At 70.8% G+C, this 56,250-nt stretch carries 47 protein-coding genes and 8 pseudogenes (1 of these 55 cut by a window edge); 26 read left to right on the top strand and 29 right to left on the bottom strand.

The genetic code is table 11. The annotated features are described in order from the left end of the window. The 6 genes from pulA to ABZV31_RS02265 all read right to left on the bottom strand — a co-directional run. On the bottom strand, positions 1-2,662 hold the 5' portion of the coding sequence (gene pulA, locus ABZV31_RS02290) for a pullulanase-type alpha-1,6-glucosidase (RefSeq protein WP_355886898.1). It extends 2,777 nt beyond the left edge of the window; 2,662 of the gene's 5,439 nt are visible here — the first part of the coding sequence; the start codon lies at positions 2,660-2,662; the stop codon falls past the left edge of the window. 237 nt (positions 2,663-2,899) lie between these two features. Further along, positions 2,900-4,276: an alpha-amylase family protein gene (locus ABZV31_RS02285; protein WP_355886896.1), complete on the bottom strand. Its 1,377-nt coding sequence runs from the start codon at positions 4,274-4,276 to the stop codon at positions 2,900-2,902. Positions 4,277-4,414: 138 nt separating this feature from the next. Next, on the bottom strand, positions 4,415-6,091 hold the full coding sequence (locus tag ABZV31_RS02280; protein ID WP_355886894.1) for a glycoside hydrolase family 13 protein: 1,677 nt from the start codon (positions 6,089-6,091) through the stop codon (positions 4,415-4,417). Between the two features lie 176 nt (positions 6,092-6,267). Beyond that, positions 6,268-7,179, bottom strand: coding sequence for a sugar ABC transporter permease (locus tag ABZV31_RS02275; RefSeq protein WP_355886892.1), 912 nt, complete (start codon positions 7,177-7,179; stop codon positions 6,268-6,270). A 13-nt stretch (positions 7,180-7,192) separates the two neighbouring features. Further along, the gene (locus ABZV31_RS02270; protein ID WP_355886890.1) at positions 7,193-8,197 is read right to left on the bottom strand and encodes a sugar ABC transporter permease; all 1,005 of its coding nucleotides are present in this window, start codon (positions 8,195-8,197) and stop codon (positions 7,193-7,195) included. Between the two features lie 100 nt (positions 8,198-8,297). Beyond that, positions 8,298-9,572 (bottom strand): extracellular solute-binding protein, encoded by a 1,275-nt coding sequence (locus tag ABZV31_RS02265; RefSeq protein ID WP_355886887.1) that lies wholly within the window; start codon positions 9,570-9,572, stop codon positions 8,298-8,300. A 458-nt stretch (positions 9,573-10,030) separates the two neighbouring features. Here ABZV31_RS02265 and ABZV31_RS02260 point away from each other — a divergent pair, with 458 nt between their 5' ends. Next, positions 10,031-11,065, top strand: coding sequence for a LacI family DNA-binding transcriptional regulator (locus tag ABZV31_RS02260; RefSeq protein WP_355886885.1), 1,035 nt, complete (start codon positions 10,031-10,033; stop codon positions 11,063-11,065). 132 nt (positions 11,066-11,197) lie between these two features. Beyond that, complete coding sequence (locus tag ABZV31_RS02255) at positions 11,198-12,058, top strand: phosphatase PAP2 family protein (protein WP_355886882.1); 861 nt, start codon at positions 11,198-11,200, stop codon at positions 12,056-12,058. Positions 12,059-12,641: 583 nt separating this feature from the next. Here ABZV31_RS02255 and ABZV31_RS02250 read toward each other — a convergent pair. Then, a complete protein-coding gene (locus tag ABZV31_RS02250) occupies positions 12,642-15,638 on the bottom strand; it encodes a bifunctional [glutamine synthetase] adenylyltransferase/[glutamine synthetase]-adenylyl-L-tyrosine phosphorylase (protein WP_355886879.1) in 2,997 nt (998 codons plus the stop codon). Between the two features lie 130 nt (positions 15,639-15,768). Between ABZV31_RS02250 and ABZV31_RS02245 the strand changes: the two are divergent. The 5 genes and pseudogenes from ABZV31_RS02245 to ABZV31_RS02225 all read left to right on the top strand — a co-directional run bounded on the left by ABZV31_RS02245 (position 15,769) and on the right by ABZV31_RS02225 (position 19,372). Beyond that, positions 15,769-16,281: pseudogene (locus ABZV31_RS02245) on the top strand (pyridoxamine 5'-phosphate oxidase family protein). Positions 16,282-16,439: 158 nt separating this feature from the next. Continuing rightward, positions 16,440-17,315: an alkaline phosphatase family protein gene (locus tag ABZV31_RS02240; RefSeq protein WP_355887572.1), complete on the top strand. Its 876-nt coding sequence runs from the start codon at positions 16,440-16,442 to the stop codon at positions 17,313-17,315. 1 nt (position 17,316) lies between these two features. Continuing rightward, positions 17,317-18,595 (top strand): annotated as a pseudogene (locus ABZV31_RS02235) (MFS transporter). Next, positions 18,592-19,248: pseudogene (locus ABZV31_RS02230) on the top strand (TolB-like translocation protein); the annotation flags it as partial. The pseudogenes ABZV31_RS02235 and ABZV31_RS02230, both read left to right, overlap by 4 nt. 7 nt (positions 19,249-19,255) lie before the next feature. Continuing rightward, positions 19,256-19,372 carry a DUF6415 family natural product biosynthesis protein gene (locus ABZV31_RS02225; protein ID WP_355887569.1) on the top strand — a complete coding sequence of 39 codons (117 nt, stop codon included), beginning with the start codon at positions 19,256-19,258 and terminating at the stop codon, positions 19,370-19,372. A 432-nt stretch (positions 19,373-19,804) separates the two neighbouring features. On the opposite strand, the gene glnA is transcribed toward ABZV31_RS02225, so the two are convergent. Continuing rightward, the gene (gene glnA / locus ABZV31_RS02220; protein WP_355886876.1) at positions 19,805-21,166 is read right to left on the bottom strand and encodes a type I glutamate--ammonia ligase; all 1,362 of its coding nucleotides are present in this window, start codon (positions 21,164-21,166) and stop codon (positions 19,805-19,807) included. A 381-nt stretch (positions 21,167-21,547) separates the two neighbouring features. On the opposite strand from glnA, the pseudogene ABZV31_RS02215 reads away from it, so the two are divergent. Then, positions 21,548-22,104, top strand: a pseudogene (locus ABZV31_RS02215) (hemin transporter); the annotation flags it as partial. Here ABZV31_RS02215 and ABZV31_RS02210 read toward each other — a convergent pair. Next, positions 22,062-22,535 (bottom strand): Rrf2 family transcriptional regulator, encoded by a 474-nt coding sequence (locus tag ABZV31_RS02210; RefSeq protein WP_355886873.1) that lies wholly within the window; start codon positions 22,533-22,535, stop codon positions 22,062-22,064. The pseudogene ABZV31_RS02215 and the gene ABZV31_RS02210 overlap by 43 nt on opposite strands. Before the next feature lie 116 nt (positions 22,536-22,651). Between ABZV31_RS02210 and ABZV31_RS02205 the strand changes: the two genes are divergently transcribed. The 3 genes from ABZV31_RS02205 to ABZV31_RS02195 all read left to right on the top strand — a co-directional run bounded on the left by ABZV31_RS02205 (position 22,652) and on the right by ABZV31_RS02195 (position 26,095). Then, complete coding sequence (locus ABZV31_RS02205; protein WP_355886871.1) at positions 22,652-23,320, top strand: DUF3105 domain-containing protein; 669 nt, start codon at positions 22,652-22,654, stop codon at positions 23,318-23,320. Next, positions 23,317-23,940 carry a DUF305 domain-containing protein gene (locus ABZV31_RS02200; RefSeq protein WP_355886868.1) on the top strand — a complete coding sequence of 208 codons (624 nt, stop codon included), beginning with the start codon at positions 23,317-23,319 and terminating at the stop codon, positions 23,938-23,940. Before ABZV31_RS02205 ends, ABZV31_RS02200 begins: the two co-directional genes overlap by 4 nt. Positions 23,941-24,154: 214 nt before the next feature. Next, positions 24,155-26,095 (top strand): S53 family peptidase, encoded by a 1,941-nt coding sequence (locus tag ABZV31_RS02195; protein ID WP_355886865.1) that lies wholly within the window; start codon positions 24,155-24,157, stop codon positions 26,093-26,095. Positions 26,096-26,102: 7 nt separating this feature from the next. On the opposite strand, the gene ABZV31_RS02190 is transcribed toward ABZV31_RS02195, so the two are convergent. Further along, positions 26,103-26,993 carry an alpha/beta hydrolase gene (locus ABZV31_RS02190; RefSeq protein WP_355886863.1) on the bottom strand — a complete coding sequence of 297 codons (891 nt, stop codon included), beginning with the start codon at positions 26,991-26,993 and terminating at the stop codon, positions 26,103-26,105. A gap of 141 nt (positions 26,994-27,134) precedes the next feature. On the opposite strand from ABZV31_RS02190, the gene ABZV31_RS02185 reads away from it, so the two are divergent. After that, on the top strand, positions 27,135-28,889 hold the full coding sequence (locus tag ABZV31_RS02185; RefSeq protein ID WP_355886860.1) for an NAD+ synthase: 1,755 nt from the start codon (positions 27,135-27,137) through the stop codon (positions 28,887-28,889). A 75-nt stretch (positions 28,890-28,964) separates the two neighbouring features. On the opposite strand, the gene ABZV31_RS02180 is transcribed toward ABZV31_RS02185, so the two are convergent. The 6 genes from ABZV31_RS02180 to ABZV31_RS02155 form a co-directional block, all read right to left on the bottom strand. After that, positions 28,965-30,185 carry an MFS transporter gene (locus ABZV31_RS02180; protein ID WP_355886855.1) on the bottom strand — a complete coding sequence of 407 codons (1,221 nt, stop codon included), beginning with the start codon at positions 30,183-30,185 and terminating at the stop codon, positions 28,965-28,967. A gap of 77 nt (positions 30,186-30,262) precedes the next feature. Beyond that, positions 30,263-31,321, bottom strand: coding sequence for an endonuclease/exonuclease/phosphatase family protein (locus tag ABZV31_RS02175; RefSeq protein ID WP_355886853.1), 1,059 nt, complete (start codon positions 31,319-31,321; stop codon positions 30,263-30,265). Between the two features lie 181 nt (positions 31,322-31,502). Further along, positions 31,503-32,123, bottom strand: a complete 621-nt coding sequence (locus tag ABZV31_RS02170; protein WP_355886852.1) for a TetR/AcrR family transcriptional regulator — start codon at positions 32,121-32,123, stop codon at positions 31,503-31,505. A gap of 65 nt (positions 32,124-32,188) precedes the next feature. Further along, the gene (locus tag ABZV31_RS02165; protein WP_355886849.1) at positions 32,189-33,778 is read right to left on the bottom strand and encodes an MFS transporter; all 1,590 of its coding nucleotides are present in this window, start codon (positions 33,776-33,778) and stop codon (positions 32,189-32,191) included. A gap of 203 nt (positions 33,779-33,981) precedes the next feature. Continuing rightward, the gene (locus ABZV31_RS02160) at positions 33,982-35,340 is read right to left on the bottom strand and encodes an APC family permease (protein WP_355886846.1); all 1,359 of its coding nucleotides are present in this window, start codon (positions 35,338-35,340) and stop codon (positions 33,982-33,984) included. A 40-nt stretch (positions 35,341-35,380) separates the two neighbouring features. Then, the gene (locus tag ABZV31_RS02155) at positions 35,381-36,250 is read right to left on the bottom strand and encodes a carbon-nitrogen hydrolase family protein (RefSeq protein WP_355886843.1); all 870 of its coding nucleotides are present in this window, start codon (positions 36,248-36,250) and stop codon (positions 35,381-35,383) included. Positions 36,251-36,372: 122 nt separating this feature from the next. Here ABZV31_RS02155 and ABZV31_RS02150 point away from each other — a divergent pair, with 122 nt between their 5' ends. The 3 genes and pseudogenes from ABZV31_RS02150 to ABZV31_RS02140 form a co-directional block, all read left to right on the top strand. Continuing rightward, entirely contained in the window at positions 36,373-37,143 is a 771-nt protein-coding gene (locus tag ABZV31_RS02150; protein WP_355886840.1) for an FCD domain-containing protein, read from the top strand. Between the two features lie 111 nt (positions 37,144-37,254). Beyond that, on the top strand, positions 37,255-38,121 hold the full coding sequence (panB, locus tag ABZV31_RS02145; RefSeq protein ID WP_355886837.1) for a 3-methyl-2-oxobutanoate hydroxymethyltransferase: 867 nt from the start codon (positions 37,255-37,257) through the stop codon (positions 38,119-38,121). Positions 38,122-38,554: 433 nt separating this feature from the next. Next, positions 38,555-39,349: pseudogene (locus ABZV31_RS02140) on the top strand (ABC transporter permease); the annotation flags it as partial. A gap of 10 nt (positions 39,350-39,359) precedes the next feature. Here the strand turns inward: ABZV31_RS02140 and ABZV31_RS02135 are convergent. Both ABZV31_RS02135 and ABZV31_RS02130 read right to left on the bottom strand, forming a co-directional pair. Beyond that, positions 39,360-39,566: pseudogene (locus ABZV31_RS02135) on the bottom strand (hypothetical protein); the annotation flags it as partial. Between the two features lie 83 nt (positions 39,567-39,649). Next, positions 39,650-39,859, bottom strand: coding sequence for a DUF6578 domain-containing protein (locus tag ABZV31_RS02130; protein ID WP_355886834.1), 210 nt, complete (start codon positions 39,857-39,859; stop codon positions 39,650-39,652). Between the two features lie 112 nt (positions 39,860-39,971). On the opposite strand from ABZV31_RS02130, the gene ABZV31_RS02125 reads away from it, so the two are divergent. Further along, entirely contained in the window at positions 39,972-40,772 is an 801-nt protein-coding gene (locus tag ABZV31_RS02125; RefSeq protein ID WP_355886832.1) for a site-2 protease family protein, read from the top strand. On the opposite strand, the gene ABZV31_RS02120 is transcribed toward ABZV31_RS02125, so the two are convergent. Genes ABZV31_RS02120 through ABZV31_RS02110 form a run of 3 tightly spaced genes read right to left on the bottom strand, consistent with a single transcriptional unit; the run spans position 40,762 to position 42,839 of the window. Continuing rightward, the gene (locus ABZV31_RS02120; protein ID WP_355886829.1) at positions 40,762-40,998 is read right to left on the bottom strand and encodes a hypothetical protein; all 237 of its coding nucleotides are present in this window, start codon (positions 40,996-40,998) and stop codon (positions 40,762-40,764) included. The genes ABZV31_RS02125 and ABZV31_RS02120 overlap by 11 nt on opposite strands. 4 nt (positions 40,999-41,002) lie before the next feature. Continuing rightward, positions 41,003-41,707: an NADPH-dependent F420 reductase gene (gene npdG, locus ABZV31_RS02115; protein WP_355886826.1), complete on the bottom strand. Its 705-nt coding sequence runs from the start codon at positions 41,705-41,707 to the stop codon at positions 41,003-41,005. Between the two features lie 37 nt (positions 41,708-41,744). Continuing rightward, entirely contained in the window at positions 41,745-42,839 is a 1,095-nt protein-coding gene (locus tag ABZV31_RS02110; protein ID WP_355886825.1) for a sialidase family protein, read from the bottom strand. A gap of 116 nt (positions 42,840-42,955) precedes the next feature. Between ABZV31_RS02110 and ABZV31_RS02105 the strand changes: the two genes are divergently transcribed. Next, entirely contained in the window at positions 42,956-43,558 is a 603-nt protein-coding gene (locus ABZV31_RS02105) for a hypothetical protein (protein ID WP_355886823.1), read from the top strand. A gap of 6 nt (positions 43,559-43,564) precedes the next feature. Further along, positions 43,565-43,795: pseudogene (locus ABZV31_RS02100) on the top strand (MFS transporter); the annotation flags it as partial. On the opposite strand, the gene ABZV31_RS02095 reads toward ABZV31_RS02100, so the two are convergent. Then, the gene (locus ABZV31_RS02095; protein ID WP_355886821.1) at positions 43,796-44,029 is read right to left on the bottom strand and encodes a hypothetical protein; all 234 of its coding nucleotides are present in this window, start codon (positions 44,027-44,029) and stop codon (positions 43,796-43,798) included. Between the two features lie 58 nt (positions 44,030-44,087). Between ABZV31_RS02095 and map the strand changes: the two genes are divergently transcribed. Together map and ABZV31_RS02085 are read left to right on the top strand one after the other, a co-directional pair. Then, positions 44,088-44,945: a type I methionyl aminopeptidase gene (gene map, locus ABZV31_RS02090; RefSeq protein ID WP_355886819.1), complete on the top strand. Its 858-nt coding sequence runs from the start codon at positions 44,088-44,090 to the stop codon at positions 44,943-44,945. A gap of 142 nt (positions 44,946-45,087) precedes the next feature. Then, on the top strand, positions 45,088-45,756 hold the full coding sequence (locus ABZV31_RS02085) for a biliverdin-producing heme oxygenase (protein ID WP_355886817.1): 669 nt from the start codon (positions 45,088-45,090) through the stop codon (positions 45,754-45,756). 30 nt (positions 45,757-45,786) lie between these two features. Here ABZV31_RS02085 and ABZV31_RS02080 read toward each other — a convergent pair whose 3' ends face one another. From ABZV31_RS02080 to ABZV31_RS02070, 3 genes are all read right to left on the bottom strand, one after another. Beyond that, positions 45,787-46,002 carry a hypothetical protein gene (locus ABZV31_RS02080; protein WP_355886815.1) on the bottom strand — a complete coding sequence of 72 codons (216 nt, stop codon included), beginning with the start codon at positions 46,000-46,002 and terminating at the stop codon, positions 45,787-45,789. 91 nt (positions 46,003-46,093) lie between these two features. After that, entirely contained in the window at positions 46,094-46,405 is a 312-nt protein-coding gene (locus tag ABZV31_RS02075) for an AAA family ATPase (RefSeq protein WP_355886812.1), read from the bottom strand. 40 nt (positions 46,406-46,445) lie between these two features. Continuing rightward, complete coding sequence (locus ABZV31_RS02070) at positions 46,446-46,922, bottom strand: ATP-binding protein (protein WP_355886810.1); 477 nt, start codon at positions 46,920-46,922, stop codon at positions 46,446-46,448. 83 nt (positions 46,923-47,005) lie between these two features. On the opposite strand from ABZV31_RS02070, the gene ABZV31_RS02065 reads away from it, so the two are divergent. Next, the gene (locus ABZV31_RS02065) at positions 47,006-47,119 is read left to right on the top strand and encodes a DUF397 domain-containing protein (protein WP_355887566.1); all 114 of its coding nucleotides are present in this window, start codon (positions 47,006-47,008) and stop codon (positions 47,117-47,119) included. 36 nt (positions 47,120-47,155) lie between these two features. On the opposite strand, the gene ABZV31_RS02060 is transcribed toward ABZV31_RS02065, so the two are convergent. Continuing rightward, positions 47,156-47,800 carry a PhzF family phenazine biosynthesis protein gene (locus ABZV31_RS02060; protein ID WP_355886807.1) on the bottom strand — a complete coding sequence of 215 codons (645 nt, stop codon included), beginning with the start codon at positions 47,798-47,800 and terminating at the stop codon, positions 47,156-47,158. A 250-nt stretch (positions 47,801-48,050) separates the two neighbouring features. Here ABZV31_RS02060 and efeO point away from each other — a divergent pair, with 250 nt between their 5' ends. From efeO to ABZV31_RS02040, 4 genes are all read left to right on the top strand, one after another. Continuing rightward, complete coding sequence (efeO, locus tag ABZV31_RS02055; protein WP_355886804.1) at positions 48,051-49,187, top strand: iron uptake system protein EfeO; 1,137 nt, start codon at positions 48,051-48,053, stop codon at positions 49,185-49,187. A gap of 20 nt (positions 49,188-49,207) precedes the next feature. Then, positions 49,208-50,482, top strand: a complete 1,275-nt coding sequence (efeB, locus tag ABZV31_RS02050) for an iron uptake transporter deferrochelatase/peroxidase subunit (protein ID WP_355886801.1) — start codon at positions 49,208-49,210, stop codon at positions 50,480-50,482. 3 nt (positions 50,483-50,485) lie between these two features. Next, complete coding sequence (gene efeU, locus ABZV31_RS02045; protein ID WP_355886798.1) at positions 50,486-51,349, top strand: iron uptake transporter permease EfeU; 864 nt, start codon at positions 50,486-50,488, stop codon at positions 51,347-51,349. A gap of 73 nt (positions 51,350-51,422) precedes the next feature. Then, the gene (locus ABZV31_RS02040) at positions 51,423-52,424 is read left to right on the top strand and encodes a hypothetical protein (RefSeq protein ID WP_355886795.1); all 1,002 of its coding nucleotides are present in this window, start codon (positions 51,423-51,425) and stop codon (positions 52,422-52,424) included. Between the two features lie 40 nt (positions 52,425-52,464). Here ABZV31_RS02040 and ABZV31_RS02035 read toward each other — a convergent pair whose 3' ends face one another. Together ABZV31_RS02035 and ABZV31_RS02030 are read right to left on the bottom strand one after the other, a co-directional pair. Beyond that, positions 52,465-53,202 carry a bifunctional DNA primase/polymerase gene (locus ABZV31_RS02035; RefSeq protein ID WP_355886792.1) on the bottom strand — a complete coding sequence of 246 codons (738 nt, stop codon included), beginning with the start codon at positions 53,200-53,202 and terminating at the stop codon, positions 52,465-52,467. Positions 53,203-53,405: 203 nt separating this feature from the next. Next, positions 53,406-54,008, bottom strand: coding sequence for a TetR/AcrR family transcriptional regulator (locus ABZV31_RS02030; RefSeq protein WP_355886789.1), 603 nt, complete (start codon positions 54,006-54,008; stop codon positions 53,406-53,408). Between the two features lie 188 nt (positions 54,009-54,196). On the opposite strand from ABZV31_RS02030, the pseudogene ddaH reads away from it, so the two are divergent. Then, positions 54,197-55,016, top strand: a pseudogene (gene ddaH, locus ABZV31_RS02025) (dimethylargininase). Here ddaH and ABZV31_RS02020 read toward each other — a convergent pair. After that, complete coding sequence (locus ABZV31_RS02020) at positions 55,005-56,000, bottom strand: small ribosomal subunit Rsm22 family protein (RefSeq protein ID WP_355886786.1); 996 nt, start codon at positions 55,998-56,000, stop codon at positions 55,005-55,007. The pseudogene ddaH and the gene ABZV31_RS02020 sit on opposite strands and share 12 nt — an antisense overlap. Between the last annotated feature and the right edge of the window lie 250 nt (positions 56,001-56,250).

Here is a 56,250-nt window from a genome sequence, read left to right as displayed (position 1 = left end):
CCGGCTCGAGGGGGTTCGACCAGTCGGTGGGGTGCGCGGCGCCCGTCCAGACGTGGATGCCCCAGTCGTCGTAGTTGCCGTCGGCGCGGTGGTAGTGGATGACCGCCTTGGTCCTGTCCTGGGCGGGGTAGTCCGGCCGCTGCGTCTGTACGGCCTCCCTGCCCTGCTCGATCCAGACCCCACCCGTTTTGGTGACGTCGATCGACCGGTCGGCGGTGACGTCCTTGTTCCCGTCCTTGTCGATCACGAGGAAGCCGACGTGGGAGGCGCCCGGCTTCAGCTTGACGTAGGCGAAGGCGCCGTAGGCGTCCCGGCCGACGAAGGGGTGGCTGTTCGGCCAGGTGGTCGACTCGCCGTCGGCGAGGTCGCCCCAGGCGTACAGGCCCCAGTCGGCGTAGTCGCCGTCGGTGCGCTTGTAGTGGACGACCACGTGGTCGCGCGAGGTCGCCGTGGGGACCTCCTTGGCGGGCGGGGTGCCCGAGGTGGACGTCGCCGTGGCGCTGGACATCCGGCCCGCCGAGTCGACGACGACCGCCTTATAGCGCAGGGCGGTGCCGGCGGGGACGTTCTCGGCGAGGGTCTGGGTGACCTTGTAGGGGGCGTGGTCGGCGGAGCCCAGCACCTTCCACGCGCCGTTGCCGACCTGGGCGGCGAAGACGACCCGGTTGAGCTGTCCGCCGTCGACGTCGGCGCTCAGTTCGACGGTGCCGGTGGCGCCCGCGGCCGGGGCCGTGAGGGTGATCGTCGGCTTGCCGGCGGGTTCGCCGAGCCTGCCGTCCGCCTTGTAGACGACGGCGGATCCGGCCGGGACGGTCACGGTGACCTGCTTGTCGGCGCCGGACCGCAGGGAGCCGTCGGTCCCGTGGATCCCGCGGAATGTCATGTCCGCCGAGCCCGTGGTGAAGGTCGCCGTCTTCGCCTGGTCGGCGTTGTTGAGGGCGACCAGGTACTCGGTCCTGTCGGTACCGGTACGGGAGAAGGCGTAGACTCCCGCGCCGTCCGCCGCGTACCGCTCCGTCTGGACGCCGTCCGTGAGCGCCGGGTTGTCCTTGCGGAGCTTGGCCAGGGCGGCGATCTGCCGGTAGAGGGGGCCGCTCGGGTCGTAGGAGTCGCTCGCGTGGGTGCGGTCGGTGCCGATCTCGTCGTCGTCGAGGTAGTCGGCGACCTTGGAGGCGAACATCGTCTGGCGGGCGTCCTTGTCGCCGCCGGAGCCGGTGAAGCCCTGCTCGTCGCCGTAGTAGACGACGGGGTTGCCGCGGCTGAGGAACATCAGCTCGTTGGCGAGCCGGTCCTTCTTCAGCAGTTCGGCGTCGGTCGCCTTCGGGTTGTCCTGCCTGAGGAAGTACCCGATGCGGCCCATGTCGTGGTTGCCGAGGAAGGTGACCTGCTCGTAGGCGTTGGCCTTGTCGGTTGTGTACTTGTAGTCGTCGGCGAAGACGCTCGCGAGCCTGCGGGCGCTGCCGCCCTGGGAGGCGTAGGCGCGGGCCGCGTCCTGGAAGGGGAAGTCGAGCGTGGCGTCGAGGCGGCCCTGGGTGACGTACGGGGACGTCACGGAGGTGTCGGCGGAGTACACCTCGCCGAACATGAAGAAGTTCCGGCGGCCGTGTGCGGCGGCGTACTGGTCGAGCGCCGTCGCCCACTGGGTCCAGAACGCCATGTCGACGTGCTTCACGGTGTCGATCCGGAAGCCGTCGACGCCGAAGTCCCTGACCCAGCGTTCGTAGATCTTCTCCATGCCCCGAACGACCTCGGGACGCTCGGTCCACAGGTCGTCGAGCCCGGAGAAGTCGCCGTAGGTGGCGTTCTCGCCGGCGTACGTCGAGTCGCCTCGGTTGTGGTACATCGTCGGGTCGTTGAGCCACGACGGGACCTTGACGTCCTTCTTGGCGGCCGGGACGGTCGGCGTGCGCGGGAAGGAGCCCGCGTCGACGGCGGGGAACTTCTTCGTGCCGTCGGCGTAGTCGGCGTCGTCGAAGGGACGGCCGTCCTTCGTCAGGTACGGGAAGGCGCCCTTGGAGAGGTAGTCGTGGGACTGGCCCTCGTAGTCGACGACGTCGGCGGTGTGGTTCGTGATGACGTCGAAGAAGACCTTCATGCCCTTGGCGTGCGCCTTGGAGATCAGGGTCGTCAGGTCCTTGTTGGTGCCGAAGTGCGGGTCGACCTTGGTGAAGTCGGTGATCCAGTAGCCGTGGTAGCCGGCGGATGCTCCCCCAGTGCTTGACGCCTGGGAGGTACCCCCACTGCCGGTGCCCTGCACGGGCTGGTTCTTGAAGATGGGGGCCAGCCAGATGGCCGTGGTGCCGAGGCCCTTGATGTAGTCGAGCCGCTTGGTCAGACCCTTGAGGTCGCCGCCCTGGTAGAAGCCCTTGTCGGTGGGGTCGTAGCCGGTGGCCAGGCGTGAACCGGTCAGGCCGCCACGGTCGTTGGAGGTGTCCGCGTTGGCGAAACGGTCCGGCATGACGAAGTAGAACTGCTCGCGGGTGTCGTCGTGCCGCGCGGGCGCGGCGGCGAGCCGCGCGTCGGACGGGGGCGGGGGCGGGGTGGCGCCCCGGGCGGCGAGGGGCTGGACGAGGGCGGCGGCGAGCGCGGGTACGGTGACGGACGCGATACGTCTGCCGTGGGGGAAGCGGCGCGTCCGCGGCGCCGGCCATCTCGGTATCACAGGCGTGAACTCCTTGCGATTACGGCTCAGGTGGGTCCGACCCGTGCGCCGCGGGACGGCTGCGTCGCCGGGCGCCCGCGTGACCGTATCGCCGACGAAAGGTTTACAGCAAGAGGCTTGAAAGCAACGGAAAGAGATTTCAAGGGGCCATGGACAAGTGCCGGGCCGCCCGGCCCGGCCGGGCAAGTGCCGGGCGGACCAACTGGGCAGGGGCCGGGCGGCCCGGCTGGAACGGGGTCAGCAGGCCGACTTGCCCGTGTAGATCGCCAGCGCCGTGTTCGTGCCGAGTGTCGCGGTGAACTGGCCGGAACTGTTCACGGTGACCGGCGTGTTGTTCTGCACATTGCAGTACGTGGCCGCCGGCAGGGACGTCTGGTACGTCCGGGTCAGCGCGCTCGTCTCGTGATTGATCGCCACGAAGCCCTCGCTGCCGCGGCCGAAGGCGATCGCGTCGGCTCCGTCGTCCCACCAGTTGGTGACCGACTGGCCGCGGGTGGCGTTGCGGAAGGCGACCATGGACTTGATCTCCGGCCAGGCGTGCTGGCACTTCCAGCCGTCCTGCCAACAGGCGTACACCTGACCCCCGTTGGGCGGGCCCGCGTCCACGTCGGACCACTCGTAGCCGGAGTTGATGTCCGGGGCGCCGTAGGGCCAGGCCAGCATGAAGACGTTGGCGAGGGTGTAGTTGGCGCCGTCCTTGTAGTTCAGGGTCGAGCCGTTGCGCTCGGTGTCGTGGTTGTCGACGAAGACGCCCGCGACCGAGCTGCTCATGTAGCCCCAGCCCTCGCCGTAGTTCTTCAGGTAGGCGAGGTTCTCGTTGTTGAAGACCCGCTTGAGGTCGTAGGCGTAGCGGAACTCCTGGACGTCGCCGTTGCCGGTGTACTCGGTCGGCTGGACCGCCTCGCCCGCGCCGTAGATGGTCTCCTGCTTCCAGTAGGCGTTCGGGTTCGTCAGGCGGGACTTGATGTTGGCCAGGTCGTCCGCCGGGATGTGCTTGGCCGCGTCAATGCGGAAGCCGTCCACGCCGAGGGTGAGCAGGTCGTTCATGTAGCCCGCGATGGTCTTGCGGACGTACTCCTCGCCGGTGTCGAGGTCGGCGAGGCCCACCAGTTCGCAGTGCTGGACGTTCCAGCGGTCCTGGTAGTTGGTGACCTGGGCGGTGCAGTCGTCGAAGTCGTAAACGGAGTACAGGCCCGGGTAGTCGTACTTGGTGTACGTCGAGCCGCCGGTACCGGTGCCGCTGCCCGCCGACATGTGGTTGATCACCGTGTCGACGACGACCTTCACACCGGCCGCGTGGCAGGTGTTGACCATGTTCTGGAAGGCCGTACGGTCACCGAGGCGCCCGGCGATCCTGTAGCTCACGGGCTGATACGACGTCCACCACTGCGAGCCCTGTATGTGCTCGGCGGGCGGGGAGACCTGGACGTAGCCGTAGCCGGCGGGGCCGAGCGTGGTGGTGCACTCCTTGGCGACGGAGGCGTAGTTCCACTCGAAGAGGACGGCGGTGACGTCCTTGGTGCCGGGCGGGGAGGCGGATGCGGGGGTCGCGACGGCGACCGACGCTGCCGCGGTGAGGGCGAGCGCGCCCGAAAGGCATCTGCGGATGGCCATGTGGGGGTTCCTTCTCCGTTGAAGGCTCTTGCGGAAAAGTTCAGCAAGATGTTGTCCGCAGATGGTAAAAGGCCCGCCGCCCCAACGGGACAGCGGGCCATGTGGAGTTGATGTGAAGGTGTGTCCCGCGTCCTCGTTCTAGGCCGTGGTCCACCACACCGTCGTGTCGGCCGGCACCTTGGTCTTGCCGTCCGCCTCCGTCACCTCGCCGCTGGCGAGGAGCACGCGGCCGTACGCCGGCGTGATGACCGACTCCCCGGTCGTGTTCGCCACGCACACGAACTCCCCGCGGCGGAAGGCGAGGACACCCTCGGGTGCCCGCAGCCACTCCACCGCTTCGCCCGCACCCAGGTCGGGGTGGGAGCGGCGGACGGCGAGCGCGGAGCGGTACAGCTCGAGCGTCGAGCCGGGCACGCCCTGCTGCGCCTCGACGCTCAGCTCGCCCCAGTTCTCCGGCTGCGGCAGCCAGCTGCCGCCGGTGCCGAAGCCGTAGGAGGAGCCCTCGCGCGTCCACGGGATCGGGACGCGGCAGCCGTCGCGGAAGCCGTCCTGGCCGGCGCCCCGGAAGTACGCCGGGTCCTGGCGCACCTCGTCCGGCAGGTCCACGACGTCCGGCAGACCGAGTTCCTCGCCCTGGTAGACGTACGCCGATCCGGGCAGCGCCAGCATCAGCAGCGTGGCCGCGCGGGCCCGGCGCAGGCCGAGGTCGCGGTCGCCGGCCGTGCGGATCTGGGTGCCGAGGCCGGGCGGGTTGGCGAAGCGGGTGGCGTGCCGGGTCACGTCGTGGTTGGACAGCACCCAGGTGGCGGGGGCGCCGACCGGGCGCATCGCCTCCAGCGTGCGGTCGATGACCGTGCGCAGCTCGGCTGCGTCCCAGTAGGTGCCGAGGTACTGGAAGTTGAAGGCCTGGTGCAGCTCGTCGGGGCGGACGTAGTTCGCGGTGCGCTCGATGGTCGGGGTCCACGCCTCGGCGACGAAGATGCGCTCGCCGGAGTACTCGTCGAGGATGCGGCGCCACTGCCGGTAGATGGCGTGCACGCCGTCCTGGTCGAAGAACGGCATGACATCGTTGCCCAGCAGCTTCAGCTGGTCGTGGGAGCCGAGGTCGGGCAGGCCGTCGGCCTTGACCAGGCCGTGGGCGACGTCGATGCGGAAGCCGTCGACGCCCATGTCGAGCCAGAAGCGCAGGATGGAGCGGAACTCGTCGCCGACGGCCGGGTGCTCCCAGTTGAAGTCGGGCTGCTCGGGGGCGAAGAGGTGCAGGTACCACTCGCCGGGGGTGCCGTCCGGTTCGGTGACGCGGGTCCACGCCGGCCCGCCGAAGATGGACTCCCAGTCATTGGGCGGGAGTTCGCCGTTCTTCCCTTTGCCGGGGCGGAAGTGGTAGCGCTCCCGCAGCGGGGAGCCGGGGCCCTCGGCGACCGCCCGCTTGAACCACTCGTGCTGGTCGGAGGAGTGGTTGGGCACGAGGTCGACGATGATGCGCAGGCCCAGCTCGTGGGCGTCGCGGATCAGCGCGTCGGCGTCGAGGAGGTTGCCGAACATGGGGTCGACGGCGCGGTAGTCGGCGACGTCGTAGCCGGCGTCGGCCTGCGGCGAGGCGTAGAAGGGGCTGAGCCACACGGCGTCCACGCCGAGGTCGCGCAGGTACGGCAGGCGGGAGCGTACGCCCTCCAGGTCGCCCATGCCGTCGCCGTTGCTGTCGGCGAAGCTGCGCGGATAGACCTGGTAGATGACCGCGTCCCGCCACCAGTCGCGGCGCGGGGCGACGGTGGCGACGGCGGAGGTTTCGGCCGAGGAGTGCTGCTGGCTCATGGCGTCCTTGATGCGTAACGGAGTTCGGGTCATTCAGGCGTGGGTACGGCGGCGGGTGACGAGGCGGCCGCGGTGCCGGCGGGGTCTGGGGATCCCCCTGCTCGACGAGCTTTGGGGGGACCGCGGCCGCCACCCGCGCGGACAGGCGCGCGGGAGCCGTGTTCTGCGAGCGGGGGTCAGCCCTTGGTGCCGCCCGCGGTGAGGCCGGTCACCAGGTTCTTCTGCACGAGGTAGAAGAAGAGGGACACGGGTATCGCGATCAGCACCGCGGTGGCGGCCATGAGGTTGCGCTGTGCGTCGTGTTCGCTGATGAAGCTCTGCAGGCCGACGGCGAAGGTGTACTTGGTGTCGTCCAGCATGAACGTCGAGGCGAACGCCACCTCGCCGAAGGCGGTGATGAAGGTGTAGAAGGCGGCGACCGCCAGACCCGGCTTGGCGAGCGGAAGGATCAGCCGCGCGAAGGTGCCGAAGGGCGTCAGCCCGTCGACCCGCCCCGCCTCGTCGATCTCGAACGGGATGGTGTCGAAGTAGCCCTTGAGGAGCCAGGCGCTGTACGGCACCGCGGTCGAGCAGTAGACGAGGATCAGGCCGAGGTAGCTGTCGATGAGCCCCAGGTCCGACAGGATCTGGTACATCGGCACGATGAGCACCGCGATCGGGAACATCTGGGTGACCAGCAGCACCCACATCAGCTTCTTGTAGCCGGGGAAGCGCATGCGGGAGACCGCGTAGCCGGTGGTGGCGGCAACGAGGACACCGATGACCGTTGTGCCGAGCGAGACGATCAGCGAACTCTTCAGCCAGTCGAAGAAGTTCGTGTGCTGTAGCACGAACGAGTAGTTGTCGAACGTCATCTTGTGCCAGATCCGCCCGGGGTGCAGGTAGTCGTCCTTGTCCGGACCGAGGGACAGGAAGACCAGCCAGGCGACCGGGAACAGCGCAATCAGGCTCGCGACGATCAGGATGCCGTGGGAGGCGAGGGAGGCGCCGGGGCTGCGCTTACCGCGCCGGACTGCTTTGCGCGGCGGGGCGCCGGCGGAGCTCTGCTTGGTCACCGCGGAGGAGGTCTCAACAGTGGTCGTACTCATGGGGACTCCTGCCTCAGATCGCGAGCTGCTGCTCATTGCGGTTCAGCCAGCGGCGGTAGAAGGAGGTGAAGACGATCAGGATGGCCAACAGCAGGATGCCGTAGGCCGCCGACTGAGCGAAGTCACGCGGCTGCTGTCCGAAGCCCAGGTAGTACGCCCAGGTGACGAGGATCTGGGCGTCGGAGGCGGTGTTGCCGAACAGCAGGAAGATCACGGCGAACTGGTTGAAGGTCCAGATGATGCCGAGAAGTACGACCGTGGAGCTGACGGACCGCAGCCCCGGCAGGGTGACATACCTGAACCGCTGCCAGGAATTGGCGCCGTCCATCTCGGCGGCCTCGTACAGGGAGGAGTTGATGGACTGCAGCCCACCGAGCAGCGAAACCATCATGAAGGGGACACCGCACCAGGTGTTGACCATGATCGCGGCGAACCGCTGCCAGAAGGTGTCCTCCAGCCACGACGGCGCCGGCAGGTGCAGGGCATGGAGTGCCGAGTTGATGATGCCGCTGTCGGCGAGCATGAAGCGCCAGCCGAAGACGGTGACGAAAGTGGGCACGGCCCACGGCAGGATCAGGATCAGCCGGTAGAAGGTCCGTCCGCGCAGCTTCTGGTTGAGCAGCAGTGCCAGCGCCAGCCCGATCGTGTAGTGCAGTGCCACGCACAGCGCCGTCCACACGATCGTCCAGATGAAGTGCGACCAGAACCGGTCGTAGGAGGTCGGACCGAACAGGATGTCCTTGTAGTTGTCGAGCCCGATGAACTTGTACGTCGCGTCGATGTGGTTGACGCCGATCGTGCGGGCCGTGTTGAGGCTGTTGGCGTCGGTGAGGGTCAGGTAGAGCCCGTACACCAGGGGGTAGAGCACGAGGACGCCGAGCACGATCGCCACGGGCGCGATCATCGCGTACGCGTACCAGTGCTTCTCGTATCCGCGCTTCAGGCGCCGGCCCAGGCCGGGCCGCGGAGCGCGGTCACCGCGGCGCTTGCCGGTCGCGCGGTCGATGGCGACTGTCATGGTTCGACACCTTCTGGAAGATCAGGGGGTGGGCCTGGGCACAGGCCGGTGGCCGCCGGATCCTTTCCCCCGTTCGGGGGGATCCGACGGCCACACGGGCTCACTTGCTGAAGTCGGGGACGAGCTTGGCGATCGCGAGCTCGACGTTGCTCAGGCCTTTGTCCAGCGACTCCTTGCCACCGGCGATCTTCGGCAGCTCGGTGTCGAGCGGGCCCCACAGGGAGCTGTACTCGGGCAGCGCCGGGCGCGGCTGGGCGGCGGAGAGGACGCCCTGGTAGCCGGCGATGCCAGGGTCGGCCTTGACCTGGGCGGTGTAGGCGTCGGCCCGCGTGGGGAGCGTGGAGTTCTTCAGGGCGATGGTCTCCTGGGACTTCGCCGAGGTCATGAACTTCACGAACTTCAGCGCCGCTTCCTGGTGGGCCTTGTCCGAGCCGGCGTAGACCGAGAGGTTGTGGCCGCCGGTCGGGGCGCCCGCCTTGCCGCTGGAGCCGGCCGGGACGGTGGCGATGCCGAGGTTGGACTTTTTCTTGAAGGCCGAGCCCTTGTAGAAGTTCGTGATCTCCCAGGGGCCCTGGATGATCGCGGCGACCTTGCCGCTGACGAACGCGTCCTGGATGTGGGCGTAGGCGTCGGCGGTGGTGTCGGCCTTGTGCAGGCCCTTGCCGGAGAACAGGCTCAGCCAGGTGCCGTAGGCCTTCTTCGCGGGGGCCGAGTTCACGGTGATCTTCTTGGCGGTGGCGTCGACGGTGTCGGTGCCCTCACCGTAGAGGAAGCTCTGGGCGTAGTAGGCCTGGGTGGAGCCCCAGTAGCCGTCGGCGCCGGTCTTGTCCTTGACCTTGGCGGCGTCGGACTTCAGCTCGTCCCAGGTCTTGGGGGCCTCGGTGATGCCGGCCTTTTTGAACAGGGCCTTGTTGTAGACCAGGGCGAGGGTGTCGGTGACCAGCGGCACGCCGTACGTCTTGCCGTCGTACTGGGCCTGCTTGATCAGGCTGGACTGGAACTTGCCCTGGTCCGCGAGGGCCTCGGTGCCGTCCAGCGGCAGGAAGTAGCCCTTCTTCGCGAAGGCGGGGGTCCAGCCGACCTCGGAGCGCAGCACGTCCGGGGCGCCCTTGGAGCCGGCGGCCGTGTCGAACTTGTTCTGCGCCTGGTCGAAGGGGACGTTGACGTACTTGACCTTGATGTTCTTGTTGGCCGCTTCGAACTGCTTGACCAGGGCCTGGTACGTCGGCGCCTCGTTCGTGGCGTTGGAGGTGTCCCACCAGGTGATGGTCACCGGGCCGTCCGACTTGTCGCTGCCGCTGTCGCTCCCGCCGCAGGCCGTCGCCGCGAGGGCGAGGGACGCCACCAGCGCGGTGGCCGCTATGCCACGCCGCATGAGTTCTCCTTGAGGGTGAAAGCCCGTGTGCACAGGGAGCGGTCCCGTCCGCCGCCCCTGCCGACTTGCCGACTGCGCCGATGGGGGGTACCCCACGCCGTTGAGGCAGTGGGGAAGGCCGCCGGGCGACCGTGAACGTAACAGCGAAGTAAGCGCCGCGAAAGACCTTGCAGAAAAAAAGTGCAAGTGATCATGAGAGTTACCCGTCCGTGACCTCGGTTCCCCTGCCGCACTCCCCGGATTTCATGCCGCTCAACGGGGTATCGGACACTTGTGCAAGACTCTGCAAGCTCTTGCCGTAGGGTTGCAACGGGGGAATCATCCCCTTGCGGACCGGGACGCCGACCAGAACACGAGGGAACGCGATGACGCAGCAGCCCGCGGGGGGCCGTTCGACGGCCCGCACCCGGCGCCCGATCGGTGTGCAAGGCGAGATACGCCCGGTACAGTCCAATCCTGTGACCACACGGCTTGCCGACATCGCTGCTCAGGCGGGGGTGAGCGAAGCGACCGTCAGCCGCGTCCTCAACGGGAAGCCGGGCGTCGCCGCCACCACCCGCCAGTCCGTGCTGGCCGCCCTCGACGTCCTGGGGTACGAGCGCCCGGTGCGGCTGCGGCAGCGCAGCGAGGGCCTGGTGGGCCTGATCACCCCGGAGCTGGAGAACCCGATATTCCCGGCCTTGGCCCAGGTCATCGGCCAGGCGCTGACCCGGCAGGGCTACACCCCGGTGCTCGCCACCCAGACCCCGGGCGGGTCGACGGAGGACGAGCTGACCGAGATGCTGGTGGACCGCGGGGTCGCCGGGATCATCTACGTCTCCGGGCTGCACGCGGACACCACGGCCGACATGGAGCGCTACGAGCGGCTGCGGGCCCAGGGCGTGCCCTTCGTCCTCGTCGACGGCTTCTCCCCCAAGGTGCAGGCGCCGTTCATCTCCCCCGACGACCGGGCGGCGATGACGCTGGCGGTCACGCACCTGGTGTCGCTGGGCCACACGCGGATCGGCCTGGCCCTGGGACCCAAGCGCTTCGTCCCGGTCCAGCGCAAGATCGAGGGTTTCGTGCGCACGATGCAGGACCAGTTGGGCCTGAGCACGGGAGAGATCGAGTCGCAACTCGTCCAGCACTCCCTCTACACCCTCGAGGGCGGCCAGGCTGCCGCGAGCGCGCTCATCGACCGGGACTGCACGGCGATCGTGTGCGCCAGCGACATGATGGCGCTGGGGGCGATACGGGCGGCCCGGCAGCGGGGCCTGGAGGTCCCCCGGGACATCTCGGTGGTGGGCTTTGACGATTCCCCGCTGATCGCGTTCACCGACCCGCCCCTGACGACGATCCGCAAGCCGGTCCCGGCGATGGGCCAGGCGGCGGTGCGCACGCTGCTGGAGGAGATCGGCGGGACGCCCGCGCCGCACAGCGAGTTCGTGTTCATGCCGGAGCTGGTGGTGCGCGGTTCGACAGCTTCGGCCCCTGGGGACCGGAATCGCCCCTAAGGTGGAGAATTCCCGCCTCTGTGCAGTGCGCTGGTAGGAGGGCCCCGGAGTCTCCCGGGTGAAGAACATGCGGCCCGGACCCGACCACGGGATGATCGGGGGAAGAACGCTTTTCTGGCAGACTCTGTGCCTATGGGTGACACGACCGTGACGCGACTGGAAGGGCCGGAAGAGGCCGTTCCGCACCCCGTCGCGGAGGAAGCCGGGCAGAGCGCGCTGCGCCGGCTGCGCGCCCCGGGCCGACCCCGGTTGTGGTTCGAGATCCTGCTGATCGCGGTGAGTTACTGGACGTACTCGCTGATCCGCAACGCGGTCCCGGAACAGAAGGCCGAGGCGCTGCGCAACGCCGACTGGATCTGGCGCACGGAGCACGGGCTCGGCATCGCCGTCGAACAGTCGGTCAACCATGCCGCGAACTCGGTGACTTGGCTGATCATCGGCATGAACTACTACTACGCGACACTGCACTTCCTGGTGACGCTGGGTGTGCTGGTGTGGCTCTTCCGCAGCCACCCCGGCCGCTACGCGGCGACCCGTCTGGCGCTCTTCGCCACGACGGGCGTGGCCCTGGTCGGCTACTACCTGTATCCGCTGGCGCCACCCCGGCTGATGAACGGCGGCGACTTCGTCGACACGGTGCAGGTCCACCACACCTGGGGCTCGATGGCCTCCGGCGACCTGAAACACATGTCGAACCAGTACGCCGCGATGCCGTCGATGCACATCGGCTGGTCCCTGTGGTGCGGTCTGACGATCTTCGCCCTGGCCAAGGTGCCGTGGGTCCGCGTCCTGGGCCTGCTCTACCCGGCGGCGACCCTGGTGGTCATCGTCGCCACCGCCAACCACTTCTGGCTGGACGCGGTGGGCGGCGTCCTGTGCCTGTCCTTCGGCTTCACCGTGGCCCGCGTGTGGTTCGGCGCCCTGCCGCACGCCCTGCCGCGGCTGGCGCCGGTGCGGGGGACGCGGGGGGCGTTGCTGCCGACCAAGGCATAGGGCGCCGGTTCCCTTGACTCCGGGGCGACCGGATCCCTTGACTCCGGGGCGACCGGTCCCCTTGACTCCGGGGCGACCGGACCGGCGCCCGGCGCTGCGAAGTACCGCACCGGCAGCCACGCGACGGCTGGTACGGGACGCAGGCCGGCCTAGAGGCAGGCGCGCCACGACGAGGGCGGCAGCCGCGCGACGGCGGGAGCGGGCCGTGGGGGTGCGTAGCGGCCCGCCGCCGCGTGTACTTCGTCTCTGCCCAGCCCAGCCAGCCCAGCCCAGGCAGCGGGCAGCGGTACGCCCGTCCGGAGGGGCGGCGGGCTCGACGCACCACCACGGCCCGACCCAGCCACGCACCCGTAGGCACCGTGGCCCCGCCCCCCACGCACCCGCAGGCACACGGGCCCAACCACCGGAGGGCAACCGCACCACCACGGCCCCGACGCGGCCACGCCCCGACCCCACCACCCACCCGCAGGCACACGGGCCCAACCGCCGAAGGCAACCGCACCACCACGCCCCCGACGCGGCCACGGCCCTACCCCACCACGCACCCGCAGGCGCACTGGCGGCCACCGCCGGAGGCCGGGGCTCACATTCCGTAGAACAACGACTCCATGACCCCCCGAGCCCGCCGCGCGGTCCGCCGGTACGCGTCCAGCATGTCCCCCACGTGCCCCGGCCCGTACCCCAAGTACCGCCCCACGGCGGCCAGTTCCCGCGGATCCGCAGGAAACGTGTCCCCCGCCCGCCCCCGCACGAGCATCACGGCGTTCCGCACCCGAGTGGCCAGCACCCACGCCTCGTCGAGTATCGAGGCGTTCTCCTCGGAGATGAGCCCGGCGCCCCGCGCGGCCGCCAACGCCTCCCGTGTCCGCGTCGTCCGCAGCCCCGCCTCGGCCCACGCATGCCGCAGCTGCAACAGCTGCACCGTCCACTCCACGTCGGACAACCCACCCGGCCCGAGCTTGGTGTGCAGCTTGGGATCGGCGCCGCGCGGCAGCCGCTCGGCCTCCATCCGTGCCTTCAGCCGCCGGATCTCCCGTACCGCGTCCTCGCCGAGCCCCCGCGCCGGATACCGCAACGGATCGATCAGCTCGACGAACCGCCGCCCCAGATCCTCGTCCCCGGCGACGGGCTCGGCCCGCAACAGGGCCTGCGACTCCCACACCAGGGACCACCGGTGGTAATACGCCTCGTACGACTTCAACGTCCGCACCAGCGGCCCCGACTTGCCCTCGGGCCGCAGATCCGCGTCGATCAGCAGCGGTGGATCCGCGCTCGGAATCTGCAGCAGCCGCCGCATCTCGGCGACGACCCGGTTCGCCGCCTCCGAGGCCTCCCGCTCGTCGACCCCCTCCCGCGGCTCGTGCACGAAGAGCACGTCCGCATCCGACCCGTAGCCCAGCTCATGCCCCCCGAACCGGCCCATGCCGATGATCGCGAACCGGGTCGGCAGCGTCTCACCCCACCCTTCGCCCACGACCGCACGCAGCGTGCCCGCCAGCGTCGCCGCCGTCAGATCCGACACCGCGCTGCCCACCCGGTCCACGAGCGCGCCCTGGTCGGCCTCGGCCGGCTGGGCCTCGGTGCCGTAGGAGCCGACGATGTCGGTGGCGGCCGTACGGAACAGTTCCCGGCGCCGTACGCCGCGGGCGGCCGTGACCCCCTGCTCGGCGCTCTCCGCGCGGCCGACGGCGGCGAGGATCTCCTGCTCCAGCTGGGCCCGTCCCCGCGGCTCCAGCCCGCCGCCGTCGCCGTCGCCGAGCAGCGCCACGGCCTCGGGCGCCCGCATCAGCAGGTCGGGGGCGAGTCGCCCTGCCGACAGCACGCGGGCGAGATTCTCGGCCGCGGCGCCCTCGTCCCTCAGCAGCCGCAGGTACCAGGGGGTCTTGCCGAGCGCGTCCGACACCTTGCGGAAGTTGAGCAGGCCCGCGTCCGGGTCGGCGGAGTCCGCGAACCAGCCCAGGAGGACGGGCAGCAGGGTGCGCTGGATGGCGGCCTTGCGGGTGACGCCCGAGGCCAGCGCCTCCAGGTGGCGCAGGGCGGCGGCCGGGTCGGCGTAGCCGAGGGCGACCAGGCGTTCACGGGCCGCCTCGGGGCTCAACCGCACCTCGCCGGGGGCGAGTTGGGCGACCGCGTCGAGCAGCGGCCGGTAGAAGAGCTTCTCGTGCAGGCGCCGTACGACGCCGGTGTGCCGTTTCCACTCGCGGGTGAGCGCGGCGACCGGGTCGGTGCGCAGGCCGAGGGAGCGGCCGAGGCGGCGCAGGTCGGCCTCGTCCTCGGGGACGAGGTGGGTGCGGCGCAGCCGGTAGAGCTGGATGCGGTGCTCCATGGAGCGCAGGAAGCGGTAGGCCTCGTCGAGCTGGACGGCGTCCACGCGGCCGACGTAGCCGCCCGCCGCCAGCGCCTTCAGCGCGTCGAGCGTGGTGCGGCTGCGCAGTGAGGGGTCGGTGCGCCCGTGCACCAACTGCAGTAGCTGCACGGCGAATTCGACGTCCCTGAGGCCGCCCGGGCCGAGCTTCAGCTCGCGCTCGACCTCGGCGGCGGGGATGTTCTCGACGACGCGGCGGCGCATCTTCTGCACGTCGGCGACGAAGTTCTCGCGCTCGGCGGCCGTCCAGACCATCGGTTCGAGGGCGGCGACATACTCCGCGCCGAGGTCCAGGTCGCCGGCCACCGGGCGGGCCTTGAGCAGCGCCTGGAACTCCCAGGTCTTGGCCCACCGCTGGTAGTAGGCGACGTGGCTGCTGAGGGTGCGCACCAGCGGGCCGTTGCGGCCCTCGGGGCGCAGGTTGGCGTCGACGGGCCAGATGGAGCCCTCGATTGTGGTCTCGGAGCAGATCCGCATCATGTGCGAGGCGAGCCGGGTCGCGGCGCGCAGGGCCTTGCCCTCGTCGGCGCCCTCGGCGGCCTCGCCGACGAAGATGACGTCGACGTCGGAGACGTAGTTCAGCTCATGGCCGCCGCACTTGCCCATCGCGATGACCGCGAGCCGGCACAGCGCGACGTCGTCGGGCGCGGCGGCGCGGGCGAGGCGGAGCGCGGCGCGCAGGGTGGCGGTGGCGAGGTCGGCGAGCTCGGCGGCGGTCTCGGCGACGTCGGTGGTGCCGCACACGTCGCGGGCGGCGATGGACAGCAGGCAGCGCCGGTAGGCGACGCGCAGCGAGACGGGGTCGGTGGCCTCCGCGAGCCCCCGCTCGAATTCCTCCACCCCCGGGTGCAGGTCCTGCGGCTCGTAGGTGACGAGCACGCGCCAGTCGCCGGCGTGCCGGGCGAGGTGGTCGCCGAGCGCGGCGGAGGCACCGAGCACGCCGAGCAGCCGGTCGCGCAGCGGCTTGGCCGCTATCACCGTGTCGAGCAGCTCGCGCCGGGCCGTCGGGGCGGGCTGTGCCTCCAGCAGCCGGACGAGTCCGCGCAGCGCGAGGTCCGGATCGGCGGTCGCGCCCAGTGCCTCCAGCAGCACCGGGTCGTCCCTGACGGGGGCGAGCTCGGGGCTCTCCAGGAGCCGCTCGGCGGCCGAGGGATCGGTGAAGCCGTGCCGCAGCAGCCGCGTGAAGGTACTGCTCCTGCGCCCCGGCGCCGTCATCCCCGGCCTCCCGTCGGATCAAGCTCGTCCTGGCCAGAGCCTAGCCGGAGTGACCGGCGACGGCCCCGGGGGTGGCGGCGACGATTTCCGCCGGCGTGCGCGGCCCGCCCTGCCTCGAAGGGAGAAGCAGATGACGGACAGGGAACCACAGACCCGTCTCGACCCGCGCTACAGCAGCCCCGGCACCGTCCCGACGCCCTGGCCCGAGGCCGAGGAGCGGGCTGGCCGGCGCCGAGCAGTACTGGCTGTCGACGGTCCGGCCCGACGGCCACCCGCACGTCACCCCGCTGATCGCGGTGTGGGCGGACGGCGCCCTGCACTTCTCGACCGGCCCCGGGGAACGCAAGGCCCGCAACCTCGAGCGGAACCCGCACGTGGTACTGACGACCGGCACCAGCACCTGGACGAGGGCTACGACCTGGTGGTCGAGGGCGAGGCGGTCCGGGTGACCGACGACGACCGGCTGCGCGCGCTGGCCGGGGCGTGGGAGCGCAAGTACGGCCCCTTCTGGCACTACGAGGTGGGGGACGGGCAGTTCCACCACGGTGCGGGGAACGCCCTGGTCTTCGCGGTGGCACCCCGCACGGTTTTCGGCTTCGGAAAGGGGGAGGGGTTCAGCCAGACGCGCTGTCGGTTCGGCTGACGGCGGCCGAGCAGGAGGAGCAGTAGTTCACCCGGTCTTCATCCGCCGGGTTGACCGCCGTGGGGGGCGGGAATCTTGGCGTGTGCATGCTCTGTCCGCACCGCCGACCCCGCCCCTCCCCACCGGAGGTTGATGTGTCCGGCAGTTCTGGCAAGTCAGTGTTCCGCCGCGGCCGTACCGCCCTGGCGTCCGCAGTCGCCCTCGCGGCCGCCGCAGTCGGCCTGTGGACCGGCCTCGGCGGCTCCCCGGCCGCGCAGGCCGCGGCCGGGGTCCCGACCCCGGACCACGTGGTCGTCGTGGTCTTCGAGAACCACGCCTACAGCCAGGTGATCGGCTCCTCCAGCGCCCCGTACATCAACTCGCTCAAGTCCGGCGGCGCCAACCTCACCCAGTCGTACGCCGAGACCCACCCGAGCCAGCCGAACTACTTCGCGATGTTCTCCGGCTCCACCCAGGGCATCACGGACAACAGCTGCTACACCCCCGGCTTCTCCTCCGCCCCGAACCTCGCCTCCGAGCTGATCGCCGCGGGCCGCACCTGGGCCAGCTACAACGAGTCGCTGCCCAGCCAGGGCTCGACGACATGCAGCAGCGGCACCTACGCCCGCAAGCACAACCCCTGGTTCGGCTTCAGCAACGTACCGACGTCGAGCGCCAAGACCTTCGCCCAGTTCCCGACGGACTACTCGACGCTGCCGCAGCTGTCCTTCGTGGTCCCCAACCTGTGCAGCGACATGCACGGCTGCTCGGTGTCGACCGGTGACACCTGGCTGCAGAACAACCTCGGCGCGTACGCCACCTGGGCCAAGACCCACAACAGCCTGCTCGTCGTCACCTTCGACGAGGACAACCGGCTCAGCGGCAACCGCATCCCGACGGTCCTGTACGGCCAGCCGGTGACGCCCGGGTCAAGCAGCTCCACTACGTACAACCACTACGACCTGCTGCGCACCCTGGAGGACACGCAGGGCCTGACCACGCACGCGGGCAACGCGGCCTCCGCCCAGGGCATCACCGGCATCTGGGCGTCCTGAGATGTACGTGGCGGACAGCCGCGCCAGTACCCCCGGTACTCCGGCGCCGGCGTCCGCGGACGGCGCCGTCCGGCCCCCCGCCGGGCGGCGCCGCGCCGCGGTCGCCCCCACGGTCCTCGCGCTCGGCACGGTCTGCCTGATCACCGACGTGTCGTCGGAGATGGTGACGTCGGTACTCCCGCTGTACCTGGTGGCGGGCCTGGGCCTGTCCCCCGCTGGGCTTCGGTCTGCTCGACGGCATCTACAACGGCTTCTCGGCGGTCGTACGACTGGCCGGGGGCCACCTCGCCGACCGGGGCGGGGGCCGGCACAAGGGGGTGGCGGGGCTCGGCTACGGCATCTCGGCGCTCTGCAAGCCGCTGCTGCTGGTCGCCCACTCCCTCACCCCCATCGGCCTGATCCTAGCCGCCGACCGCACGGGCAAGGGCCTGCGCACGGCACCCCGCGACGCACTGATCTCCCTGTCGAGCACACCGGAGACGCGGGGCCGCGCCTTCGGAGTGCACCGCGCGATGGACACGGCGGGGGCGCTGCTGGGGCCACTGGTGGCGTTCTGGATCCTGCGAGCCACGGTGGACGGGTACGACGCGGTGTTCACGGTGAGCTTCTGCGTGGCCGCGGTCGGGGTGCTGGTCCTGGTGCTGTTCGTACCGGGCGGGCGCGTGGAGCGGACCGACTCCGGTGAGCGGCCGACGCTGCGCGCCGCACTCGCCCTGTTGCGCCGCCGTGATCTGCGCCGCACAGCGGTCTGCGCGCTGCTGCTGGGCCTGGCGACGGTCAGCGACTCCTTCGTCTATCTGCTGCTGCAACGGCGCCTCGGCGTCCCCGACCGCTGGTTCGCGCTGCTGCCGCTGGGCACGGCGGCCGCGTTCCTGCTGCTGGCCGTGCCGCTGGGCCGACTGGCGGACCGGGTGGGCCGCCGACGCGTCTTCCTGGCGGGCCACGCGGCGCTGCTCCTCGCCTACGCGCTGCTGCTCACCTCCTGGCACGGCACGGCCCTGCCGTACGCGGTCCTCGTGCTGCACGGCGGCTTCTACGCGGCGACCGACGGGGTGCTGATGGCGGCGGCCTCGGACAGCGTGCCGCAGGAACTGCGCTCGTCCGGGCTGGCGCTGGTGCAGACGGGGCAGGCGCTGGCGCGGTTCGCCTGCTCGCTGGGGTTCGGGGCCGCCTGGACGGTGTGGGGCGACCGTACGGCGCTCATGGCGTCGACGGTGGCGCCGGCCGTGTGCGCGGCCTTCTCGCTGACACTGCGCCCGACCCGGGAGAACGCAAGATGACGGTACGTACGCGCATCCTGGTCCTGCTGTCGGCCCTCGTCCTCCTGGCGGCGGTCGCGGTGGCGTCGGTGCTGCACGCCTCGGCCCGAGCGGACCGCCGCGACCAGACGCAGGCCGGCGGCCCGAGGGTCACCTCGGGCCGGGTGACCCTGACGGCCCGCGGCCGGATGGTGTTCCGCAACATGGCGTGGGGTTCGCACCGCGACGAACTGACCACGGTCCCGGCGTCGGACCCCTCGGGCCCGCGCACCGCCTCGGGCGTCAAGTGCCTGCGTTTCCATACCGCTTCGGGCACCGGGGTGTGCCTGCAGGCGGTGCACGGCGCGGTCTCGGACACGTACCGCGCGGTGATCCTCGACGCCCGACTGAAGGTGAGGGCCAGCTACGACGTCCCCGGCATCCCCTCCCGCGCCCGGGTGTCCCCCAGCGGCCACTTCGCGGCCTGGACGGCGTTCGTGGGCGGCGACTCGTACGCGGGCACGGACTTCTCGACCCGGGCGGCGATCGTGGACGTCAGGACGGGCAGGCTGATCCCGTCCCTGGAGACGTTCCGGATCATCAAGGACGGCCACGCCTACCGGGCCCCGGACATCAACTTCTGGGGCGTGACGTTCGCGTCGGACGACCGCACCTTCTACGCGACGCTGGCAACGAAACCGCATGCGTCTGGGGGCCGAGCCCGGTCACGGGCTGCCCGCAGAGATCGCGCACGCGCAGAGACTCGCCCGATGTCTGACCGCTCTGTGCGACCACTACGAGAATCTGGGCGGAGGCTGATGGTGGGCGTCCGTATCGACGGGCAACGCCACGGCACCCGGCCGGGCGCGGCCCACAGGCACGAAGCCGAGCCCCTCAGCGAGCCGCCCGAACGGACGGCGTTCCGAGCGTGGCTGGTCCACTGCGCGGGCTGCTCCGACTGCAAGTTCACGGCAGACGGCTGCGCCAAGGCATCCCGGCTGCATGAGGCATACCGGGCCGCTCACGCGATCGCGTGAGCCTCCTCCTGTCCCAGTGACAGGGCCCGTAACGGCCGCGTCCGGTCCGGGCCGCCCGTATGCGTGCCCGTCCCGCCCGAGTACAGAAAACTACCGGCGGGACGGGTCTCGCCGCCAAGCCACCCGCAGGTGGGGAAGCTGCCGCGCTGCACAGGCGCGCCATCCCCATGCCCCCTGAGGGCCGGGTACTCCCCCGTCCCGCCCAGCGGGAGCGCTACAGCACCGGCAGGTTCTTCCGCAGCTCGAAGGCCGTCACCTCGGAGCGGTACTCCTCCCACTCCTGGCGCTTGTTGCGCAGGAAGAAGTCGAAGACGTGCTCGCCGAGGGTCTCGGCGACCAGGTCGCTGCTCTCCATGAGGGTCAGGGCCTCGCCGAGGTTCTGCGGGAGGGGCTCGATGCCCATCGCGCGCCGCTCGGCGTTGGAAAGCGCCCAGACGTCGTCCTCGGCGCCCGGCGGGAGCTCGTAGCCCTCCTCGATGCCCTTGAGACCGGCGGCCAGGAGGACGGCGTACGCCAGGTACGGGTTCGCGCCGGAGTCGAGGGAGCGGACCTCGACGCGAGCCGAGCCCGTCTTGCCGGGCTTGTACATGGGCACGCGGACCAGCGCCGAGCGGTTGTTGTGGCCCCAGCAGATGTACGACGGCGCCTCGCCGCCCGCGCCCGCCGTGCGCTCGGAGCCGCCCCAGATGCGCTTGTAGGAGTTGACCCACTGGTTGGTGACCGCGGAGATCTCCGCCGCGTGCTTGAGCAGGCCCGCGATGAAGGAGCGGCCGACCTTGGAGAGCTGGTACTCGGCGCCGGACTCGTAGAACGCGTTCCGGTCACCTTCGAACAGCGACAGGTGCGTGTGCATGCCGGAGCCGGGGTGTTCGGAGAAGGGCTTCGGCATGAACGTCGCCTGTACGCCCTGCTCCAGCGCCACCTGCTTCATGACCAGGCGGAAGGTCATGATGTTGTCCGCGGTCGAGAGGGCGTCGGCGTAGCGCAGGTCGATCTCCTGCTGGCCGGGGGCTCCCTCGTGGTGGGAGAACTCCACCGAGATGCCCATCGACTCCAGCATGGTGATCGCCTGGCGGCGGAAGTCCATGCCGATGTTCTGCGGGGTGTGGTCGAAGTACCCCGAGTTGTCGGCGGGCGTCGGACGCGAGCCGTCGAGCGGCCTGTCCTTCAGCAGGAAGAACTCGATCTCCGGGTGGGTGTAGAAGGTGAAGCCCAGGTCGGAGGTGCGGGCGAGGGCCCGCTTCAGCACGTAGCGCGGGTCGGCGAAGGACGGGGAGCCGTCCGGCATGAGGATGTCGCAGAACATGCGGGCCGTGCCCGGGGCCTCGGCGCGCCAGGGCAGGACCTGGAAGGTGGAGGGGTCGGGCTTGGCGATCATGTCGGACTCGTAGACCCGCGCGAAGCCCTCGATGGCGGAGCCGTCGAAGCCGATGCCCTCGTCGAAGGCCTGCTCCAGCTCGGCCGGCGCCACGGCCACGGACTTGAGGAAGCCCAGCACGTCCGTGAACCACAGGCGTACGAACCGGATGTCGCGCTCCTCCAACGTCCGGAGCACGAACTCCTGCTGCTTGTCCATCTTCCGCTTCCCCATCCTTGCTGGTCAGGCCGCCTGTCTCCGGTACCGCGGGAGGCGGTCGGGCACCTGAGCATCCCACCACAACACCATTTCATGCGTGTTGCGGACCATGATCGCCCGGCCGTCCTCGGTGCGAACCTCTCGCGTCCGGCAGGTGTACTGCTCTGCCGCCCATCTTGCCTGCTCGCACCGACATCCGTAATGGCCGATCCCGATCGCCCCCCACGCCTCTTAATGTGCATCTCAAATGCAAGATTTAATACCGTGCGCGGGCAGTCGATCAGTCGGTCCCAGGAGTCCCAGGAGTCCCAGGAGTCCCGATGCTGTCCGAGCAGTCCGCAGCCACCGTCCGCGCCACCCTCCCCGCCGTCGGCGCGGGGCCTGTCCAGGGCACCGGGCGCGACGGTCCGGCAGTTCAGCGTCAAGCGCGTGCACGGCGGTGCGACGCCCGACGGCGAGGTCTCGAAATCACCTCCACGCGCGCGTGCGCGAGGGCGACGCCCTGGAGCTGTCCGAGCCGTACGGCGACCTGGTCCTCGACCCGACACGCTCCTACTGCTCGCCTCCGCGGGCATCGGCGTCACCCCGATGATCGCGATGCTGGCGCAGCTGGCGGAGACCGGGCACCGGGCCCCGGTCACCGTGGTGCACGGCGACCGCTCCCCCGTCGACCACGCCCTGCGCGCCGATCACGAGGCGTACGCGGCCAAGCTGCCGGACGCGGCCGTGCGCGGTACGAGGAAAGTGCCGAACCGGGCACCCGCGCGGGGCGCGTCGACCTCGCGTCCCTGCCGATCGCCTCGGGCACGCGCGCGTACCTGTGCGGTCCGCTGCCCTTCATGCGGGCGGTGCGGGCCCAGCTGATCGACAAGGGCGTGGCCCCGGCCGACATCCACTACGAGGTGTTCGGGCCGGACCTGTGGCTGGCGAGGGCGTGAGGGGCCGTCGAGATCCCCAGCAGCAGCGGCCCGGTCGGCTCCGCGACGATGTCCGCCACGGTCACCGGGTCCAGCGAGGCGAAGAACGCCTCCTGGGCCCGGCGCAGGGCACCCCGGAGCCGGCAGCCCGAATTCAGCGGGCAGGGCGTGGCGCCCTCGCAGTCGACGACGTCACCCTCCCCCTCGAAGGCGCGCACCACGGCGCCCACCGACGCCGTACGCCCCTGCTCGGTGAGCGCGAGCCCCCCGCCCCGGCCGCGCCGGGCCGTGAGCAGGCCCATGTGCGTCAGTTCGGCGACAACCTTTGCGGCGTGCGTGTACGGCACGTCCATGTCCGCCGCGACGTCCCGGGTCGTGGGGTTCGCCTCGCCCACGACGGCAAGCCGCATCAGGACGCGCAGTGCCAGGTCGGTGGAGCGCAACAGCCGCATGCCGCGAGCCTAGATAATGCGCATCCGCTTCAAATTATCGGCGGCCTCACACGAACCCCTGCCGTCGCACTACGATCAGCAAACCCGACTGCCCCTTCCCCCAAAAGGACTCCGCCATGGGTTCCGCCCAGAAGACCGGCTCCGCCGAGCGCAAGGCGCGCATAGAGGAGATGCGCCGCGCCGAGCGCGCCCGGGAGCGCCGCAACCGGATCCTGACCGTCGCGGCGAGCGTGGTCGTCGTCGCCGGTCTCGTCGTCGGCGGCGTGGTCCTCGTCCACTCCCGGTCCGGCGGCGACAAGACCGCCGCGGCGAGCGACTCCAAGGGCGCGGGCCACTTCGTCACCGGCGCGGACGGCGTGAAGACCTGGAAGGGCACCCTGGGCCGCACCCACACCACCAAGGCCGTGTCGTACCCGATGGAGCCCCCGGTCGGCGGCAACCACAACCCGGTCTGGCAGAACTGCAACGGCGACGTCTACACCAAGCCGGTCCGGAACGAGAACGCCGTGCACGCGCTGGAGCACGGCGCGGTCTGGGTGACGTACAACAGCAAGGCGTCCAAGGCGGACGTGGCCGCGCTCGCGGCGAAGGTGAAGAAGACGCCGTACACCCTGATGAGCCCCGTCGAGGACCAGAAGGACCCGATCGTGCTCAGCGCCTGGGCGCACCAGCGCACGGTGACGAGCGCGAGCGACCCGAACGTCGACAAGTTCTTCGCCCAGTTCGTCCAGGGCTCACAGACGCCGGAGCCGGGCGCCGCCTGCACCGGCGGGCTGTCCCAGTGAGGCACATCGGGCTGATCGCCGGGGCCGCCGCGGCAGCGCTCGTCGCGGCCGGGGCGATCACGTACGCAGTCGCCGAGGACGACGGCTCCGGCGCCAGGACGCCCGCCGCGGACTCCGCGGACGCCGGTTTCGCCCGGGACATGGCGGTCCATCACCAGCAGGCGGTCGAGATGTCGTACATCGTGCGCGACCGCACCGGCAACGCCGAAGTGCGCCGCCTTGCATACGACATCGCGCAGACGCAGGCCAACCAGCGCGGCATGCTGCTGGGCTGGCTCGACCTGTGGGGGCTGCCGAAGGTGTCGGCGGATCCGCCGATGACGTGGATGGGCATGGGCGACATGGCCTCCGGCAAGGACGGCGCGCTGATGCCGGGCATGGCGACCAACGCCGAGATGAAGAAGCTGGGCGAACTCAGCGGCAAGCAGGCCGAGGTCTTCTACCTCCAGCTGATGACGGACCATCACAAGGGCGGCATCCACATGGCCGAGGGCTGTGTCGCCAAGTGCACGGTCGGCGTGGAGAAGAAGCTCGCGCAGGGCATGGTCGACGCCCAGCAGTCGGAGATCCGGCTCATGGCCGACATGCTCAAGGCGCGCGGCGCCACGCCCCGTTCGTAACACCCGCCGTAAGGATGAAAGCCTCAGTTCACCCAGCCTGACGGTTCCTTGGGCTTCTCTTGGCTTACGCATTCCCCTGGCATGAACGGTTCATCGAAAGAGTGACCCCCATCGTGTGATCCATTGACGGGCTCTTGCCGCCGCGGGCTCCACGCGGATCGCCGACGACCGACCACTCATTGCGTTACATGCGAACCGCATCGCAGGGGGTTTTATGAGATCCAACCGCGCCAAGGTGCGCGCCGGAGTGAGCATGGCAGCGACACTGCCGATGCTCGCCGGTGCGCTGGCGCTCGGCATACCCGCGGCGCACGCCGCGGACAACCCGGGCCGGAACACGCTCGCGGGCACCAAGCCCGCGTGGGCCACGGCCAAGGCGGACAAGGGCGCGACCTCGAACGGCGCCCAGGTCGCCGCCCGGGTCTACCTGGCCGGCCGCAACGCCGCCGGCCTCGCCGCGTACGCCAAGGCGGTCTCCGACCCGTCCTCGGCCTCGTACGGCAGGTACCTGAGCGCCAAGCAGGCGCAGGCGCGCTTCGGCGCAACCAAGGCGCAGGTGGCCGCGGTGAAGTCGTGGCTGAAGTCGGCGGGCCTGAAGGTCACCGCCGTCACCCCGCACTACATCGCCGTCTCGGGTGACGTGGCCGCCGCCGAGAAGGCGTTCGGCACCCAGCTGCACAACTACGCCAAGGGCTCCAAGACCTACCGTGCGCCGGCGCAGACGGCCTCGGTTCCACAGAGCCTGAAGGGCGCCGTCCTGACCGTCACCGGCCTGGACAACGCCCCGCACAAGGCGAGCCACAAGGACCAACTGCCGCCGCCGGACGCCGTGTTCCAGAACTCCGGGCCGTTCTCCTCGTACTACGGCTCGAACATCGCGACCACGCTGCCGTCCGCCTACGGCAAGAAGATCCCGTACGCCGTCAAGGGCTACACGGGCAAGCAGCTGCGGGCCGCCTACGGCGCCGGGAAGTACACCGGCAAGGGCGTCCGGATCGCCATCACGGACGCGTACGCCTCGCCGACCATCGCCTACGACGCGGCCACTTACGCCAAGAAGCACGGTGACGCGGCCTGGACGACCGGTCAGCTGCGCCAGGTGCTGCCCAAGAACTACACGAAGACCGAGGAGTGCGGCGCGGCCGGCTGGTACGGCGAGGAGACCCTCGACGTCGAGGCCGTGCACGCGGTCGCGCCCGCCGCGAACGTCACGTACGTGGGCGCCGCCTCCTGCTACGACGACGACCTGCTCGACTCGCTCAGCAAGATCGTCGACAGCCACCTGGCCGACATCGTCTCCAACTCCTGGGGCGACATCGAGGCCAACCAGACGCCGGATCTCGCGGCCGCCTACGACCAGGTCTTCCAGTTCGGCGCGGTCGAGGGCATCGGCTTCTACTTCTCCTCCGGCGACAACGGCGACGAGGTCGCCAGCACCGGTACGAAGCAGGTCGACACCCCGGCCAACTCGGCGTGGGTGACCGCGGTCGGCGGCACCTCGCTGGCCGTCGGCAAGGGCGACTCGTACCTGTGGGAGACCGGCTGGGGCACCGAGAAGGCCGTGCTGTCGGACGACGGCAAGAGCTGGAAGGACTTCCCCGGCGCGTTCACCTCGGGTGCGGGCGGCGGCACCAGCAGGACGGTGCCGCAGCCGTACTACCAGAAGGGCGTCGTCCCGAAGGCGCTGGCCACGGCCAACAACGCCGCCGGCAACCGCGTCGTCCCGGACATCGCGGCGATCGCCGACCCGAACACCGGCTTCAAGGTCGGCCAGACGCAGACCTTCCCGGACGGCACGGAGCAGTACAGCGAGTACCGCATCGGCGGCACCTCGCTCGCCGCGCCGGTGATCGCGGCAGTCCAGGCCCTGGCCCAGGAGGCGCACGGCGGCAGGGCGATCGGCTTCGCCAACCCGACGATCTACGCCAAGTACGGCTCGAAGCTGTACCACGACGTGACGGACACCCCGACGGGTTCCGACCTCGCCGTGGCGCGCGTCGACTTCGTCAACGGCTATGACGCCACCGGCGGTCTGTCCGTCTCCGTCCGCAGCCTCGGCAAGGACAGCTCGCTGAAGGCCGTCAAGGGCTACGACGACGTCACCGGCGTGGGCTCGCCCGCGAACGGCTACGTCGACTCCTACCGTCGCCACTGACACCTGCTCAGCGGCTCAGCGGCCGTGCGCCCGCTCCTCGTCCGCGAGGGGCGGGCGCACGTGTGTGGAGCACGGCGTCGGCGACGTCCCGGGGGCGGTCGAGCATGACCAGGTGGCCCGCGGGGGCGCTGACGCGGAAGGTGCCGCCCAGGGACTCGGCGAGCTCCCGCTGCCGGGCGAGCCAGTCATGCCGCCGGTGTGCGGGACGGCGCGGGTCATCCGCGGCCAGCACCGTGACGGGCAGCCCGGTCGGCAGGCCGGCGTCCGTGCGCAGGGCGGCGAGCGCGACGGCCTGGTCGGCGTAGGTGGCGTTCTCCGCGAGGACCGCGTGCAGCCAGCGGCTCGTGGAGTACGCGCGCCGGACCAGGGCCCAAGGCGCCGGTTCGCCGCCGCCCACCCGTCCCGCCCGGACCGCCGCCCGCCGCACCAGCGGCCCCGCCGCGCGGGGCAGCCCGGCCGCGCTCGCCAGCGTGCCGCACGCGCGCGTGGCGGTGTCCCGGACCGCGCGCGCCCTCCGGGGGCGGGGCTCCTCCTCCAGGCTGGAGTCCACCAGCACGAGCCCGGCCGCCCGCGTGGGAAACAGCCGGGCGAAGGCCTCGGCGTGGAACCCGGCGAGCGAGTGCCCGACGACCGTGGCGGGCCCGTCGAGGCCGAGCGCCTGCAGGACGGCGGGGATGCGCCGCGCCTCCCCGGTGAGCGTCGGCCACGCGCGTGCGTGCCCGCTGAGCCCGAGCCCGGGGCGGTCGAAGCGGACGACGGTACGGTGCGGGGACAGCAGCGGGACGACGGGGTCCCAGTCGAACCAGCACATCCCGAGCCCGGGGCTCAGCACGCAGAGCGGGCCGGTGCCGTCGACGAGCACGTGGTGGGCGACGCCGTCGATGCGGACGAAGGCCATGGTTTTCTCCCGCGTGATCCGGTCCCTCCGGAGTGATCCGTACGAGCATCATGACCGCTGGTGCCCGTCGGGACCCGCGTGGGGCGGCTCACACCCCCGCCCCCCAGCCCATCGCGTCGCTCTGACGATTACACTGGCCGCGTGCCTCAACTACGCCTCGCCCTGAATCAGATCGACTCGCGTGTCGGCGACCTCGCCGGGAACACCGAGACGATCGTCCGCTGGACCCGGCACTCCGCCGAGCAGGGAGCGCATCTCGTGGCGTTCCCGGAGATGGCGCTGACCGGGTATCCCGTCGAGGACCTGGCCCTCAGGTCGTCCTTCGTGGAGGCGTCCCGCGCCGCCCTGCGTGGCCTCGCCGCCCGGCTCGCGGAGGAGGGCTTCGGGGAGCTCCCGGTGATCGTCGGCTACCTCGACCGCTGCGAGACCGCCCAGCCGAGGTACGGCCAGCCGGCGGGCGCGCCGCAGGACGCGGCGGCGGTGCTGCACCGCGGCGAGGTGGTCCTGACCTTCGCCAAGCACCACCTGCCGAATTACGGCGTCTTCGACGAGTTCCGCTACTTCGTGCCCGGCGACACCATGCCGGTCCTGCGGGTGCACGGCGTCGACGTCGCGCTCGCCATCTGCGAGGACCTTTGGCAGGACGGTGGTCGCGTGCCGGCCGCACGCAGCGCGGGCGCGGGGCTGCTGATCTCCATCAACGCCTCGCCGTACGAGGTCAAGAAGGACGACACCCGCCTGGAACTGGTCCGCAAGCGGGCCCAGGAGGCGGGCTGCACCACCGCCTACGTCGCCATGATGGGCGGACAGGACGAGCTGGTCTTCGACGGCGACTCGATCGTCGTCGACCGGGACGGCGAGGTCGTCGCGCGGGCGCCGCAGTTCGCGGAGTGCTGCGTCGTGCTGGACCTGGACCTGCCGGCCGCGGCGGCCGACGCGCCGACGGGTGTGGTGGACGACGGGCTGCGCATCGACCGGGTCGTGCTGTCCGAGGAGCCGCTGCCCGCGTACGAGCCGGAGCTGACCGGCGGATACGCCAAGCGTCTCGACGACGACGAGGAGGTCTACTCGGCGCTGGTCGTGGGCCTGCGGGCGTACGTGGCGAAGAACGGCTTCCGGTCCGTACTGGTCGGCCTGTCCGGCGGTATCGACTCGTCGCTGGTCGCGGCGATCGCGTGCGACGCGGTGGGCGCGGAGAACGTGTACGGCGTGTCCATGCCGTCGAAGTACTCCTCGGAGCACTCGAAGGAGGACGCGGCGGAGCTGGCCCGGCGCACGGGCCTGAACTTCCGCACCGTTTCGATCGCCCCAATGTTCGACGCGTACATGGAGTCGCTGGGCCTGACCGGCCTGGCGGAGGAGAACCTCCAGTCGCGCCTGCGCGGCACGCTGCTGATGGCGATCTCCAACCAGGAGGGGCACATCGTCCTCGCCCCCGGCAACAAGTCGGAGCTGGCGGTGGGTTATTCGACGCTGTACGGCGACTCGGTGGGCGCGTACGGCCCGATCAAGGACGTGTACAAGACGTCCGTCTTCCGCCTGGCGGAGTGGCGCAACCGGGCGGCGCGGGAGCGCGGGCAGACCCCGCCGATCCCGGAGAACTCCATCACCAAGCCGCCGAGCGCGGAGCTGCGCCCCGGCCAGGTGGACACGGACTCCCTGCCGGACTACCCGGTCCTGGACGCGATCCTCGACCTCTACGTCGACCAGGACAAGGGCGCCGACGCGATCGTCGCGGCCGGGTTCGACCGCGAACTCGTCACCAAGACGCTCCGCATGGTCGACACGGCCGAGTACAAGCGCCGCCAGTACCCGCCGGGGACCAAGATCTCGGCGAAGGGCTTCGGCAAGGACAGGCGCCTGCCGATCACGAACAGTTGGCGCGAAACTGCCTGAGCAGCACGAAGGGGCGCCCGGTGAGCACCGGGCGTTCCTTCGTCGTACGAGCCGGCGAGGGTGTCGTCGTCGGGCTCAGTGGGTGAACGTCTCCGACTGCTCCGGCACATGCGAGGCGACCACCCGCTCACGCCCGGCCTGCGGAACGCTCCGGCGTCGATCCACGGCGTATGCCGTCGCCGCCACCGCCAGGCCCAGGACGGCGAGCGCCGCGCCCGCGAGTGCCGGGGACGTCACCCCGAAGCCCGCCGCCAGCGCCAGCCCCCCGATCCACGCACCCCCGGCGTTCGCCAGGTTGAACGCGGCCTGGTTGGCCGAGGACGCCAGGGACGGGGCCGCCGACGCCTTCTCCATGACCATCAGCTGGAGCGGGGAGCCGGTGACGAAGGCGGCCATACCGAGGAGGGCCACCGCCAGGGCCGCACTCCACTCGGCCCGCATCAGCACCGGGAACAGCAGCAGCACCACCGCCAGCGAGCCGAGGCCCCCGAACAGCGTGCCCCGCATCGAGTGGTCCGCCAGGCGGCCGCCCAGCAGGTTGCCGGCCGTCGCGCCCACGCCGAACAGCGCCAGCAGCAGCGTCACGCTGGCCTCGGTGTACCCGGCGGAGTCGGTGAGCATCGGCGTGACGTAGCTGTAGGCCGCGAACAGTGCGCCGAAGCCCGCCACCGTCGTGGCGAGGGCCAGCCAGACCGGCAGGGAGCGCAGGGCGGCCAGTTCGCCGCGCAGGCCGGTCGCGGAGGCGTGCGTGTGGTCGTGCGGGATGAGCAGGGCGAGCGAGGCTATCGCCGCCACGCCGATCGCACTGACGCCGAGGAAGGTCGCCCGCCAGCCGAGGTGCTGGCCCGTGAGCGTGGCGACCGGGACGCCCGCGATGTTGGCGACCGTCAGGCCGAGGAACATCAAGGAGACGGAGCGGGCCTTGCGCTCCGGCGTCACCATGTTCGTCGCGACCACAGCGCCCACGCCGAAGAAGGCGCCGTGCGGCAGACCGCTCAGGAAACGGGCGGCCAGTAGCGACTCGTACCCGGGGGCGAAGGCGGACAGCGCGTTGCCCGCGACGAACAGAGCCATGAGGCCGATCAGCACCGTGCGCCGGGACATGCGCGCGGTGACCGCGGCCAGCAGCGGGGCGCCGATGACGACGCCGAGGGCGTACGCCGAGACCAGGTGCCCGGCGGTGGGGATCGAGATGTGCAGGTCGTCCGCGATGTCGGGCAGCAGGCCCATCATCACGAACTCGGTGGTGCCGATGCCGAAGGCGCCCACGGCGAGGGCGAGCAGGGCCAGGGGCATGAGGGGCCTTTCAGAGAGTGTGACGTCAATATGTTCAAGTACGGAACAAAGTCTCTCAGGCCCAGTATTCCAGCAGGTTAAGACCCGGTTGCCGATGTGGTGACCTTTACCCGCGCGGCCACCGGCAGGTGGTCGCTGCCCGTGCGCGGCAGGGTCCAGGAGCTCTCCGGCTCGATCCCCTTGACCATGATCTGGTCGATCCGCGCCATCGGGAACGACGCCGGCCAGCTGAACCCGAAGCCGCTGCCCGCCGCGCCCTGCGTGGAGCGCATCTGGGAGGTGACGGCGTTGAGCGAGCGGTCGTTCATGGTGCCGTTCAGGTCGCCGAGAAGGATCTTCCTGGTCAGCTGGTCGGCGGCGATCGCCTCGCCCAGCGCGTCGGCGCTCCTGTCGCGCTGCCGGGCGGTGAACCCGGCGTTCATCTTCACCCGCACCGACGGCAGGTGGGCGACGTAGACCGCGACCGGCCCGGCCGGCGTCGCCACGGTGGCGCGCATGGCCCGGGTCCAGCCCAGCTTGATGCCGACGGCCCGGACGTCGCTCATCGGGTACTTGCTCCACAGCCCGACGGTGCCCTGCACCGAGTGGTATTTGTACGCCGGCGCCAGCGCCTTCTCGTACACCGGCACCGCCGACGCCTTCAGCTCCTCCAGAGCGAGGACGTCGGCGCCGGACGCGGCCACGTCCCGGGCGGTGCCGGACGGGTCGGGGTTGTCGGCGTTGACGTTGTGCGTGGCCACGGTCAGGTCGCCGCCACTGCCCGTCTTGTCGGTGAGCAGCCCGCCGAAGAGGTTCAGCCAGACGATCGCGGGCAGCAGCACCGCGATCAGCGCGGTCGCCGACTTGCGCACCAGGGCCAGGGCGACCAGCACCGGGACGAGCAGGCCCAGCCAGGGCAGGAAGGTCTCCGTGAGGCTGCCGAGGTTGCCGACGGCGTTGGGGATGTGCGAGTGCAGCAGCATCACCAGGGCCAGGACCACCGCGAGCGCGGCGAGGACGATGCCGCGGCGCCAGATCCGCGGGTCGCCGCGCCAACCGCCGAGGAACCGGTTCAGCAGGCTCCGAAGCCGGGATCCCCGGCGCTCGGGACCCGAGCCGCCGTTGTCCGTCTCCGTCATGTACGCCTGCTGCGCCATACCGTCGCCTCACTACCTGCCGTGCACACCGTCCGCCCCCTGTTCTACGACCCTAGGGGATGATCGGCTCGTTCCTGCCGTCTCGTGACGGCCGTACAGGCACGAGGACGAACAAGTCGGCGTGAGAAGTTCCAGTGACGGCGCCAGGAGCGTGTTCTGTGACGAAACACGCACATTGACACTACGAACTGACGGGCCGTAGTCCTTCGAGCACCGTGTCGACGATCTGCTCCGACAGACCCTCGGGGAGGTCGGCGTCGGGACGCATCACGGTGCGCAGGAGCATGGGGCCGACGACGATGTCGTTCAGCAGCTCGACGTCGAGGTCGTCGCGGAGCTCGCCGTTCTCCTGTCCCCGGCGCAGGACTTCGACCTGGAGCCGACGGCGCGGCTCGACGACCGTGGCGTGGTACGCGGACCAGATCTTCGGGCTGCTCTTCATCTGGGCGTAGACGTTGTGCAGGATCGCCGACGAGCGGCTCATCAGCCCGCGCTGCCGCAGCTGTTCCACGAGCGCCACGAGGTCGTCGCGCATCGAGGTGCCGGGGAGTTCGGGGTCGGGGGGTTCGGCGGTGCGCAGGACGTCGACGAAGAGCTCCTCCTTGCCGCTCCAGCGGCGGTAGATGGTGGCCTTGCCGACGCCTGCGGTGCGGGCGATGCGCTCGATGGAGAGTTCGGCGAGCGGCACGCCGTCCTCCAGCAGCTTCATCACGCCCTCGACGATGGCGTGCTCCACTGCCTCACTCCGGGGGCGTCCCCTGACGGGGACCTCGGAAGCGGCTCGGCTGTCGGCGACGCTCACTGCGGTCCGTCCTTTCGTCGTACTGGGGAGATTGTCCTGCCCGGCGACCCACCCCCCGACGCCGCCTACTCCACCGCTGCCACCAACTCCGGCTCCTCCTTGCCCTGCTGAGGCGTCGACGCCTTGCCGGGCAGGAACACGGCCACCACGATCGCGCCGAGCACCGCGACCCCGGTCCCGCACAGCGCGGTGACGTGCATCGCGTGCAGGAACGCCTCGTTGGCCGGGTCGACCAGGGCCTTGCCCCGGGGACCGAGCTTCGCGGCGACACCCAGCGTGGCCTCGATGGACTCGCCTGCCGTGTCCCGCAGTCCGGGCGGGAGCAGGCCGAGCTTGCCCTCGATGCCGTTGCGGTACGCCGTCGACAGGACCGAGCCGAGGACGGCGATGCCGAGCGCGCCGCCGACCTGGCGGAAGGTGTTGCTGAGCGCGGAGGCCGAGCCGGCCTTCTCGCGGGGCAGGGCCTGCATGATGACCACGCTGGTCGGCGTCATGATGTGCGCCATGCCGGTGCCCATGAGGAAGAAGACGACCTCCAGGACCCAGATCGGCGTGTCCGCCTCGAAGCCGGCGAAGGCGGCCAGCGTCGCGGCGATGACAACGAGACCGGCCGTGGTGGTGGCCTTGTTGCCGAAGCGGTCGACGAGCAGCCGGGCGCGCGGCGCGAAGATCATCTGGGCGGCGGCCAGCGGCAGCATCAGCAGGCCGGACTGCAGCGGCGAGTAGCCGCGCACGCTCTGGGTGTAGAAGACCGCGAAGAAGGTCACGCCCATCAACGCGAAGAACACCAGCGCGATGGCGCTCATGGCGGCCGAGAACACCTTGTTCTTGAAGTACGTGACGTCCAGGGACGGGTGGTCGCTGCGCTTCTCGAACACGACGAAGGCGGCGAGGACGACCAGTCCCGACGCTATGGTCGCCAGCACGGTCGCGTCCGTGAAGTCGGCGAGCTCGCCGCCCTTGATGATGCCGTAGACGAGCAGGACCAGGCCAACGACGGACAGGACGACACCGACGGGGTCGAGGCGGCCGGGGTGCGGGTCGCGGGAGTCGGGCACCAGCCACACCATCAGCGCGAGCGCGAGGAGCACGATCGGCACGTTGATGAGGAAGACCGAGCCCCACCAGAAGTGGTCCAGGAGCAGACCGCCGGTGATCGGCCCAATGGCGATGGCGAGGCCGACGCCGCCGGCCCAGATGCCGATGGCCTTGGGCTGCTCCTCGCGCTCGAAGACGTTCATGAGGACGGAGAGGGTGGCCGGCATGACGAAGGCGGCACCGAGGGCCATCAGGGCGCGGAAGGCGATGAGCTGGGCGGGCGAGCCGGACTCGGCGGCCAGCGCGGAGCCGACGCCGAAGACGACGAGCCCGCCGAGCAGGACCTTCTTGCGGCCCACTCGGTCGCCGATGAGGCCGGCGGTGAACAGCAGGCCCGCGAAGACAAGCGTGTAGGCGTTGATCGCCCACTCCAGCTCGCTCTGCGTGGCGCCCAGTCCGGTCGGCGCCGGGGTCGAGATCGTCTTGATGGCGACGTTCAGGATCGAGTTGTCGAGCACCACGATCAACAGGCTGAGCATCAGGACGCCGAGGATCGCCCAGCGGCGGCGGTGCACCGCTTCCGGAATCCGGGAGGCAGGAACGTCTGGAGTAGTCATGCCGTAGAGCCTAGGCGTTTTCCGATACGAGACCGTCTCGTATCGGAAATCCTTTACCGAGACCTTGCACAGCCCTGTGGCACATCGGTACAGCCGTGGCGGCGGGATTGATCATGGTGGGCCGGGGCCCCGGCCCACCTCCTCGAAGCAGGGTCGCGGCCACCGGCTCAGACCTGTTCTCGGACCGGTTCTCGGACCGGTTCTCAGACCGGTTCGGCTATACGGGGCTCCTCGTCGAAGGTCAGTTCCGGTGGAGCGGTGCGGAAGCCGCGGGTCAGGTAGGCCAGGTAGCACACGCCGAGTGCGAGCCAGGCGATCCCGAGGGTCAGGGCCTTGCCGTCGAGGTGGGCCAGGAGCCACAGGTCCACCACTACGCCGATCGCGGGGGCGATCACGTGGCCCGGCAGGCCGGGGCGGCCGCCGGCGCGGCGCTCGCGGAAGTAGGTGGCGATGACGGCGACGTTGACGAAGGTGAAGGCGGTGAAGGCGCCGAAGTTGATGAAGGAGGTGGACGTCGCGACATTGAGCCGCAGAGCGATCAGCCCGACCGCGCCGGTGAGGAGGATGTTGAGGGCCGGGGTGCGGTAGCGGGGGTGGATGCGGCCGAACACGCGGCCGGGGAGGACGGAGTCACGCCCCATGGCGTACAGCAGCCGGGAGGTGCTTGCCTGGGCGGCGATGCCGGACGCGAACTGGGCGACAACCAGGCCGGCCAGGAAGACCGAGGAGAACAGGTCGCCGCCGATGACCTTGGCGATCTCGAACGCGGCCGAGCTGGGGTCGTCGAAGGCGCTGCCGGGGTGTGCCAGTTGGGTGGCCCAGGCGACCACCACGAAGATCCCGCCGCCGATCAGCGCGGTCAGCAGGATGGCCCGGGGCATGGTGCGCTTGGGGTCGACGGTCTCCTCGGTGAGGGTGGTGACCGCGTCGAAGCCGAGGAACGAGTACGCCGCGATCGCCGCGCCGGCGGAGATGCCCGGCAGCGTCGTGGCGTGGTCGGCGAACGGTGCGGTGCTCGCCAACGCCCCGGCGCCCCTGAGTTCGAGGACGTGCCGCAGTGACAGCAGGACGAAGGTGCCGATCACCAGTACCTGGAAGACCATGAGCAGGTCGTTGACCCGCTCGGCGGTCTTGATGCCCCGTACGTTCAGGGCGGTGGTCAGGGCGATGAAGCCGATGATCCACACCCAGAACGGGACGCCGGGGAACTGCGCCTGGAGATACGCCCCGCCGATCAGCCAGATGACCATGGGCAGAAAGAAGTAGTCCAGCAGGGTGGCCCAGCCGATCAGGAAGCCCACCCGGGAGTCGACGGCCCGGCGCACGTAGGTGTACGCGGACCCGGCCACCGGGTGGGCGGCGGCCATCTTCCCGTAGCTGTGCGCGGTGAACAGCATGGCGAGCAGGGCCAGCAGATAGGCGGTGGGAACGGCGCCGCCGGTGCTGTCGGCCACGATACCGAAGGTGCCGAGCACGATCAGCGGGGTCATGTAGGCGAGGCCGAACAGGACGACGGATCTGAGCGTGAGCGTACGCGTCAGGGTCTGAGCGGGAGTGTCCATGGCAGGCTCCGGGGGAGGGAACGGGAGCGGGTGGGCGGGCTCAGCCGGTGGCGGGACGCCAGCGGCCGGGGTCGATGCGGCCGCCGTACAGCGGCAGGTCGAGCGGGGGGTCGGCGTCGGTGAACTGGTCCCACATGCGGTTGAGCCCCGCGGTGCCGAACGTGCGGACGCGGGCCACCTCGTCCAGGTCGAGCACGTCGGTCAGGACGGTCACACCGGAGTCGGCGACCTCGGTGCGCACCCGTCCCTCGGGGTCGACGACCAGGCTGCGGCCGGTACCGACGGGACCGGCGGTGTTGACGCTGAGGACGAAGACCTGGTTGACGATGGCGTTGGCGCGGGCGAGGACGAGTTCCTGGGCGCGGTCCGCGGTGGTGGTCATGACCGGGTTGACGATCACCTCGGCGCCCATCCAGGCCAGGTGGCGCGCCACCTCCGGAAACCAGGCGTCGTAGCAGATCGAGAGGCCGATGCGGCCCGCCTCCGGCAGATCCAGCACGACGAAGCGGTCCCCGGGGTCGTACGGCTCGTGCGGCCGCCAGGGGAAGATCTTGCGGTACGAGGCGGCGAGCCGGCCGTCGGGGGAGTAGACCGGCGCCGTGTTGAACAGCTCGCCGCCGTCGCCGCGTTCGCACACGCTCCCCGGCACCAGCCAGACGCCGAGGTCTCCGGCCAGCTCGGCGAGCTGGCGGGACCGCGGGCCGTCCAGCGGCTCGGCGGCATCCCGAAGCTGCTTGTCCGCCGCCGGGGAGGCGTCGACACCGCACAGGTGCAGCTCCGGGTAGACCACGAGGCGCGTCTGCGGGAAGCGCGCCAGCAGCTGCTCAACCTCCTCGGCGAAACCGGACAGGGGTGCTGTGGCAGGGCGGGGAGGTGCCTGCACGAGGGCGATGGGCAAGGGGCGGGACATGGCGAGGAAATTAGCTCAAGATGAGCCGGTAAACAATAAGCTCATTATGAGTTGTTATCTGGGGTCGCTACATTGACGGCATGCCTGGCTTCCCGGATGGACCCGACGCACAGGGAGCCGATGTGGCCGCCCGGTCCCTCAACGCCCCCCAGCTCAACGGCATCCGCCGGCTCACGGCGCTGGACACGGTGCGCGCCCGCATCGCGCTCGCGGTCGACCTGGGACTGCTCGCCCCGGGAGAAAGGCTTCCGTCGACCGACCAGATCGCCGCGGCGCTCGACGTCGGGGAGATCACCGTCCGCCGCGCTCTGTCCTCGCTGTGCCAGGACGGCGTCCTGGAGCGCCGCCGGGGCCGCAACGGCGGCACACTCGTCGCCGAGCAGCCGACCACGGGGGCGGTGCGCGCGATGGACGCCTATCGCGCGCAGGACGCCGAGGTGCACGCACTGATCGACCAGCGGCTCGTCCTGGAGTGCGGTCTCGCCCACCTGGCGGCCCGCAACGCCGACGAGGCCGCCGTGGCCCGGCTGCAGCAGCTGGCCGATGCGATGGACCAGGCGCCGACCTGGGCGGAGTTCCACGGCTGCGACGAGCGTTTCCACCTCGCCGTCGCAGCCGCCACCGGTGTCACCAGGGCCGCCGAGCCCTACGGCAGGGTGCTCCGCAAGCTGTACCGCTACTACCTGCCCTATCCGGTGGAAGCTCTCCGGCAGTCCAACCGTGAGCACCATGCTCTGGTCGACGCCCTGCGCAACGGCGACGGCGCGGCGGCGGCGGACATCGCGCGACAGCACGTGGAAACGCTCCGCCACACCATGTTCGTCGGTCTGCTTGCGGCGGCCGACGGCCGGCAAGACCCAGGGGGACGGGCTCAGCCGGTGTCGCGGGGGTGAGCCGCGTCGCGTCGCGCCCCCTCATCTAGCCGCGCGTGGCACGAGGTGCCACCATGGAGGGGATCCGGGGACGCCGTAAGGGCGCCTCGAGATGACGAAGGAGCCGTTGCAATGACGCAGCTTTCGGCTGCCCAGACGAAGCCCTCCGACGGCAGCAAGGCGCTGTACGGAGGCAAGGGCACGCGCCGCATCACCGTCCGCGACATCGCCGCCGCCAAGGAGCGCGGCGAGAAGTGGCCCATGCTCACCGCCTACGACGCGATGACCGCGTCCGTCTTCGACGAGGCCGGCATCCCGGTGCTCCTGGTCGGCGACTCGGCGGGCAACTGCCACCTCGGGTACGAGACGACCGTGCCCGTCACACTCGACGAGATGACCATGCTGTCCGCCGCGGTGGTACGCGGTACGAGCCGCGCCCTCGTCGTCGGCGACCTGCCCTTCGGCTCGTACCAGGAGGGCCCGGTGCAGGCGCTGCGCTCGGCGACCCGGCTGGTGAAGGAGGCGGGCGTCGGCGCCGTGAAGCTGGAGGGCGGCGAGCGCTCGCACCGGCAGATCGAGCTGCTGGTGGAGTCCGGCATCCCGGTCATGGCCCACATCGGCCTGACCCCGCAGTCCGTCAACGCCATGGGCTACCGCGTGCAGGGGCGCGGCGAGGAGGCGGCCGCGCAGCTGCTGCGCGACGCGAAGGCCGTGCAGGACGCGGGCGCGTTCGCGGTCGTGCTGGAGCTGGTTCCCGCCGAGCTGGCGGCCGAGGTGACGCGGGTGCTGCACATTCCCACGGTCGGCATCGGGGCCGGGCCGGAGACGGACGCGCAGGTGCTGGTGTGGACCGACATGCTGGGGCTGACGAGCGGCCGGGTGCCGAAGTTCGTGAAGAAGTACGCGAATCTGCGTGAGGTCATGGGCAACGCCGCGAAGGCGTTCGCCGACGACGTCGTGGGCGGAACGTTCCCGTTGGAAGAGCACTCCGTCCACTGAGCGATTCACTGCCGCTGAGCCATCGCCGCACCACGGACAGCCCGCCGATCTTCCCCCGTCGGCGGGCTGTCCCCCTTTTTGCGCCCCGCGCCTGAACCGGCGCCGCTCTCGCGGACGTGGTTGCTCGCCGTCGGGGTTCCTCAATTGATGGTTGGGTCGGGGGTTTTGTCGGTGCTTCGGTGGCTTGTCGGGGGGCCGTCGGTGCTGTCGGCGGCTTGTCGGTGGTTTGTCGGTCGGGGCTGACACCGTCGTCGGCATGACGCGAATCGACAACAACCCCAGTGGCGCGAACAGCGCCGTGACCGTGCGGGGGCTGGTCAAGCCGCTTCGGCCTTGCGGGCTTCTTGGCCTTGCGGCTGGCTTGGTGGATGGCGTGCACCCGCCGGGACCGAGAGGTCACAACCGTGAGGGTTGCAGAAGGGATGGTCCTCTAATGAGCGCCGTCACCATCACCACCGACGTCCCGCACGACACCCGTATCCCGCTGCGCGGCCATCTCCGCCACACCGGGGCCCTCATCAGACGCAACCTGCTGTGGATCCGCCAGGACCCGGAGTCGATGTTCGACGCGCTGCTGATGCCGATCGTCTTCACCCTGCTGTTCGTGTACGTCTTCGGCGGCTCGATCGGGCAGGCCCTCGGCGGCGGGCAGCACGCCTACGTGCAGTACGTCATCCCCGGCCTGCTGGCCATGACGAGCATGACGATGTCCCAGGGCGTCGGCACCGGCTTCAACCAGGACTTCAACAGCGGTGTCATGGACCGCTTCCGGTCCCTGCCGATCGGGCGCGGCTCGGTGCTGTTCGCCAAGATCTCGGTCGAGCTGGCGCGGATGCTGTTCGCGACGGCCGTCCTGATGGTCGTCGCCGTCCTGGTCGGATTCGACATCACCAACTGGCCCGGCCTGTTCGCGACCGTGGGCCTCTCGGCGGTGTTCGCGTCGTCGATCATGTGGGTGTTCCTCGCCCTCGGCGTGGTCATGAAGAACGCGCAGTCCGTGCAGGCGATGGGCTTCCTGGTGCTGATGCCGCTGCAGTTCGGCTCGTCGATCTTCGCGCCGACGAAGTCGATGCCGGGCTGGCTGCGGGCCTTCACCGACTACAACCCGCTGTCCTCCCTCGCTGACGCGGCCCGCGGGCTGATGACGCACGGACCGGTCGCGCACGACGTGTGGGTGACCCTCGGCTGGTCGGTGGCCATCACGGCGGTGATGGCGCCGGTGGCGATCCGCATGCCCCCGGGTCTTCGACGGGAGCGAGTTCGGCCAGCCACACCCCGTCCCGCGCCGCATGCCGCACGGCATCGGCGGCCTCGAGGGACAGCCGCGTCTTCCCGGCCCCGCCGGGCCCGAGCAACGTCACCAGCCGGGCCGTCGCGAGGTCCCCGCGGATCGCTTCGATGTCGTCCTCACGACCGACGAAGGAGGTGAGCCGGGCGCGGATGTTGAAGGCTTCGAAGGTGCGCGAGGCCGGCCCGGTCTCCGCGTACACCTGGTGCAGGAGATGGATCGCGCGGACGCGGCCCGTGGTCATGGGCCACTCGCCGCCGTGGCGCTCGACGCGCAGCATCCTGCCGTACTGCTCCGCCTCTTGCCGCCGTCGTCCACCTCGTCGCCTTCGCCCGGCGCGTCTTCGGGGTCCAGGGGAGCCAGTGGCCAGCCCACCTCCTCCCCCACCGAGAACGGCCTGCCGCAGCACTCCATCTGCCAGCCTTCGTAGAACACCCGCCACAGTCCCATGCCCCCACCTTCCCCGGAACCGTCGGCCCACCGCGAGACGTTTTCCCCGTACGCCCGGTACGGTCGGGCTCGCCAACCGCCCGTCCACCCCTGCGTACAGGAGTCCTCCCCGATGACCACCGCCACCACCCGCCGCAGCGACCGGCGCATCAGCCCCGTCTTCGTCGGGATACTCACCGTCACCGCGGTCACGGGCTGGGCCACCTGGACCGGGTTCGCCCAGCAGCCGGGCGTGGCGGTGTTCCTGTTCGTGACGGCGGCCTGGATCGTCTCCCTGTGCCTGCACGAGTATGCGCACGCGCGCACCGCCCTGCACAGCGGCGACATCTCGGTCGGCGCGAAGGGCTACCTCACGCTGAACCCACTGAAGTACACGCACGCCCTGCTGAGCATCGTGCTCCCGGTGGTCTTCGTGATCCTGGGCGGGATCGGCCTGCCCGGCGGGGCGGTGTTCATCGAGCGCGGCCGCATCCGGGGCCGCTGGCGGCACAGCCTGATCTCGGCGGCGGGCCCGCTGACGAACGTGCTGTTCGCTGCGGTGTGCACGGCCCCGTTCTGGCTGCACGCGCTGGACGGGGTGCCCCGCGACTTCCGGTTCGCCCTGGCCTTCCTGGCCCTGCTCCAGGTCACGGCGGCGATCCTGAACTTCCTGCCGGTTCCGGGGCTGGACGGCTACGGCGTGATCGAGCCCTGGCTGTCGTACAACGTCAAGCGCCAGGTGGAGCCCTTCGCCCCCTTCGGCCTGCTGTTCGTCTTCGCGCTGCTGTGGGTCCCGTCGGTCAACAGCACCTTCTTCGACGTGATCGACGCGATCCTGCGCAGCCTGGGGGTGAACGACTTCGACCAGTACTGCGGTCACGAGCTCTACCGCTTCTGGCAGGGCACCAACGAGTTCTGCTCGGTCAGCCCGTGACCGACTTGCCCTGCCGCCCCCGCCCGCGGCGCGCGTAGTACCAGGTCATGTTGGACGACAGGCCCGCCAGCAGGATCCATACGATCCCCAGCCAGCTGCCCTGGACGAAGGAAACGACAGCCGCGGCCACGGAGAGCACGCAGACGACGAGGGCGTAGAGAGCAAGGCGGGGCATGTCGGTCGGCTCCTGTCGGGGGACACTGCTTCGACCACCAGTGTCCCCCATGAGGTCATACGTCCGTGATCCGGAGCCCCGCATGCGCCTTGTAGCGGCGGTTCACGGAGATCAGGTTCGCCACCAGCGACTCCACCTGGTGGGCGTTGCGCAGCCGGCCGGCGTAGATGCCGCGCATGCCGGGGATGCGGCCCGCCAGGGCCTGGACGATCTCCACGTCGGCGCGCTGCTCACCGAGGACCATGACGTCGGTGTCGATCTGCTCGATCTCCGGGTCCTGGAGCAGCACGGCGGACAGGTGGTGGAAGGCGGCGGTCACCCGCGAGTCCGGCAGCAGCGCGGCGGCCTGCTCGGCGGCGCTGCCCTCCTCTGGCTTGAGGGCGTAGACGCCCTTCTTGTCGAAGCCGAGCGGGTTGACGCAGTCCACGACGAGCTTGCCCGCCAGTTCCTCGCGCAGCGATTCGAGGGTCTTGCCGTGGCCCTCCCAGGGCACGGCGACGATCACCACGTCGCTGCGGCGCGCGGTCTCGGCGTTGTCGGCGCCCTCGACACCGTGCCCGATCTCCTCGGCCGCCGCCTGTGCGCGCTCGGCGGCCCGGGAGCCGATGATCACCTTCTGGCCGGCGCGGGCGAGCCGGTAGGCGAGGCCCTTGCCCTGCGGACCGGTCCCGCCGAGCACGCCGACGACGAGCCCGGAGACGTCGGGGAGGTCCCAGGGGTCCTTGGCGGGGGCCTTCTGTGCACTGTCGGTAGAGGTCATGGGCCGACTCTACGTCCGCGGCTCCTCCCCCAGCGGCTCAGGTGAGGTCCGTCACGGGCACCCGCCGGAAGGTGATCGTCTCGTAGGCGCCGAAGTCGCCTGTCTCGTAGAGGAGTCCCACGGTGTCGGCGTCGATCCGGACCAGGTCGGAGTACGCGGCGGGCAGGCCGTCGACCGGGTACGCCGGGCGCCAGGTGGTGCCGCCGTCGGTGGACGTGCGGAGGGTCATCAGGGCGCGGAAGGCGGGGTCGGCGGGTCCGGAGTACAGGAGCAGGTCCGGGTCGCGGAGCTGCAGGACGCTCGCCTGGCAGACGGGGGCGGTCAGGGCCGCCTGCGGGCGGAAGGGCTTCACCAGGGTGCGGCCGCCGTCGTGGGAGTGGGCGTCGGCACGGTTGCCGGGGGACAGGGAGGGCGGGCGGGGATCCGAGTGGTCGTTGCGGGTGTTGAAGTAGACGCGGCCGTCGGGGAGTTCGGCGGCGGTGGTCTCGTTGACGTTGATGTAGCCGTCGGTGTTCTCGTCGACGTAGCCGAGGTACCAGGTCTCGCCCCGGTCGTCGCTGAGCAGGCAGTGGCCGCCGTTGTACTTGGCCTCCGTGCCGGTGTCGGTGCCGATGGGCGGCAGAGTGTGGTTGCCGGGGACGACGACCCGGCCGGTGCTCAACTGGAGGGCGTGGCCGGGCGTGGTGGCGTACCAGCGCCAGCCCGGCCGCTTCACCTGCTCGGTGATCTCTCTCGGGCCCGACCAGGTGACGCCGTCGTCGTCGCTGTGCTGCACCCAGACGCGGCGCCCGTCCGCCTCCTCGACCTTGCCACGCAGGATGGCGTCCTCGGTGGCGGTCGCGGCGGAGCGGACGTGGACGAGCAGGATGCGGCCGGTGTCGAGGACGACGGGGGCGGGGTTGCCGGCGAGGTCGGCGCCGTTCGTCGCGACGGCCTGCAGCGGGCCCCAGGTGCGGCCGCCGTCCGTGGAGCGCTTCAGGACGATGTCGATGTTGCCGTGGTCCCGCGCGGAATCCACCCGGCCCTCGCAGAAGGCGAGCAGGGTGCCTTCGCGGGTGGCGACGACTGCGGGGATGCGGAAGCCGGCGTATCCCTCGTGGCCTGCGCGGAAGGGGACGGTGGCTGCTGTCATGAGCTGCTCCTTGTGTTGCTCCTTGTGCGGCCGGTGACTTCGCCCCTTCCCCATGACGGGCGAATTCGGGGTGAACCCTGCGTCACGAGTGGCCGGTTGCGGCAGGATGCGCTCGTATGGATGCCGTACGGGTCGCATTGCTGCGCGAAGTGCTCGCCGGGACCGAGTGGTTGGGGGCCACGCGGCGGTTCGCGGGGGTGTTGCGGGGGTCCGTGGTGTCGCACGGGGGCGGGCTGCTGCTCGTGGGCACGCCTCAGCACGAGCCGTGGCACCTGGCGGCGCATCTGGTGGACGAGGCCGCCTGGTCGGGCACGCCCCAGCTGGCCCCGACACTCGTACGGCACGGCGCGCAACCCTCGGACCCGGCGCAGCTGGCCGTCGGGCTCGGGCGGATCGAGGCGGCACGGCGGGGCGAGACGCTGCTCGTGGTCTCGCCGGACGGCCCCGGCGCCCCCCTCTGCGAGCGGATCCACGACGCCCGGCGGGCCGGGGCGACGGTGCTGGCCCTCGGCTCCGGCGACCGCGACCTCGCGGCGCTGGCGCACGAGTCGCTGGCCGTGCCGGACGGCTCCGAGCTGGACCTCGACACCGTGCAGCACCTGGTCAGCGCGGCGGCCGGGGAGAACGCGGTGCCGTCTCCCCGGGGGCGCCGGCGTCTGCGGGACCTCCTGTCACGGCTGACGGATCAGCTGACGGCTCCCCCGCCCCCGCGTTGGTAGCGGCACGAAAAGCTGTCCTGTCCGGTCGGGCCGCAGCTCGGCCGGGTCAGCTCGGGCGGCGTCGCCGCGTGGGTGGGAGTGCGCGCGTCCGTGTGGTCGGGCGGCCTGCTGTGCGCGGGCGCGGTGGGGCCGCCGGCCCTGTGTCCGCCGAAGCTGATGACGTACGACGCGTGGTTGAACGAGCACGCCGTGCGGCTGCGCGCACAGCGCGTGGCCGCGGCGCAGGCACCGGCGTGATCACTCGTCCTCGGTGCCGCCGCCCGCCGGCGCGTCGTGCCACCGGGGGTCGTTCTCCCACTGGAGGTTGCGCTCGCGGGCGATGTCCATCGCGTGCTGGGCCTCCTCCCGGGAGGCGTACGGGCCGAACCGGTCCTTGCCCGGACAGTCCGGTCCCTCCTCGACCTTCTTGTGCTCCAGGCAGTAGTACCACTCGCCCGGCTTCCCGGCGGTCCGCTTCTTGAACAGGGCCATGACCAGCTCCTCTCGCCACCGACATGTTCCCCCATCTCCCCTGGATAGACTCGCCGGCATGTCTGGCCAGTCGCTGCTCGTACCGGGGGAGCTGTCCCCCACCCGTTCCGTGCCCGGAAACATCCGCCGCCCCGAGTACGTCGGCAAGCCCGCGCCGAAGCCGTACACCGGGCCGGAGGTGCAGACCCCGGAGACCATCGAGGCGATGCGGATCGCCGGGCGGATCGCCGCGCAGGCGATGGCCGAGGCGGCCAAGCACATCGCGCCGGGCGTCACCACGGACGAGCTGGACCGGGTGGCACACGAGTTCATGTGCGACCACGGCGCCTACCCCTCGACGCTCGGCTACCGTGGCTTCCCCAAGTCCCTGTGCACCTCGATCAACGAGGTGATCTGCCACGGCATCCCCGACTCGACGGTGCTGCGGGACGGCGACATCATCAACCTGGACGTGACGGCGTACATCGGCGGGGTGCACGGCGACAACAACGCCACCTACCTCGTCGGCGACGTCGACGAGGAGAGCCGCCTGCTCGTCGAGCGCACCCGCGAGGCCCTCAACCGGGCGATCAAGGCGGTCCGGCCGGGCCGGCAGATCAACGTCATCGGCCGGGTCATCGAGTCGTACGCCAAGCGCTTCGGCTACGGCGTGGTCCGCGACTTCACCGGTCACGGCATCAACTCGTCGTTCCACTCCGGCCTGATCATCCCGCACTACGACAGCCCGCACGCCACGACGGTCATGCAGCCCGGGATGACCTTCACGATCGAGCCGATGCTGACGCTCGGGACGCACGAGTACGACATCTGGGACGACGGCTGGACGGTCGTCACGAAGGACCGGAAGCGGACGGCCCAGTTCGAGCACACGCTGGTGGTGACGGAGACGGGGGCGGAGATCCTGACGCTGCCGTAACGGCACCCGTCCACACGAAAGAGCCCGCTCCGTGGACGGAGCGGGCTCTTTCGTGTGGACCTGATCAGGCTTCGCGTGGGTTTGTCCCGGCATCCGGGGTAAGATTTTACCGACAGGGTGTCGGGAAAATCGTGGAGGTCCCATGCACACGCCAGACACGTCCCGCACGGCATTCTCGACGCTCATCCGCACCGCGTCGCACGAGCAGCACACAGAAGCGAACACCTCGACGTTCATCACCGAGCTGCTCGGCGGCAGGCTCGACGTCAACGCGTACACGCGGTACACCGAGCAGCTGTGGTTCGTGTACGAGGCCCTGGAAGCCGGGGCCGAACGTCTGGCCGGCGACCCGGTGGCCGGTCCCTTCGTTCGGCCCGAGCTGTTCCGGCTGACCGAGCTGGGGCGGGACCTCGCGCACCTGCGCGGCCCTGAGTGGCGGGCGCGCCTCGCCGCGCTGCCCGCGACACGGAGGTACGCGGCGCGTGTGCGGGATTGCGCCGAGCAGTGGCCGGGCGGATACGTCGCCCACCACTACACCCGCTACCTGGGCGACCTCGCCGGCGGCCAGATCATCCGCGATCGGGCGGAGAAGACGTGGGGCTTCGCAAGGAAGGGCGACGGGGTCCGCTTCTACGTCTTCGAGGGGATCGCCAACCCGGCGGCGTTCAAGCGGACGTACCGGACGCTCCTGAACGAGATCCGGGTGGACGACCTGGAGAAGCAGCGGGTCATCGCCGAGTGCAGGCGGGCGTACCAGCTGAACACGGCTGTTTTCCGGGCGCTGAGCGAGGAGTTCCCCCTGTCGGCGTGACCGTCCCCGGGGATCCGCCCACCATCGCCGTCACAGGAAACGTAACCGCTCCATCGCCGCGCGCAGTTCGCCGATCCAGCGTCGGTACGCGGGAACCTTCCACAGCATGTCCAGTGCGACCGTCTGTCCCAGTCGGTCGAAGTCCCGCTCGGCGTCGCGCCGCCCTCCCAGCGCCGCTTTCAGCATGGCCTTCGGGTCGGCGACCTTCTCCACCTCGTACGGCACTTCCCACGCGGCATCGCTCATGGGTGACGCTTCCCTCACTCGAAGTCGGGGAGGTCGTGGACGTTGCGAACCGCGGTATCGGCCTGCAACGGTTCCGGAGGGTCCGCGTACGTCACCCGCGCCTCGACTCTGACGTGGCAGTACCCCGCGTTGCCGTGCACCAGGACATGGGCCGCGATCCGCATGGTCCCGGCCGGATCCCCGTCCGGCCCCCGCCGGAACAGCTCCTTCGGGCCCCGCGGCGAGCGTGGTCGACCAGCGTCTGCCCCGTCGGCTCCCGGATCAGCTGTCCGAGCAGATCCACGGCCTCCAGCAGATTGGACTTGCCGGAGGCGTTGGCCCCGACCAGAACGGTGAACGGCGGCAGGTCGAGGGCGAAGCCGTCGAACGACTTGTAGCCGTCGATCTCGATCCGCGTGATCATGCCGCCTCTCTCCCCGCTTCCTCATGTGCACTGCGCCACATTATCCAGCGCACTCCCCGACCCGTACGGCCAGCGGTTCCGCGGCGTGCACGCGCAGCGCCGGGCCCTCGTCCAACGCCAGCACCACCGCAGGGCCGCCCGTCGCATACTGATCGCTGCGGACACCGAGGACGGTCCGCCACTCGCCCCACACCCGCACGTGCTGCCCGGGCCGCACCATGACCGCCGCCACCTCCCGCACTGCGGGCCCGGCCACGATGTCCGGGGCCTTCAGTTCCGCGAACACCGTCTTCCCATCCCTCCGTCGCGTTCCTCCATGCCCCAGCGGTGGGCCCAGCGCCGCCACGAGCAGCAGCCCGCGCCCGCGCGTCTCGTCCGCGCCGGGCTCCCGCACCTCGGGCCTGCCGCCTCCCGCGTCGCTCACTTCCAACCGCAGCAGCCCGTCCGCCACGGACCGTGCGATCCGTACGCCCACCTGCCGCCCTCTCGGCACCGGCACGCGCAGCGCGTTGGTCATAGCTCCGAAAGCACCAGTTCGGCGTTTTCGGCGACGTCTGGCATAAGAGCAGCTACAGCGGCGGGCAGGGCGACTGCCTCGAAATCGCTTGCGTCGTCTCCGCTCTCGCCCCCGTCCGCGACAGCAAGAACCCCACCGGCCCGGTAATCTCTTTCAGCCGGGAAGCCTGGCGTGCCTTCATCGCGCACGTCAGCTGAGCCGGGCCGCACACGGCACGTGCCATCGGAGAGGTCTCAGCGCTCCAGGAGCACCCGTCCGCCGACCTCCACCCACCCCTCCGGCTGCGGTGCCGTCAGGATCTGGGAGCCCGTTCCCTGGGTGATGTTGAGGGCGCGGCCCAGTTGGTCGGTGAGCAGCAGGGCCGCCGCGCCGGTCGCCTCGTCCTCCTCGATGCCGTCGTCGCGGCCGGGGAAGGCCCGGGCGCGCACGCGGCCCGCCGCCTCGTCCTCCCACGCCCAGGCGTAGATCCACTCCCCTGGCGGCGGCACCGCCAGGCCGTCGACCTCGGCGGCCGTCGCGTACTGCCGCAGCGTGCGCGGCGGGGCCCACTCCGCGCGCGCCTCGATCCAGCTGAACTCGCCGTCGAGGCGGGCGCCCACCACTCCGGCGGGCGTGACCAGTTCCGGCACGTCGAGGAGCCAGGCCGTGCCGACGCAGGGGTGGCCGGCGAAGGGCAGGCGCAGGGTGGGGGTGTAGATGTCGATGACGCCGCGCTCGGGGTCGTCGACGAACACGGTCTCGCTGAAGCCGAGCTTCGCCGCGAACGCCTGCCGGTCGCTTTGCCCGGGGATCGCCGAGCCGTCGCGGACGACGCCGAGCTCGTTGCCGTAGCCGCCGTTCGGCCCGCAGAAGACGCGCAGCACGTCGTAGTCAGTCACTTGGGCATTGAAACATCACGCGGGCGGCGAACGCGCTGAGGGGCACCCACGCTTTTGACCTTCCCTTGACCATCTCTTGGGGTCTGCTTTTGGCCACCTTAATCAAGCCGTGTCTGTGATCTTTCCGTGGGAGCTGAATCACGGATCTGACGGGTATAGGTGAGGTAAGGCTCAGGTAAGTTAGGTCAGCCTCACCACACCGCACGGGGTCTCCCCGCGCGGTGTCGTCCGTCGTCCTCTTGGAGCCTGCATGCGAGCCGTCCGACTCTCCGTCGTCACCGCCGCCGCCACCGCGGCCGCTCTGACCGCCGTGACAGCCTGCACCGCAAAGAGCGACGCCAAGGACGGCGCCGCGATTCAGGTGACCGCAGCCGACACGAAGTGCGACACCTCCACCACGTCCGTCCCGGCCGGCCAAATCTCGCTGAAGATCGAGAACAAGGGCTCCAAGGCGACCGAGGTCGAGATCCTCTTCCCGGACGACCGGATCGTCTCCGAGAAGGAGAACATCGGCCCGGGGACCAGGTACACCCTGACCGCCGAGGTGAAGGCGGGTTCGTACGAGATCGCCTGCCGCCCGGGCATGAAGGGCCACGGTGTGCGGCAGAAGCTCACGGTCACCGGCGGCTCGGTCGCCAAGCGGGACCCGAAGCTGGACAAGGCGGTCGCCGACTACCGCGCCTACGCCCAGCAGCAGGCCGACGAGACCCTGCCCCGCGTCGAGACCTTCGTGAAGGCGGTCAAGGACGGCGACCTGGAGGCCGCCAAGAAGGCGTACGCGATCTCCCGCCTCGGCTGGGAGCGCACCGAGCCGGTCGCCGAGTCCTTCGGCGACATCGACCCGAAGGTCGACGTCCGCGAGGACGGCCTGGAGAGCGGCCAGAAGTGGACCGGCTGGCACCGCCTGGAGAAGGCGCTGTGGCAGGACAAGAAGATCGGCGCCGAGGAGAAGACCCTCGCCGACCAGCTGGTCACCGACCTGAAGGACTGGCAGAAGCGCGTCGGCAGGGCCGAGATCACCCCGACCTCCATGGCCAACGGCGCCAAGGAACTTCTCGACGAGGTCGCCACCGGCAAGGTCACCGGCGAGGAGGACCGCTACGCCCACACCGACCTCGTCGACTTCAAGGGCAACGTCGAGGGCGCGCAGAAGGCGTACGAGCTGCTCAAGCCGGTCGCGCAGAAGAACGACCCGGCGCTGACCAAGGAGCTGGACAAGCAGTTCACGGCGCTCGACGCGCTCCTCGACAAGTACCGCACGGACCAGACGTCCTACGACTTCGTCTCCTACGACAAGGTCGGCAAGGACCAGCGCAAGGAGCTCTCGGACGCGGTGAACGCACTCGCCGAGCCGCTGTCCAAGCTCGCCGCCGCCGTCGTGAAGTAGTCGTGAGGCAAGGGACCCCAATGACGGACACCCAGGAAGCCACGGCCGGGGCCACCCCGGCGAAGGCGCCCTCCCGGCGCGCCCTGATCGGCTGGGGCGGTGCCGGGCTCGCGCTCGGCGCCGCCGCGGCCGGCGGTGCGGTCGCGATGACCCGCGCCGGCCACGACGTGGACCCGGCCGGCGCCGAGGCGGGCGCCGCGGTCGAGTTCCACGGCACGCACCAGGCGGGCATCGCCACGCCGGTGCAGGACCGGCTGCACTTCGCCGCGTTCGACGTGAAGACCGACGACCGCGCCGAGTTCGTGCAGATGCTGAAGGACTGGACGGCGGCCGCCCGGCGGATGACGGCCGGGAAGCCGGTCGGCGAGGGCGCGTACGGCGGTCTCGCCGAGGCGCCCCCGGACGACACCGGCGAGGCGCTGGGGCTCAAGCCGTCGCGGCTGACGCTCACCATCGGCTTCGGTCCGTCGCTGTTCGAGAAGTTCGGACTGAAGGACAGGCGGCCCGCGGCGCTCGTCGACCTGCCCCGGTTCCCCGGCGACAACCTCGACAACTCCCGCACCGGCGGCGACCTGTGCATCCAGGCCTGCGCGGACGACCCGCAGGTCGCCGTGCACGCCATCCGCAACCTGGCCCGCATCGGCTTCGGCAAGGTCGCCGTCCGCTGGTCCCAGCTCGGCTTCGGCAAGACCTCGTCGACGACACCGGACGCCCAAACGCCCCGCAACCTCTTCGGGTTCAAGGACGGCACCCGCAACATCGCCGGACACGAGAGCGATCGCCTGAAGAAGTTCGTGTGGGTCGGCGAGGAGGACGGGCCGGAGTGGATGACCGGTGGGTCGTACCTCGTCGCCCGGCGCATCCGCATGAACATCGAGACCTGGGACCGGACCTCGCTGCAGGAGCAGGAGGACGTCTTCGGCCGCGACAAGGGCGAGGGCGCACCCGTCGGCAAGGCCAAGGAGCACGACGAGCCGTTCCTGAAGGCGATGAAGCCCGACGCGCACGTCCGGCTCGCACACCCCGACTCCAACAACGGGATCACGATCCTGCGCCGCGGCTACTCCTTCACCGACGGCACCGACGGCCTCGGCCGCCTGGACGCGGGCCTGTTCTTCCTGGCCTACCAGCGCGACCCGCGCAAGGGGTTCATCCCGCTGCAGCGCAGGCTGGCGGCGCACGACGCGCTCAACGAGTACATCCAGCACGTGGGTTCGGCGGTCTTCGCGATCCCGCCCGGCGTTCGCGACACGCACGACTGGTGGGGCCGCACCCTGCTGTCCGAGGAGGCGTAGCCCGTGTTCTCCAACTACCTGATCGGCCTGCGCGAAGGGCTGGAAGCCAGCCTCGTCGTCTGCATCCTGATCGCCTATCTGGTCAAGACCGGCCGGCGCGACGCCCTGAAGCCGATCTGGACCGGCATCGGCATCGCGGTCGCCATCGCCATGGGGTTCGGCTCCGTCCTCGAATTCGGCTCCCAGGAGCTGACGTTCCAGGCGCAGGAGGCACTCGGCGGCACCCTGTCGGTCCTCGCGGTCGGCCTGGTGACGTGGATGGTGTTCTGGATGCGGCGCACCGCCCGCCACCTGAAGTCCGAGCTGCACGGCAAGCTGGACGCCGCCCTGCAGATGGGCACGGGCGCGCTGGTCGCCACCGCCTTCCTGGCCGTCGGCCGCGAGGGCCTGGAGACCGCCCTGTTCGTGTGGGCGTCGGTGCACGCGGCGTCCGACGGCACCCCGCGCCCGCTGATCGGCGTGGCCCTGGGTCTGGCGACGGCGGTCTTCCTGGGCTGGCTGTTCTACCGAGGCGCGTTGAAGATCAACCTCGCGAAGTTCTTCACCTGGACCGGCGGCATGCTGGTCGTCGTCGCGGCGGGCGTGCTGGCGTACGGCTTCCATGACCTCCAGGAGGCCGACTGGCTTCCGGGCCTGACGAACGTGGCCTTCGACATCAGCGCCACCATCCCGCCGGACAGCTGGTACGGCACCCTGCTCAAGGGCGTCTTCAACTTCCAGCCCGACCCCACCGTCCTCCAGCTCACGGTGTGGCTGCTGTACCTGATCCCGACACTCGCGATCTTCTTCGCCCCGGTGGGCTTCGCCGCCGGGAGGAAACGGCAGCAGCCGACACCACCGCCGGTTCACAACAAGGCGGCCCAGTAGGGGAACCCGGCACTCGCCCGTCTTCCCGCCCCGGTAGGGTTCGCCTCCGGGAAGGGGAAGGTGAAGGTAGCTGATGAGCAGGGTTCGCGGCCCTCGGAGGCTGCGCAGGCTTGAGCGGAAGGCGCTGATAGCGGCCTCGGTGACCGCTTTGTCGTTGACGGCGAGCGGGTGCGTGGTGGTGCACGGGGAGCGCGAGGTGCTCCCGGCCACCACCCGCGCGGAGGCCGCGAAGGCACTCCAGCAGTTCACAGCCGCGTACAACAAGGCCGACAAGGCGTACGACAGTTCCCTGGACGCGGACTACGTCACCGGCGCGCTCGGTGCCATCGACGCCGCGCGGCTGAAGGCCGGCCACACCAACCATCCGGGCGGCAATCCCGCGCACACACCGCTGAAGCTTTCGGACGCGAAGTTCACGATCCCCAAGAAGGCGGGCTGGCCGCGCTGGTTCCTCGCCGACGCGCGCGGCAACAAGGGCGGTGACGCGCGCTGGCTGCTGGTGTTCACCCGCAACAGCCTCGCCGAGCGGTGGCAGGTGGCCTACCTGACGCTCGTGGCCCCCGGCGACGTCCCCGAGTTCCGGAAGGACAAGGACGGCTGGGCCGAGGCCGTGCCCGCGAACTCCACCGACGCCGCCGTCCCGCCCCGGGACCTGAGCCAGGAGTACGCGACCTACCTGAAGAACGGCGGAAGCACCTTCGCGGCGGGTGCCCACACCACCGGCTGGCGCAAGCTGCGCGCCAAGGACGCCAGCAAGCCGGGCCTGGCCACGCAGTACATCGACGAGCCGCTGACGAACGGCGACTACGCCCCGCTGGCGCTGCGCACCGCGGACGGGGGTGCGCTGGTGTTCTTCACCACGCACCACTACGAGAAGCAGACGGCCGCCCAGGGCACCTCCGTGCCCACCCCGAACAAGGACGTGCAGGCCCTGACCACCGGCGAGATCAAGCAGTCCCTGACGATGGAGTTCGTCTCCAACGAGGTGGCCCTCGACCCCCGGAAGGGCTCGGGCGGGCAGCGCGTGTCGATGCTGGGCCGGATCCAGGGACTGACGGCGGCGCGGGGCGAGTAGCGCCCGCGCCGGTTCACCGGCTTCAGCGGCTTCAGCAGTTTCAGTGGCGCAGGGGCCAGGCAGCGCCCACGTGGCCGGGCTCCTCGCCGGCGTAGCGGGCGCACGCGTCGGTGAGGGCCTCCAGCAGGCTCAGCGGGTCGGGCAGCGCGTACTCCGGGCCGCGCACCCAGCGCACCGTCCGGTCGTCGTCGCCGGGCAGCCGGGCCGGCGGTACGAGGACGTACGAGCCACGGCAGTGCCAGCGCAGTCCCGGGTGCTCGTCCATCGTCTCCGGGTGGCAGTCCAGCTCGCACGGCCACCACTCGTCCTCGTCCTCGGGGGTGCCGCGGGTGAGGGTGAAGAAGAGCATGCGGCCGTCGTCGCTCTCGGCGACCGGGCCGACCTCGACGCCGGAGGCGAGCAGCCGCTCCAGGGCCTCGCGTCCGGCCTCCAGGGGCACGTCGAGGACGTCGTGCACCATGCCGGTCGCGGTGATGAAATTGGCCTGGGGCTGGTGCCGGGCCCAGCGCTCTATCTGCGCGCGGTCGGTCGTGGACTGCGTCTGCCACGCGAACGACACCGGGTGCCGGGCGGGCGTGGGGCAGCCGATGCGGTCACAGGAACAGCGGTAGCCGGCAGCCGGGTGTGCGGCGGGCGCGAGGGGCAGTCCCGCGGCGGCAGCGGCGAGCAGCAGGGCCTCACGACCGCCGTCTCCGGCGGCCTCCTTCGGGCGGCGTCCGCGCAGCCACTGGGAGAGTTTGCCCTGCCGGCCGGTGCGGCCGCCGAACTCCGCGCTCATCTATCCCCTCGCCTCGCTGGTGTGGACAGCATGCCCTATGGTCCCACCATCCTGCGCTCCGGGGGGCCGGGGCCCACATCCGGGGTAGGTGGGACGAGACGTACCGCGCACCTGGATCGAGGGCGATCACCCTCTTTGTCGGTATTTCGCTGGGATTTCGCCGGGATTTCGCCGGGACTCATCGGCCCGTCGGGCCCGGCTCCTCACCGCGGGGCAAGGCCGTGCAGGGCGTAGTCCACGAGGGTGTCGGTGTACTCGTACGAGATCGGCGCCGTGCGCTGCAGCCAGCGCTGGGCGAGCGGGGAGACAAAGAGCTCCAGGGCGATGCGCGGATCGACGTCGGGCCGCACGGCACCGGCGTCCTGCCCGGCACGCAGCCGACGGACGTACAGCTCCAGCTGCGGCTCGAGCAGCTTGGTCACGAACTCCCGGCCGAGCTGCTCGTTGACCACGCCCTCGGCGGTCAGGGCGCGCGCCGGGGCCTCGAACCGGGGGTCGAACAGTTCGTCGACGGTGGCGCGCAGCACGGCCTTGAGGTCGGAGGCCAGGTCGCCGGTGTCGGGGATCTCGTACGGTTCCTGCCCCGCCTGCTCCCCGAGGTCGAGGAACGCGTCCAGCAGCACGTCCGCCTTCGACGACCACCACCGGTAGATCGTCTGCTTCCCGACCCCGGCCCGCGCGGCGATCCCCTCAATCGTGGTCTTCGGATACCCGACCTCCCCGACGAGCGCGAGGGCGGCGTCGTAGATCGCGCGACGGGACTTCTCACTCCGGCGGGTGGCGTCGGGGGCGGGCTTCTTGACCATGGGTCGACCGTAGCAGGGGGGTGAGACGGGGCGTCTCGTGGCAGGCGGGGCGGCAACGCACGGTAGTCAACCCGTTCGCCACACGCGCGGCGGCCCGGCGCGTCGCACCATGGGCTCCAAGCACCCCTGCGGTACACGAGGAGCCCACCTTGGCCCTTTCCCGCAGCGCCACACCCCGGCGCTATCTGATGTGCCCACCCGTACACTTCGACGTCACGTACTCGATCAACCCCTGGATGGACCCCGGCAAGCCGGTCGACGCCTCGCTGGCCATCGCCCAGTGGGAACAGTCGACGCCTCGCTGGCCATCGCCCAGTGGGAACAGCTGCGCGACCTGTACCGCGCGCTCGGCCACACCGTCGAGGAGCTCGCGCCCGAGCCGGGCCTGCCGGACATGGTGTTCACGGCGAACGGCGCCACGGTGGTCGACGGCAGGGTGTTCGGCGCCCGCTTCGCGCACCCTGAGCGGGAGTGCCCGAGGCCGAGGCACACCTGAGTTGGTTCGCGGCGCACGGCTTCGCACACCTGCACCTGCCCGTCCACATCAACGAGGGCGAGGGCGACTTCGCCGTGACCGCCTCCTGCCTCCTGGCGGCCCACGGCTTCCGGACCAACCCGCTCTCGCACGGCGAGGCGCAGGAGTTCTTCGGCCGGCCGGTGATCGGGCTGGAGCTGGTCGATCCCCGCTTCTACCACCTGGACCTGGCGCTCACGGTCCTCGACGACGCGGCGGACGAGGTGGCGTACTACCCGGCCGCCTTCTTCCCCGGCAGCCTTGAGGTGCTGCGCCGGCTGTTCCCCGACGCGCTGGTCGCCGGCGACGACGACGCGGCCGCGCTCGGCCTGAACGCCGTCTCCGACGGCCTGCACGTGGTACTGCCGCAGGCGGCGACCGGGCTCTTCGGCCCGCTGCGTGAGCGGGGCTTCGAGCCGATCGGCGCGGACCTGAGCGAGCTGCACAAGGGCGGCGGCAGCGTGAAGTGCTGCTCGCAGGAGCTACGCGTGTGAGCCGTGGGGCGGCCAGGCGTCGCCCCAGTCCGCGTCGCGGGCCGCCTTGTACAGGTCGCCGTGGCGTTTGGTGACCGTCCGCCGGCGCAGCTGCTCGTCGGCCTCGCACAGGTCGAGGAGCACCTGCCCCTTACGGATCTGCGGGCGCCGGACCACGCGGGCGGGGGCGGGCGTCACGGGGAAGCGGGCGGCGGCGACGTAGCTGAACTTCTCGTCCTCGTACGCCAGGGAGCCGCCCTTGACCTGCCGGTGCAGGGAGGAACGGCTCACCCGGGCCGAGAAGTGGCACCAGTCCGTGCCGGGCACGATGGGGCAGGCGGCGCTGTGCGGGCAGGGAGCGGCGACGTGGAAGCCGGCGCCAATCAGACGGTCGCGGGCCTCGATGACGCGGGCGTAGCCGTCGGGGGTGCCGGGCTCGACGACCACGACGGCCCGGGCGGCGGCCGCGGCGGCGTCGACGACGGAGGCACGGTCGGCCTCGGTCAGCTCGCCCAGGACGTAGGAGACGGTGACGAGGTCGGTGTCGTCGAGGGTGAGCGCCGCGCCGATCCGGGTGCGCTGCCAGCGGGCGTCCCGCAGCGCCGGGTTGGCGGCGGCGATCTCCCGGCCGAGGGCGAGCGCGGGCTCGGCCCAGTCGAGCACCGTCACCGGCCGGATCCCGTCCCAGGTGGCGCTGACGGCCCAGGTCGCGGCGCCCGTCCCGCCGCCGACGTCCACATGACTGGCGGGCACCCACGCGGGCGCGGCCTGCACGAACGCCTCCAGCGCCGACCGCACCGCCTCGAAGGTCGTCGGCATCCGGTACGCGGCATAGGCGGCCACGTCCGCGCGGTCCCGCAGGATGGGCGCGTCGGTCGGGGTGCTCCCCCGGTAGTTGGCGATCAGCCGCTTCACGGCGCCGGCGGCCTGCCGGGGCGGCAGCCCGTCCAGCAGACCGGCGAGGGCGGTACGGAGGGTCTCGGCCGGGGACAGGGGGGCGTTCACCGTGCGATTCTCTCAGGTCCGCCAGGTCCCGCGGACCACCGGGCAGCGGGGCCCGCCAGGTCCCGCGGACCACCGGACGGCGGGGCCCGCCAGGTCCCGCGGACCACCGGACGGCGGGGCCCGCCAGGTCCCGCGGACCACCGGGCAGCGGAGCCCGCCAGGTCCCGCGGACCACCGGACGGCGGGGCCCGCCAGGTCCCGCGGACCACCGGGCAGCGGAGCCCGCCAGGTCCCGCGGACCACCGGACCG

The organism is Streptomyces sp. NPDC005202, assembly GCF_040608235.1.
Lineage (GTDB): Bacteria > Actinomycetota > Actinomycetes > Streptomycetales > Streptomycetaceae > Streptomyces.
Note: the sequence above shows the minus strand (reverse complement) of the source record. Positions and strands in the feature narration are given on the sequence as shown.

Excerpts from the sequence above, each read along its gene's own strand:
- ABZV31_RS02285 (WP_355886896.1), bottom strand. The coding sequence starts at position 4,276 with ATGGCCATCCGCAGATGCCTTTCGGGCGCGCTCGCCCTCACCGCGGCA.
- ABZV31_RS02280 (WP_355886894.1), bottom strand. The coding sequence starts at position 6,091 with ATGAGCCAGCAGCACTCCTCGGCCGAAACCTCCGCCGTCGCCACCGTC.
- ABZV31_RS02275 (WP_355886892.1), bottom strand. The coding sequence starts at position 7,179 with ATGAGTACGACCACTGTTGAGACCTCCTCCGCGGTGACCAAGCAGAGC.
- ABZV31_RS02270 (WP_355886890.1), bottom strand. The coding sequence starts at position 8,197 with ATGACAGTCGCCATCGACCGCGCGACCGGCAAGCGCCGCGGTGACCGC.
- ABZV31_RS02265 (WP_355886887.1), bottom strand. The coding sequence starts at position 9,572 with ATGCGGCGTGGCATAGCGGCCACCGCGCTGGTGGCGTCCCTCGCCCTC.
- ABZV31_RS02255 (WP_355886882.1), top strand. The coding sequence starts at position 11,198 with ATGGGTGACACGACCGTGACGCGACTGGAAGGGCCGGAAGAGGCCGTT.
- ABZV31_RS02250 (WP_355886879.1), bottom strand. The coding sequence starts at position 15,638 with ATGACGGCGCCGGGGCGCAGGAGCAGTACCTTCACGCGGCTGCTGCGG.
- ABZV31_RS02225 (WP_355887569.1), top strand. The coding sequence starts at position 19,256 with ATGCGTCTGGGGGCCGAGCCCGGTCACGGGCTGCCCGCAGAGATCGCG.
- glnA (WP_355886876.1), bottom strand. The coding sequence starts at position 21,166 with ATGGACAAGCAGCAGGAGTTCGTGCTCCGGACGTTGGAGGAGCGCGAC.
- ABZV31_RS02210 (WP_355886873.1), bottom strand. The coding sequence starts at position 22,535 with ATGCGGCTGTTGCGCTCCACCGACCTGGCACTGCGCGTCCTGATGCGG.
- ABZV31_RS02205 (WP_355886871.1), top strand. The coding sequence starts at position 22,652 with ATGGGTTCCGCCCAGAAGACCGGCTCCGCCGAGCGCAAGGCGCGCATA.
- ABZV31_RS02195 (WP_355886865.1), top strand. The coding sequence starts at position 24,155 with ATGAGATCCAACCGCGCCAAGGTGCGCGCCGGAGTGAGCATGGCAGCG.
- ABZV31_RS02190 (WP_355886863.1), bottom strand. The coding sequence starts at position 26,993 with ATGGCCTTCGTCCGCATCGACGGCGTCGCCCACCACGTGCTCGTCGAC.
- ABZV31_RS02180 (WP_355886855.1), bottom strand. The coding sequence starts at position 30,185 with ATGCCCCTGGCCCTGCTCGCCCTCGCCGTGGGCGCCTTCGGCATCGGC.
- ABZV31_RS02175 (WP_355886853.1), bottom strand. The coding sequence starts at position 31,321 with ATGGCGCAGCAGGCGTACATGACGGAGACGGACAACGGCGGCTCGGGT.
- ABZV31_RS02165 (WP_355886849.1), bottom strand. The coding sequence starts at position 33,778 with ATGACTACTCCAGACGTTCCTGCCTCCCGGATTCCGGAAGCGGTGCAC.
- ABZV31_RS02160 (WP_355886846.1), bottom strand. The coding sequence starts at position 35,340 with ATGGACACTCCCGCTCAGACCCTGACGCGTACGCTCACGCTCAGATCC.
- ABZV31_RS02155 (WP_355886843.1), bottom strand. The coding sequence starts at position 36,250 with ATGTCCCGCCCCTTGCCCATCGCCCTCGTGCAGGCACCTCCCCGCCCT.
- panB (WP_355886837.1), top strand. The coding sequence starts at position 37,255 with ATGACGCAGCTTTCGGCTGCCCAGACGAAGCCCTCCGACGGCAGCAAG.
- ABZV31_RS02130 (WP_355886834.1), bottom strand. The coding sequence starts at position 39,859 with ATGGGACTGTGGCGGGTGTTCTACGAAGGCTGGCAGATGGAGTGCTGC.
- ABZV31_RS02125 (WP_355886832.1), top strand. The coding sequence starts at position 39,972 with ATGACCACCGCCACCACCCGCCGCAGCGACCGGCGCATCAGCCCCGTC.
- ABZV31_RS02120 (WP_355886829.1), bottom strand. The coding sequence starts at position 40,998 with ATGGGGGACACTGGTGGTCGAAGCAGTGTCCCCCGACAGGAGCCGACC.
- npdG (WP_355886826.1), bottom strand. The coding sequence starts at position 41,707 with ATGACCTCTACCGACAGTGCACAGAAGGCCCCCGCCAAGGACCCCTGG.
- ABZV31_RS02110 (WP_355886825.1), bottom strand. The coding sequence starts at position 42,839 with ATGACAGCAGCCACCGTCCCCTTCCGCGCAGGCCACGAGGGATACGCC.
- ABZV31_RS02105 (WP_355886823.1), top strand. The coding sequence starts at position 42,956 with ATGGATGCCGTACGGGTCGCATTGCTGCGCGAAGTGCTCGCCGGGACC.
- ABZV31_RS02095 (WP_355886821.1), bottom strand. The coding sequence starts at position 44,029 with ATGGCCCTGTTCAAGAAGCGGACCGCCGGGAAGCCGGGCGAGTGGTAC.
- map (WP_355886819.1), top strand. The coding sequence starts at position 44,088 with ATGTCTGGCCAGTCGCTGCTCGTACCGGGGGAGCTGTCCCCCACCCGT.
- ABZV31_RS02085 (WP_355886817.1), top strand. The coding sequence starts at position 45,088 with ATGCACACGCCAGACACGTCCCGCACGGCATTCTCGACGCTCATCCGC.
- ABZV31_RS02080 (WP_355886815.1), bottom strand. The coding sequence starts at position 46,002 with ATGAGCGATGCCGCGTGGGAAGTGCCGTACGAGGTGGAGAAGGTCGCC.
- ABZV31_RS02075 (WP_355886812.1), bottom strand. The coding sequence starts at position 46,405 with ATGATCACGCGGATCGAGATCGACGGCTACAAGTCGTTCGACGGCTTC.
- ABZV31_RS02070 (WP_355886810.1), bottom strand. The coding sequence starts at position 46,922 with ATGACCAACGCGCTGCGCGTGCCGGTGCCGAGAGGGCGGCAGGTGGGC.
- efeO (WP_355886804.1), top strand. The coding sequence starts at position 48,051 with ATGCGAGCCGTCCGACTCTCCGTCGTCACCGCCGCCGCCACCGCGGCC.
- efeB (WP_355886801.1), top strand. The coding sequence starts at position 49,208 with ATGACGGACACCCAGGAAGCCACGGCCGGGGCCACCCCGGCGAAGGCG.
- ABZV31_RS02040 (WP_355886795.1), top strand. The coding sequence starts at position 51,423 with ATGAGCAGGGTTCGCGGCCCTCGGAGGCTGCGCAGGCTTGAGCGGAAG.
- ABZV31_RS02035 (WP_355886792.1), bottom strand. The coding sequence starts at position 53,202 with ATGAGCGCGGAGTTCGGCGGCCGCACCGGCCGGCAGGGCAAACTCTCC.
- ABZV31_RS02030 (WP_355886789.1), bottom strand. The coding sequence starts at position 54,008 with ATGGTCAAGAAGCCCGCCCCCGACGCCACCCGCCGGAGTGAGAAGTCC.